This window comes from Aeromonas sp. 82P (assembly GCF_051919365.1).
Classification (GTDB): domain Bacteria; phylum Pseudomonadota; class Gammaproteobacteria; order Enterobacterales; family Aeromonadaceae; genus Aeromonas; species Aeromonas veronii.
Window position 1 is genome coordinate 304,299 of record NZ_JBQBEV010000001.1, and the last position, 57,671, is coordinate 361,969.

At 56.3% G+C, this 57,671-nt stretch carries 51 protein-coding genes and 2 pseudogenes (2 of these 53 cut by a window edge); 35 read left to right on the forward strand and 18 right to left on the reverse strand.

Annotated features, from left to right (window positions below; translation table 11 throughout):
- The 4 genes and pseudogenes from gyrB to dnaA form a co-directional block, all read right to left on the reverse strand.
- Positions 1-1,288 (reverse strand): annotated as a pseudogene (gene gyrB / locus ACTG2S_RS01405) (DNA topoisomerase (ATP-hydrolyzing) subunit B); it reaches 1,123 nt to the left of the window's first position.
- Positions 1,285-2,388, reverse strand: coding sequence for a DNA replication/repair protein RecF (recF, locus tag ACTG2S_RS01410; protein ID WP_005339305.1), 1,104 nt, complete (start codon positions 2,386-2,388; stop codon positions 1,285-1,287). The pseudogene gyrB and the gene recF overlap by 4 nt, the downstream one beginning before the upstream one ends.
- A 2-nt stretch (positions 2,389-2,390) precedes the next feature.
- On the reverse strand, positions 2,391-3,494 hold the full coding sequence (dnaN, locus tag ACTG2S_RS01415) for a DNA polymerase III subunit beta (protein ID WP_005339306.1): 1,104 nt from the start codon (positions 3,492-3,494) through the stop codon (positions 2,391-2,393).
- A gap of 82 nt (positions 3,495-3,576) precedes the next feature.
- Positions 3,577-4,947, reverse strand: a complete 1,371-nt coding sequence (gene dnaA / locus ACTG2S_RS01420; protein WP_005339307.1) for a chromosomal replication initiator protein DnaA — start codon at positions 4,945-4,947, stop codon at positions 3,577-3,579.
- Positions 4,948-5,254: 307 nt separating this feature from the next.
- On the opposite strand from dnaA, the gene ACTG2S_RS01425 reads away from it, so the two are divergent.
- The 9 genes from ACTG2S_RS01425 (at position 5,255) to ACTG2S_RS01465 (ending at position 12,899) form a co-directional block, all read left to right on the forward strand.
- Positions 5,255-6,013, forward strand: a complete 759-nt coding sequence (locus tag ACTG2S_RS01425) for an amino acid ABC transporter substrate-binding protein (RefSeq protein WP_005339308.1) — start codon at positions 5,255-5,257, stop codon at positions 6,011-6,013.
- Positions 6,014-6,682 carry an amino acid ABC transporter permease gene (locus ACTG2S_RS01430; protein ID WP_019445518.1) on the forward strand — a complete coding sequence of 223 codons (669 nt, stop codon included), beginning with the start codon at positions 6,014-6,016 and terminating at the stop codon, positions 6,680-6,682.
- 86 nt (positions 6,683-6,768) lie between these two features.
- Positions 6,769-7,503 carry an amino acid ABC transporter ATP-binding protein gene (locus ACTG2S_RS01435; RefSeq protein ID WP_005339311.1) on the forward strand — a complete coding sequence of 245 codons (735 nt, stop codon included), beginning with the start codon at positions 6,769-6,771 and terminating at the stop codon, positions 7,501-7,503.
- 270 nt (positions 7,504-7,773) lie between these two features.
- Positions 7,774-7,908: a 50S ribosomal protein L34 gene (gene rpmH / locus ACTG2S_RS01440; RefSeq protein WP_005307156.1), complete on the forward strand. Its 135-nt coding sequence runs from the start codon at positions 7,774-7,776 to the stop codon at positions 7,906-7,908.
- The gene (gene rnpA, locus ACTG2S_RS01445; RefSeq protein WP_005342318.1) at positions 7,908-8,267 is read left to right on the forward strand and encodes a ribonuclease P protein component; all 360 of its coding nucleotides are present in this window, start codon (positions 7,908-7,910) and stop codon (positions 8,265-8,267) included. The genes rpmH and rnpA overlap by 1 nt, the downstream gene beginning before the upstream one ends.
- A complete protein-coding gene (gene yidD, locus ACTG2S_RS01450) occupies positions 8,234-8,482 on the forward strand; it encodes a membrane protein insertion efficiency factor YidD (RefSeq protein WP_075116235.1) in 249 nt (82 codons plus the stop codon). Before rnpA ends, yidD begins: the two co-directional genes overlap by 34 nt.
- A 5-nt stretch (positions 8,483-8,487) precedes the next feature.
- Entirely contained in the window at positions 8,488-10,134 is a 1,647-nt protein-coding gene (yidC, locus tag ACTG2S_RS01455) for a membrane protein insertase YidC (RefSeq protein ID WP_274161029.1), read from the forward strand.
- A 99-nt stretch (positions 10,135-10,233) separates the two neighbouring features.
- Positions 10,234-11,595 (forward strand): tRNA uridine-5-carboxymethylaminomethyl(34) synthesis GTPase MnmE, encoded by a 1,362-nt coding sequence (gene mnmE, locus ACTG2S_RS01460; protein WP_274161030.1) that lies wholly within the window; start codon positions 10,234-10,236, stop codon positions 11,593-11,595.
- A 164-nt stretch (positions 11,596-11,759) separates the two neighbouring features.
- Positions 11,760-12,899: a site-specific integrase gene (locus ACTG2S_RS01465; RefSeq protein WP_064978384.1), complete on the forward strand. Its 1,140-nt coding sequence runs from the start codon at positions 11,760-11,762 to the stop codon at positions 12,897-12,899.
- Between the two features lie 209 nt (positions 12,900-13,108).
- Here the strand turns inward: ACTG2S_RS01465 and repC are convergent, their stop codons facing one another.
- From repC to ACTG2S_RS01480, 3 genes are read right to left on the reverse strand one after another with little or no spacing between them, the layout of a single operon-like run.
- Positions 13,109-13,909, reverse strand: coding sequence for a replication protein C, IncQ-type (repC, locus tag ACTG2S_RS01470; RefSeq protein ID WP_411588350.1), 801 nt, complete (start codon positions 13,907-13,909; stop codon positions 13,109-13,111).
- 25 nt (positions 13,910-13,934) lie between these two features.
- Entirely contained in the window at positions 13,935-14,807 is an 873-nt protein-coding gene (locus ACTG2S_RS01475) for a helicase RepA family protein (RefSeq protein WP_306821110.1), read from the reverse strand.
- Positions 14,794-15,129: a helix-turn-helix domain-containing protein gene (locus ACTG2S_RS01480; RefSeq protein ID WP_411588352.1), complete on the reverse strand. Its 336-nt coding sequence runs from the start codon at positions 15,127-15,129 to the stop codon at positions 14,794-14,796. The genes ACTG2S_RS01475 and ACTG2S_RS01480 overlap by 14 nt, the downstream gene beginning before the upstream one ends.
- 180 nt (positions 15,130-15,309) lie before the next feature.
- Here ACTG2S_RS01480 and ACTG2S_RS01485 point away from each other — a divergent pair, with 180 nt between their 5' ends.
- From ACTG2S_RS01485 to ACTG2S_RS01515, 7 genes and pseudogenes are all read left to right on the forward strand, one after another.
- A complete protein-coding gene (locus ACTG2S_RS01485; RefSeq protein WP_411588353.1) occupies positions 15,310-16,317 on the forward strand; it encodes a restriction endonuclease in 1,008 nt (335 codons plus the stop codon).
- A 70-nt stretch (positions 16,318-16,387) separates the two neighbouring features.
- Entirely contained in the window at positions 16,388-18,793 is a 2,406-nt protein-coding gene (gene hsdR / locus ACTG2S_RS01490; protein WP_411588355.1) for an EcoAI/FtnUII family type I restriction enzme subunit R, read from the forward strand.
- Between the two features lie 34 nt (positions 18,794-18,827).
- The gene (locus ACTG2S_RS01495; RefSeq protein WP_411588357.1) at positions 18,828-20,747 is read left to right on the forward strand and encodes a class I SAM-dependent DNA methyltransferase; all 1,920 of its coding nucleotides are present in this window, start codon (positions 18,828-18,830) and stop codon (positions 20,745-20,747) included.
- On the forward strand, positions 20,747-22,747 hold the full coding sequence (locus tag ACTG2S_RS01500; protein WP_439981898.1) for a restriction endonuclease subunit S: 2,001 nt from the start codon (positions 20,747-20,749) through the stop codon (positions 22,745-22,747). Before ACTG2S_RS01495 ends, ACTG2S_RS01500 begins: the two co-directional genes overlap by 1 nt.
- Position 22,748: 1 nt before the next feature.
- Positions 22,749-24,533 carry an AAA family ATPase gene (locus ACTG2S_RS01505; protein WP_287872878.1) on the forward strand — a complete coding sequence of 595 codons (1,785 nt, stop codon included), beginning with the start codon at positions 22,749-22,751 and terminating at the stop codon, positions 24,531-24,533.
- On the forward strand, positions 24,530-25,387 hold the full coding sequence (locus tag ACTG2S_RS01510) for a hypothetical protein (protein WP_411588363.1): 858 nt from the start codon (positions 24,530-24,532) through the stop codon (positions 25,385-25,387). The genes ACTG2S_RS01505 and ACTG2S_RS01510 overlap by 4 nt, the downstream gene beginning before the upstream one ends.
- A gap of 141 nt (positions 25,388-25,528) precedes the next feature.
- A pseudogene (locus tag ACTG2S_RS01515) lies at positions 25,529-26,362 on the forward strand (IS21 family transposase).
- Positions 26,363-27,072: 710 nt separating this feature from the next.
- Here the strand turns inward: ACTG2S_RS01515 and ACTG2S_RS01520 are convergent.
- A complete protein-coding gene (locus ACTG2S_RS01520; RefSeq protein WP_439981900.1) occupies positions 27,073-27,732 on the reverse strand; it encodes a recombinase family protein in 660 nt (219 codons plus the stop codon).
- A 410-nt stretch (positions 27,733-28,142) separates the two neighbouring features.
- On the opposite strand from ACTG2S_RS01520, the gene mntA reads away from it, so the two are divergent.
- The 4 genes from mntA to ACTG2S_RS01540 all read left to right on the forward strand — a co-directional run bounded on the left by mntA (position 28,143) and on the right by ACTG2S_RS01540 (position 30,755).
- The gene (mntA, locus tag ACTG2S_RS01525; protein ID WP_160836704.1) at positions 28,143-28,592 is read left to right on the forward strand and encodes a type VII toxin-antitoxin system MntA family adenylyltransferase antitoxin; all 450 of its coding nucleotides are present in this window, start codon (positions 28,143-28,145) and stop codon (positions 28,590-28,592) included.
- Positions 28,585-29,013, forward strand: a complete 429-nt coding sequence (gene hepT / locus ACTG2S_RS01530) for a type VII toxin-antitoxin system HepT family RNase toxin (RefSeq protein WP_042013332.1) — start codon at positions 28,585-28,587, stop codon at positions 29,011-29,013. The genes mntA and hepT overlap by 8 nt, the downstream gene beginning before the upstream one ends.
- Before the next feature lie 168 nt (positions 29,014-29,181).
- Positions 29,182-29,436 (forward strand): helix-turn-helix domain-containing protein, encoded by a 255-nt coding sequence (locus tag ACTG2S_RS01535; RefSeq protein WP_017410478.1) that lies wholly within the window; start codon positions 29,182-29,184, stop codon positions 29,434-29,436.
- Positions 29,436-30,755, forward strand: a complete 1,320-nt coding sequence (locus ACTG2S_RS01540; RefSeq protein WP_019841146.1) for a type II toxin-antitoxin system HipA family toxin — start codon at positions 29,436-29,438, stop codon at positions 30,753-30,755. The genes ACTG2S_RS01535 and ACTG2S_RS01540 overlap by 1 nt, the downstream gene beginning before the upstream one ends.
- A 420-nt stretch (positions 30,756-31,175) precedes the next feature.
- Here the strand turns inward: ACTG2S_RS01540 and fhuB are convergent, their stop codons facing one another.
- The 5 genes from fhuB to ACTG2S_RS01565 all read right to left on the reverse strand — a co-directional run bounded on the left by fhuB (position 31,176) and on the right by ACTG2S_RS01565 (position 38,734).
- The gene (gene fhuB / locus ACTG2S_RS01545; RefSeq protein WP_439981902.1) at positions 31,176-33,158 is read right to left on the reverse strand and encodes a Fe(3+)-hydroxamate ABC transporter permease FhuB; all 1,983 of its coding nucleotides are present in this window, start codon (positions 33,156-33,158) and stop codon (positions 31,176-31,178) included.
- Positions 33,155-34,039 carry an ABC transporter substrate-binding protein gene (locus ACTG2S_RS01550; RefSeq protein ID WP_274161046.1) on the reverse strand — a complete coding sequence of 295 codons (885 nt, stop codon included), beginning with the start codon at positions 34,037-34,039 and terminating at the stop codon, positions 33,155-33,157. The genes fhuB and ACTG2S_RS01550 overlap by 4 nt, the downstream gene beginning before the upstream one ends.
- A 34-nt stretch (positions 34,040-34,073) precedes the next feature.
- The gene (locus tag ACTG2S_RS01555; RefSeq protein ID WP_151286442.1) at positions 34,074-34,838 is read right to left on the reverse strand and encodes an ATP-binding cassette domain-containing protein; all 765 of its coding nucleotides are present in this window, start codon (positions 34,836-34,838) and stop codon (positions 34,074-34,076) included.
- A gap of 46 nt (positions 34,839-34,884) precedes the next feature.
- Positions 34,885-36,531, reverse strand: a complete 1,647-nt coding sequence (locus ACTG2S_RS01560) for a multidrug ABC transporter permease/ATP-binding protein (protein WP_274161034.1) — start codon at positions 36,529-36,531, stop codon at positions 34,885-34,887.
- A gap of 79 nt (positions 36,532-36,610) precedes the next feature.
- Complete coding sequence (locus tag ACTG2S_RS01565; protein WP_274161035.1) at positions 36,611-38,734, reverse strand: TonB-dependent siderophore receptor; 2,124 nt, start codon at positions 38,732-38,734, stop codon at positions 36,611-36,613.
- A gap of 396 nt (positions 38,735-39,130) precedes the next feature.
- Here ACTG2S_RS01565 and mioC point away from each other — a divergent pair, with 396 nt between their 5' ends.
- The 15 genes from mioC (at position 39,131) to glmU (ending at position 52,904) form a co-directional block, all read left to right on the forward strand.
- The gene (gene mioC, locus ACTG2S_RS01570; RefSeq protein ID WP_033138545.1) at positions 39,131-39,580 is read left to right on the forward strand and encodes an FMN-binding protein MioC; all 450 of its coding nucleotides are present in this window, start codon (positions 39,131-39,133) and stop codon (positions 39,578-39,580) included.
- Between the two features lie 507 nt (positions 39,581-40,087).
- The gene (mnmG, locus tag ACTG2S_RS01575) at positions 40,088-41,977 is read left to right on the forward strand and encodes a tRNA uridine-5-carboxymethylaminomethyl(34) synthesis enzyme MnmG (protein ID WP_120416009.1); all 1,890 of its coding nucleotides are present in this window, start codon (positions 40,088-40,090) and stop codon (positions 41,975-41,977) included.
- An 8-nt stretch (positions 41,978-41,985) separates the two neighbouring features.
- Positions 41,986-42,612, forward strand: a complete 627-nt coding sequence (rsmG, locus tag ACTG2S_RS01580) for a 16S rRNA (guanine(527)-N(7))-methyltransferase RsmG (protein WP_041202839.1) — start codon at positions 41,986-41,988, stop codon at positions 42,610-42,612.
- Positions 42,613-42,638: 26 nt separating this feature from the next.
- Positions 42,639-43,442, forward strand: a complete 804-nt coding sequence (locus ACTG2S_RS01585) for a ParA family protein (RefSeq protein ID WP_005342341.1) — start codon at positions 42,639-42,641, stop codon at positions 43,440-43,442.
- On the forward strand, positions 43,439-44,347 hold the full coding sequence (locus tag ACTG2S_RS01590; protein ID WP_005342343.1) for a ParB/RepB/Spo0J family partition protein: 909 nt from the start codon (positions 43,439-43,441) through the stop codon (positions 44,345-44,347). The genes ACTG2S_RS01585 and ACTG2S_RS01590 overlap by 4 nt, the downstream gene beginning before the upstream one ends.
- 190 nt (positions 44,348-44,537) lie before the next feature.
- The gene (locus ACTG2S_RS01595; RefSeq protein ID WP_019445506.1) at positions 44,538-44,948 is read left to right on the forward strand and encodes an ATP synthase subunit I; all 411 of its coding nucleotides are present in this window, start codon (positions 44,538-44,540) and stop codon (positions 44,946-44,948) included.
- A gap of 8 nt (positions 44,949-44,956) precedes the next feature.
- Positions 44,957-45,739 carry a F0F1 ATP synthase subunit A gene (atpB, locus tag ACTG2S_RS01600; RefSeq protein WP_005339335.1) on the forward strand — a complete coding sequence of 261 codons (783 nt, stop codon included), beginning with the start codon at positions 44,957-44,959 and terminating at the stop codon, positions 45,737-45,739.
- Between the two features lie 58 nt (positions 45,740-45,797).
- Positions 45,798-46,040 carry a F0F1 ATP synthase subunit C gene (gene atpE, locus ACTG2S_RS01605; RefSeq protein ID WP_005307205.1) on the forward strand — a complete coding sequence of 81 codons (243 nt, stop codon included), beginning with the start codon at positions 45,798-45,800 and terminating at the stop codon, positions 46,038-46,040.
- A 54-nt stretch (positions 46,041-46,094) separates the two neighbouring features.
- Positions 46,095-46,565, forward strand: coding sequence for a F0F1 ATP synthase subunit B (gene atpF / locus ACTG2S_RS01610; RefSeq protein WP_005339336.1), 471 nt, complete (start codon positions 46,095-46,097; stop codon positions 46,563-46,565).
- Positions 46,566-46,578: 13 nt separating this feature from the next.
- A complete protein-coding gene (atpH, locus tag ACTG2S_RS01615; RefSeq protein ID WP_274161036.1) occupies positions 46,579-47,112 on the forward strand; it encodes a F0F1 ATP synthase subunit delta in 534 nt (177 codons plus the stop codon).
- A 15-nt stretch (positions 47,113-47,127) separates the two neighbouring features.
- A complete protein-coding gene (gene atpA / locus ACTG2S_RS01620; protein ID WP_005339342.1) occupies positions 47,128-48,669 on the forward strand; it encodes a F0F1 ATP synthase subunit alpha in 1,542 nt (513 codons plus the stop codon).
- Positions 48,670-48,712: 43 nt separating this feature from the next.
- Positions 48,713-49,579, forward strand: a complete 867-nt coding sequence (gene atpG, locus ACTG2S_RS01625; RefSeq protein ID WP_005339343.1) for a F0F1 ATP synthase subunit gamma — start codon at positions 48,713-48,715, stop codon at positions 49,577-49,579.
- Between the two features lie 33 nt (positions 49,580-49,612).
- Positions 49,613-51,001, forward strand: coding sequence for a F0F1 ATP synthase subunit beta (gene atpD / locus ACTG2S_RS01630; RefSeq protein WP_005339344.1), 1,389 nt, complete (start codon positions 49,613-49,615; stop codon positions 50,999-51,001).
- Positions 51,002-51,019: 18 nt separating this feature from the next.
- A complete protein-coding gene (locus ACTG2S_RS01635) occupies positions 51,020-51,448 on the forward strand; it encodes a F0F1 ATP synthase subunit epsilon (RefSeq protein WP_005339345.1) in 429 nt (142 codons plus the stop codon).
- A gap of 94 nt (positions 51,449-51,542) precedes the next feature.
- Positions 51,543-52,904 carry a bifunctional UDP-N-acetylglucosamine diphosphorylase/glucosamine-1-phosphate N-acetyltransferase GlmU gene (gene glmU, locus ACTG2S_RS01640; RefSeq protein WP_439981906.1) on the forward strand — a complete coding sequence of 454 codons (1,362 nt, stop codon included), beginning with the start codon at positions 51,543-51,545 and terminating at the stop codon, positions 52,902-52,904.
- Between the two features lie 53 nt (positions 52,905-52,957).
- On the opposite strand, the gene creD is transcribed toward glmU, so the two are convergent.
- From creD to blrA, 5 genes are all read right to left on the reverse strand, one after another.
- Positions 52,958-54,334, reverse strand: coding sequence for a cell envelope integrity protein CreD (creD, locus tag ACTG2S_RS01645; RefSeq protein WP_439981908.1), 1,377 nt, complete (start codon positions 54,332-54,334; stop codon positions 52,958-52,960).
- A gap of 118 nt (positions 54,335-54,452) precedes the next feature.
- Complete coding sequence (locus tag ACTG2S_RS01650; protein ID WP_439981909.1) at positions 54,453-54,932, reverse strand: DUF1566 domain-containing protein; 480 nt, start codon at positions 54,930-54,932, stop codon at positions 54,453-54,455.
- 82 nt (positions 54,933-55,014) lie between these two features.
- Positions 55,015-55,809, reverse strand: coding sequence for an OXA-12 family class D beta-lactamase (gene blaOXA / locus ACTG2S_RS01655; protein ID WP_274161040.1), 795 nt, complete (start codon positions 55,807-55,809; stop codon positions 55,015-55,017).
- A gap of 81 nt (positions 55,810-55,890) precedes the next feature.
- A complete protein-coding gene (gene blrB / locus ACTG2S_RS01660) occupies positions 55,891-57,312 on the reverse strand; it encodes a beta-lactam sensor histidine kinase BlrB (protein ID WP_274161041.1) in 1,422 nt (473 codons plus the stop codon).
- On the reverse strand, positions 57,309-57,671 hold the 3' portion of the coding sequence (gene blrA / locus ACTG2S_RS01665; RefSeq protein ID WP_013724228.1) for a beta-lactam response regulator transcription factor BlrA. It continues 312 nt past the right edge of the window; the window shows 363 of its 675 coding nt (coding positions 313-675); its start codon lies off the right edge, out of view — the gene reads right to left on this strand; the stop codon is at positions 57,309-57,311. The genes blrB and blrA overlap by 4 nt, the downstream gene beginning before the upstream one ends.

Below are 57,671 nucleotides of genomic sequence, written 5' to 3' on the forward strand. Positions count from 1 at the left end.
CCGCCAGCAGAGTCCCCTTCCACTATGTAGAGTTCGGAGAGAGCCGGTCTTTTTCCTGACAGTCAGCCAGCTTGCCGGGCAGACCGGCGATATCCAGCGCGCCTTTGCGGCGGGTCAGTTCGCGGGCTTTGCGGGCCGCTTCACGGGCACGGGCCGCATCGATGATCTTGTTGACCACGATCTTGGCATCGCCCGGGTTTTCCAGCAGGAAGTCGGCCAGCTTCTCACCCATCGCCTGTTCAACGGCGGTCTTCACTTCGGAAGAGACCAGCTTGTCTTTGGTCTGGGATGAGAACTTGGGATCCGGCACCTTGACAGAGATAACGGCAATCAGACCTTCACGCACGTCGTCGCCACTGGCAGCAGACTTGGCCTTCTTGCTGTAGTCCTCTTTGTCCATATAGGAGTTCAGAGTACGGGTCAGCGCGGTACGGAAGCCAACGAGGTGAGTACCACCATCCCGCTGCGGGATGTTGTTGGTGAAGCAGTAGACCCCTTCCTGATAGGCGTCGTTCCACTGCATCGCCACTTCAACGCCGATACCATCCTGCTCGGTGGTGAAATGGAACACCTTCGGGTGGATCGGGGTCTTGTTCTGGTTCAGGTATTCAACGAACGCCTTGATGCCACCCTCGTAGCAGAAATGCGCCTCGCGGCCATCACGCTCGTCTTGCAGACGGATGGAGACACCGGAGTTGAGGAAGGAGAGCTCGCGCAGGCGCTTGGCCAGGATCTCGTAGTGGAACAGGGTATCGCTGAAAATGGCAGGGCTCGGCCAGAAGCGAACTTCGGTACCGGTGCCGGTGCTGTCGCCAATCTGCTTGAGCGGCGCTTGCGGCTCACCCAGATGATAGGTCTGCTCGTAGACGTGACCGTTACGACGAATAGTCAGCAACAGCTTGTCAGAGAGGGCGTTAACGACGGAGACACCCACGCCATGCAGGCCGCCGGATACCTTGTAGGAGTTGTCATCAAACTTACCGCCAGCGTGCAGCACGGTCATGATGACCTCTGCGGCGGAGCGGCCCTCCTCCTCGTGCATGTCTACCGGGATACCCCGGCCATTGTCACGCACAGAGACAGAACCGTCGGAATGGATCTTGACCAGAATATCGGAGCAGTAGCCAGCGAGCGCCTCGTCAATGGAGTTATCGACGACCTCGAACACCATGTGGTGCAGACCCGAGCCATCATCCGTATCGCCGATATACATCCCCGGGCGCTTGCGGACCGCATCCAGGCCCTTCAGCACCTTGATATTCGAGGAGTCGTAAGTATTTTCACTCATAGCTTACTCTCTGCCTTCTCTAACGTTTCGGAGATTTTACCTTGTTCCACGTGGAACAACTTGCAGTCATTCGCATCCATCATGTCTGCGAGCTGACCGGTGTCGATGGCGGTGATAAACACCTGGGACGCACACTGCTTCAGCCTTGCGGCCAGCAAGCGGCGCTTGTCGACATCCAGTTCAGAGGCAAAATCGTCAATTAAAAAAATACAGCCACGGCTGCTATGTTGATTCAAATAGAGCCCTTGGGCCAGTCGCATGGCGCAGACCAGCAACTTCAGCTGACCCCGGGACAAAATATCCTGAGCGGGTACCCCGTTCGCCTTGAGGCGCACATCGGCTTTCTGTGGACCGACACCGGTATAGCCCAGCGCCCGATCCCGCTCAAACCCCGCCTCCAGCAGATCGCCGAGGGGAGTATCTTTCTCCCAGCCCCGGTAAAAGCCGAGACTGATATCGAATTCCGGCAGAAAATCCGCCGTCATCTCCTTGATCAGGGGCGTAATGGCCTGACAATAACTGGCGCGAAACTCGGCCAGCTCACCACCCAGCCGCACCAACTCCTGATCCCAGAACGCCAGCTGGCGGTACTGGGTGCTCTGGCGCAGCAGCGCATTGCGCTGTTTCAGAAGCCGCCGCACTCGCCCCCACAGGGCAAAGAAGGTCGGCTCCTGATGGAAAACGCCCCAATCGAGCCAGGCGCGGCGAGCCTGAGGCCCGCCCGTCAGCAGGTTGAAACCATCGGGATGGATCAACTGCACCGGCAACAGCTCCGCCAAATCGGCCAGCCGCTGGGCCTGTGCCCCGGCAATCTTGAGCTGGGTCTCACCACTCTTGTCTTTGGCAAGACCGATCGGTACCTGACGCCCCTCCAGCTCGCACTGGGCAAACAGGGTAAATGCCCTCTCCCCCTGGCGGATAACCCGCCCGGTCAAATGAGTGCGAAAGGAGCGCCCCAGACCAAGGTAGTGAATGGCTTCCAGGACGCTGGTCTTGCCGCTGCCATTGCACCCGACCAGAATGTTGAGGCCGGGCGACAGCTTGAGACTGGCTTGCTGGATATTGCGAAAGTCGCTGAGCTGGAGTTTGACCAGGGACACGACTAGATCCGCATCGGCATCACCACGTACTGAGCATCCTGATGTTCAAAATCCTCAATAATGGCACTGCTGATGGAATCGCTCAGGCTAATCCGAATTTGGTCACATTTTAACGTATTCAGCACGTCGAGCACATAAGAGACGTTAAAGCCGATCTCCATCTCGCCAGCGGCATATTGTACGTCAAGCAGCTCTTCGGCTTCTTCCTGTTCCGGGTTGTTGGCGGTGATGCGCAGCAGGTTTTCCTGTAGATTGAGACGCACCCCACGGAATTTCTCGTTGGAGAGGATGGCGGCGCGGGCAAACGCCTGACGCAGATCCTCACGGCCGGCGATCAGGGCCTTGTCGCTGTTGCGCGGAATGACGCGGCGCCAGTCCGGGAAGCGGCCATCCACCAGCTTGGAGGTGAAGATGAAGCCGTCCAGCGCAGCCCGCAGGTTGCTGCGACCGATCTGCAGACGTACCGGCTTGTCTTCTGCTTCCAGCAGACGCACCAGCTCCAGTACCCCTTTGCGCGGCAGGATAACCTGATGATCGGGCAGCGATTCCCCTACTACCTCGCGGCGGCAGGTGGCCAGACGGTGACCGTCGGTCGCTACGGTACGCAGACCGTGACCTTCACTCTCGAACAGCATGCCGTTCAGGTAGTAACGCACGTCCTGGCTGGCCATGGAGAACTGAGTCGCATCGATCAGCTTCTTCAGCTCCAGCTGGCTGATATCGAACTCGAGCACGGATTCCCAATCCTCGATGTTCGGATACTCGGTCGCCGGCAGGGTCGAGAGGTTGAAGCGGGAGCGACCGGAGCGGATGATCAGGCGCTCGCCTTCGGTATTGAGACGGATCTCGGCGCCTTCCGGCAGACCACGGCAGATATCCAGCAGCTTGCGCGCCGGTACTGTGGTGCGGCCATCTTCGCTGGCCCCGTTCAGATAGACCTGACCGATCATCTCTACTTCGAGATCGGTACCGGTCAGTGACAGCAGACCGTTGCTGACATCAAGCAGCACGTTGCCGAGGATCGGCAGGGTCGGTCGGCCGCCGAGGGCGCCGGACACCAGTTGCAGAGGACGTAACAGGGCCTCACGGCTAATTTCGAGCTGCATCTGTGCTCTCCGTTGTGATTAGGAGGAAAAGATTCGGATCAGGTTGGAATATTGCGCTGCATCTGTCCACTCGATTCCGTTATCAGGAAGAAAGGGTACGGATCAGGTTGGAATAGTCCTCCTTGATGTCGTGACTCTCCTCCTTCAGCTGCTCGATCTTGCGGCAGGCATGAAGAACGGTAGTGTGGTCACGGCCACCAAAGGCATCACCTATCTCCGGCAAACTGTGGTTGGTCAGCTCCTTGGCCAGTGCCATCGCCAGCTGGCGCGGACGGGCAACGGAGCGGGAACGACGCTTGGAGAGCAGATCCGCCAGCTTGATCTTGTAGTACTCCGCCACCGTCTTCTGGATATTGTCGATGGTGACCAGCTTCTCCTGCAGTGCCAACAGGTCGCGCAGCGCTTCGCGCACGAAATCGATGTTGATGGCACGGCCGGTGAAGTTGGCGTTGGCGATCACCCGGTTGAGGGCACCTTCCAATTCACGGACGTTGGATCGCAGACGTTTGGCAATGAAGAAGGCCACTTCGTCCGGCAGATGGATCTGGTTCTCGTCTGCCTTGCGCATCAGGATCGCGACGCGGGTCTCCAGCTCCGGCGGTTCGATCGCCACGGTCAGGCCCCAGCCGAAGCGGGACTTGAGGCGATCCTCGACACCGTTGATCTCCTTCGGATAGCGATCCGAGGTCAAGATGATCTGCTGGTTACCTTCCAGCAAGGCATTGAAGGTATGGAAGAACTCCTCCTGAGAGCGCTCCTTGTTGGCGAAGAACTGGATGTCATCGATGAGCAGGGCATCGACGCTGCGGTAGTAACGCTTGAACTCTTCAATGGCGTTGTTTTGCAGCGCTTTCACCATGTCCTGAACAAACCGCTCGGAGTGCATATAGATGACTTTGGCATCTTTTTTACTCTCCTTGATGGCATTGCCAACGGCGTGCAGCAGGTGGGTTTTACCCAGGCCGGTGCCGCCATAGAGGAACAGCGGGTTGTAAGCACCACCCGGATTGTCCGCTACCTGACGGGCAGCCGCACGCGCCAACTGGTTGGACTTACCCTCGACGAAATTCTCGAAGGTATAGTTCACGTTGGTATTGCTCTTGTGGTTCGGCTCGGGCTTGGCTTCAGCCTTGCTTTCCCAGCTCTTCTGCAAGTTATTCACAGGCGCGGCACCCTGTACCGGCGCTCTGGCGACAGCAACAGGATGGGGACGATTGCCTATATCAAAACGCAGGGCGGGGCCGTCGACCCCGCAGAGTTCGTTGATGATGCCGTTAACCCGGATGAGATACTTGTCTCGTACCCAGTCCAGAACAAAGCGATTCGGTGCATACAGGGTCAGAGTATTGTCACTCAACTCCGCTTGAAGCGGCCGGATCCACATGCTGAATTCTGCCGAGGGCAACTCATCTTGCAGCCGGTTAAGGCACTGCTGCCATAGCGAAGCAGTCACTCTAAACTCCTGTCGATTGATTAACTAAAGACCGGCTATTCTACGTTTTTAGCCGCCGGATCTCCAGCCATCGCCCGGTGGATCCAGCAAATAAGATCCCTTTCAAGGATCCAGCGCCTTTGGATCGGATTTCATCCCCAAAGTTACCCACAGCTTGATCCACCGTCCGGATTGGTCGATCCCGAGCTTCTCTCCTGTTATTTCATATAACCAAATGTCATTTATTTTTTAAATTTTATTCCAATAACATCAGGGCCAAACCAGTTATTACAACTACAAATACAAGACATTGAGAGAGAGAAACACCATGAAAACATCCATCAAACTGATTTCCGGCGCAGCCATCCTGCTCGCCACCCTGTCCGGTCAGGCCATCGCCCAGGAGACCATCAAGGTCGGCATGTCGGGCAAATATTTCCCGTTCACTTTCGTCAAGCAGGACAAGCTGCAGGGCTTTGAAGTGGATATGTGGAACCAGATCGGCGAGCGCACCGGCTACAAGGTCGAATTCGTGACCGCCAGCTTCTCCGGCCTGTTCGGCATGCTGGAAACCGGCCGCATCGATACCATCTCCAACCAGATCACCATCACCGACGAGCGCAAGGCGAAGTACGACTTCTCCCAACCTTACGTCTATGACGGCGCCCAGATTGTGGTACGCAAGGGCAACAGCACCATCCATGGCATCAAGGATCTGGAAGGCAAGAAGGTGGCCGTGAACCTGGGTTCCAACTTCGAAGAGCTACTGCGCAAGAACGACCCGAACAAGAAGATCGACATCCGCACCTATGACTCCGCCTTCGAGCAGGATGTCGCCCTGGGTCGCATCGATGCCTTCGTGATGGACCGCGTCTCCACCGCCCAGCTGATCAAAGAGTCCAAGCTGCCGCTGCAACAGGCTGGCGCACCGTTCGAGACTATCGAGAACGCCCTGCCCTTCCTGAAGACCCCGGAGAAACAGGCGCTGCTGAAGAAGGTCGACGAGGCCCTGACCGCCATGCGCAAGGATGGCTCCCTGCGTCAGATCTCCGAGAAATGGTTCGCTTCCGACATCACCGACAAATAAATGATGGAATTTGACCTCGAATACACGCTGGGGCTGTTTCCCATCCTGCTCAAATACCTGGGCACCACGATGGAAATGGCCCTGTGGGGATTCGTGCTGGCACTCGTACTCTCGCTGGCCCTGGCGATAGTACGGGTGTTTCGCGTCCCCGCGATCCACTGGCTGGCGATGCTCTATATCTCGTTCTTTCGGGGTACACCGCTACTCGTTCAGCTGTTCCTGCTCTACTACGGACTGCCGCAACTGTTCCCGATCTTCGTAGGAATGGATGCCTTTACCGCCGCCATCGTCGGTCTGACCCTGCACTTCGCCGCCTACATGGCCGAGTCGATCCGCGCAGCCATCCTCGGCATTCACAAAAGCCAGATGGAAGCGGCGCTCAGTATCGGCATGAGCCGTTATCAGGCGATGCAGCGGATCATCCTGCCGCAGGCGGCCCGCATCGCCACCCCGTCGCTGATGAACTACTTCATCGATATGATCAAGAGCACCTCGCTGGCCTTCACGCTGGGAGTGGCCGAGATCATGGGCAAGGCGCAGATGGAAGCCTCCTCCTCCTTCAAGTTCTTCGAGAGCTTTATGGCGGTGGCGCTGATCTACTGGGTAGTGGTGATCTTCTTTACCCGCTTGCAGCATCTGCTGGAAGTCCGTCTCAACCGTGCCTATTAGGGGTCTGCCATGACAAAGCAACTGACCCACTTGCAACGCACGCAGGAAGTCCGTTTTAAAACTGTGCCTATTAAAGGAGGGCTCTCATGATCAAGCTAACCGGCCTCTCCAAGGCATATCACGGCAATCAGGTGCTCAACGGCATCGATCTGGAGGTCAAAAAGGGGGAAATTGTCGTCATCATCGGCCCCTCCGGCACCGGCAAGTCGACCCTGTTGCGCTGCCTGAACCTGCTGGAGACCCCGGATGCGGGCACCCTTGCCATCGACGATCTTGAGCTGAATCTGGCCAAGGCCAGCGAACAGCAGGCGATCGAGCTGCGCAAGCGGGCCTCCTTCGTGTTCCAGAACTACGCCCTTTTTGCCAACAAAACAGCGCTCGACAACATCGCCGAAGGGCTGATCACCGTCTGGAAGCAGCCAAAAGCGGAGGCCCGCGCCACAGCGCTCGGCATCCTCAAGGACATTGGCCTCGCCGACAAGCAGGATGCCTATCCGGCCTCCCTCTCCGGCGGCCAGCAGCAGCGGGTCGGCATTGGCCGCGCCATGGCGGCACACTCCAAGGTGATCCTGTTTGACGAGCCCACCTCGGCCCTCGATCCCGAGTGGGTCGACGAGGTTTTGGGACTGATGAAAGAGTTGGCCCGCCAGCACCAGACCATGGTGGTGGTGACCCACGAGATTGAATTTGCTCGTGATGTTGCCGATCGAGTGATCTTCATGGAAGGAGGGCGGATCGTCGAGCAGGGCCCGCCGGATCAGATATTGGTCGATCCCAAGGATCCCCGTACCCGGGAGTTCTTGCGGAAAGTCCTTAAATAGCTCTCTCTTTGGCGGCCTGGCCGCCTTTTTTATTGAGGGATCCCTTGTTTAACCCCGGGTTGCCAGTATAATCCGGAGCCCTTGATCCTCTGGATCCTCACGCTCGGCAGTGGCCTTTTCAAGACCATGGCAGGATGAGAGGGAACGGCGGATTGACTAAAAGCCGAACTCTGTTTAGAATTCGGCCTCTTTTGCTAGTCGTCACACGCTATAGCTGGCGCGTCGGCTAAGTGTGACAATCAAAACTGTACAGAAATACGGAATCGAATCATGAAACGTACTTTTCAACCGTCCAACCTGAAGCGCAAGCGCTCTCACGGTTTCCGCGCCCGCATGGCAACTGCCAACGGTCGTAAAGTTCTGGCCGCTCGTCGTGCCAAGGGTCGTGCCCGCCTGGTAGTCTAATGCCTACCCAGCACACCTTCTCTCGGGAGTTACGTCTGTTAACTCCCGAACACTTCAAACGCGTTTTCGCCGAGCCTGTCCGGGCCGCCTCTCCGCAGATTACCCTTCTCGCTTCTCCCAATTCGCTCGAACACCCTCGTCTTGGTCTCGCTGTGCCCAAAAAAGCACTCAAGCGTGCCGTTTGGCGTAATCGTGTCAAACGGGTGGTTCGGGAAAGTTTCCGCCTCAAACAACATCAGCTGCCCGCTATCGACATCGTGGTGATCGCCAAGGCCGGTGTGAAAGAGATGGATAACGAGGAACTGTTCAAGTTACTGGAAAAGCTATGGCGCACCCTGTCACGCCGTTGCAATGGGTAGCTATCAAACTGATACGCCTGTATCAGCTAATCATTAGCCCTCTGCTTGGGCCGCGCTGCCGTTTTACCCCGACTTGTTCCCAATTTGCGATAGAAGCCATCCGACTTCACGGTTTCATAAAAGGCGTTTGGTTAGCCAGCAAACGTCTATTAAAATGCCATCCCTTATCCGAGGGTGGTTATGACCCGGTTCCGCAACCAAAGCGAAGAAACTGAAAACTATGGAATCACAACGCAATCTACTCCTGATCGGTTTGCTGTTCGTGAGCTTTCTGCTCTGGCAACAGTGGGAGTCCGACAAGGCTCCGAAGCCGGCCCCGACTACCGTGGCCCAAACCGAACATTTCGTACCTGAAGCCGGTCAGACCGGTGATATTCCTCAGGTTTCCGAGCAAGCCAATGCGACTGCCGCACGCAAGCTGATCACCGTCTCCTCTGACGTGCTCAAGCTGACCCTGGATACCCAGGGTGGCGACATCGTGTCTGCCGAACTGCTGTCTCACAAACTGGAAGAAGGCAAGGACCAACCGTTCGTGCTGCTGACCAGCAAGCCTGAGCACCTCTATATCGCCCAGAGCGGTCTGGTGGGTCGCAACGGTCCGGACAGTCAGGCCGAAGGTCGTCCTACCTATGAAGCCACCCAGACCAGCTATCAGCTGGCCGATGGTCAGGATCAAGTCGTCGTTCCGATGACCTGGACCGACAGCAAGGGCGTGGTCTTCACCAAGGAGTTCATCCTCAAGCGTGGCGACTATGCCGTTGGCGTTGATTACAAGATCGACAACAAATCTGCCGAGCCGGTTCAGGTGCAGTTTTATGGTCAGCTGAAGCAGACCGTAGCCACACCGAAGGATCAGGAAGGTCATGCCATGGTAGCCAGCGCTTACCGTGGTGGTGCCTTCTCCACTGAAGATACCCGCTACAAGAAGTACACCTTCGACGAGATGAAGGATGCCGACCTGAACAAGACCACCAAAGGTGGTTGGGTCGCCATGCTGCAACACTACTTCGTCTCTGCCTGGGCACCAAATGCCGACGATGCCAACAGCTTCTACAGCCGCGTGATCCCGGGTAAAGGCCAGGCCATCATCGGTTACAAGGCGCCGATGGTTGACGTGGCTGCCGGTCAACAGGCCGAAGTGACCAGCAAACTGTGGGTTGGCCCCAAGCTGCAAGACCAGATGGCCAAGGTGGCTAACCACCTCGACCTGACCGTCGACTACGGCTGGCTGTGGTTCATCGCCCAACCGCTGCACTGGCTGCTGACCGTGTTCCACGGTTTCGTCCAGAACTGGGGTCTGGCCATCATCATGCTGACCCTGCTGGTACGCGGCATCATGTTCCCGCTGACCAAGGCCCAGTACACCTCCATGGCCAAGATGCGCATGCTGCAACCCAAGATTGCGGCCCTGCGCGAGCGCTTCGGCGATGACCGCCAGAAGATGTCTCAGGGCATGATGGAGCTGTACAAGAAGGAGAAGGTCAACCCGCTGGGTGGCTGCCTGCCGATCCTGGTTCAGATGCCGATCTTCATCGCCCTTTACTGGGCACTGATGGAGTCCGTTGAACTGCGTCACGCACCGTTTGCCCTGTGGATCACTGACCTGTCAGTGAAGGACCCCTTCTTCGTGCTGCCAATCCTCATGGGTGCCTCCATGTGGTATCTGCAGAAGATGAGCCCGACCACCGTAACCGACCCGATGCAGCAGAAAGTGATGCAGTTCATGCCGATCATCTTCACTTTCATGTTCCTCTGGTTCCCGGCTGGCCTGACTCTCTACTGGCTGGTGAGCAACGTCATCTCCATCATCCAGCAGACCATCATCTATCGTCAGCTGGAGAAGAAAGGACTGCATTCACGCAGCTAATCTTCCCGTGATGACAAAAGAGGCGGCCTTCGGGCCGCCTTTTTTATTACAATGTCTCCCACTACGTTTTCCTATCAGCGAACAAACGAGCCAAGCAAGATGACAACAGATACGATCGTGGCCCAGGCCACCGCGCCAGGCCGTGGTGGCGTCGGCATAGTCCGGGTCTCCGGCCCCGCCGCCGAACAGGTCGCCGGGATAGTGCTCGGCAAGCTCCCGCGGGTGCGCTACGCCGAATATCTGCCGTTCAAGGATGAGCAAGGCCAGGTACTGGATCAGGGCATCGCCCTGCTGTTCAAAGCCCCCAACAGCTTCACCGGCGAGGATGTGCTGGAGCTGCAGGGCCACGGCGGCCCCGTCATCATGGACATGCTGATCCGCCGCATTCTGAAAATCGATGGCATCCGCCCTGCCCGCCCCGGCGAGTTCAGCGAGCGCGCCTTCATCAATGACAAGCTGGATCTGGCCCAGGCCGAAGCTATCGCTGACCTTATCGAAGCCTCCAGCGAACAGGCCGCCCGCAGCGCCATGCACTCCCTGCAGGGGCAGTTCTCCAGCAAAATCCAGCAACTGGTGGAGAGCCTGATCCGGCTGCGCATCTATGTGGAAGCGGCCATCGACTTCCCGGACGAGGAGATCGACTTCCTCTCCGACGGCAAGGTGGCGGGCGACCTCTACGCCATCATGTCCGAGCTGGACGACGTGCGCAGTGAAGCCAAACAGGGAGCTCTGCTGCGGGAAGGGATGAAGGTGGTGATCGCCGGTCGTCCCAACGCCGGCAAATCGAGCCTGCTCAATGCCCTCGCGGGCCGTGAGTCGGCCATCGTCACCGAGATTGCCGGCACCACCCGCGATGTGCTGCGCGAGCATATCCATCTCGATGGCATGCCGCTACACATCATCGATACCGCCGGTCTGCGCGACACCCAGGATAAGGTGGAACAAATCGGTATCGAGCGCGCCTGGGCCGAGATCGAACAGGCCGATCGGGTGCTGTTTATGGTGGATGGCACCACCACGGACGCGGTCGACCCGCGAGAGATCTGGCCGGAATTTGTTGATCGGTTGCCAAAAAACATCGGCCTCACCGTGATTCGCAACAAGGCCGACCTGACCGGCGAGGATCTGGCACCGAGCCAGGAGCTGGGCCACGCCGTCTACCGTATCTCCGCCAAGACCGAGCTGGGGCTGCCTGCCCTGCGCGAGCACCTGAAAGCCTGCATGGGCTTCCAGGGCAACACCGAAGGGGGCTTTATGGCCCGCCGCCGCCATCTGGATGCGCTGGAGCGTGCCGCCGAGCGCCTGCTGGTGGCCAAGGAGCAGCTGGAAGTGTTCGTGGCCGGCGAGCTGGTAGCCGAAGAGTTGCGCCTGGCGCAGGAGTCTCTCTCCGAGATCACCGGCGAATTCAGCTCCGACGATCTGCTGGGCCGCATCTTCTCCAGCTTCTGCATCGGCAAGTAATGTGGTGAAAAATCAGCAATAAAAAGCAGCCAGTGAGAACATAAGACATTGTAAATATTGGACTTTGTTTTTTACTGGCTGTTCTTGCCTGATCTTGTTTCGTGAGAATTTACCCCGAGAGTACCCCGAAGTAACCTCTCGGGGTACTTTCGGGGGACACACTTATGAAGATCAGCATCGAATTCCGCGAACCGGACGCCGAAGGCAAGCGCGCTCTGCGCTTAACCTACTACGCCGGCTCCTACCTTGACCCAACCACGGGCATCCGCAAGCACAAACGCAGCAGAGAGCCCCTGGATCTCTTCCTGTACGACAAGCCGCGTACCCCGGCACAGCGGCTCCACAACAAAGAAACCCAGCGAGCAGCCGAAGCAATCCGCGCCAAGCGGCTCTTCGAGTACGAGACAGGTAAACACCATCTGGATTTCTCGAACGCCTACAAGGCCAGCTTCTTCGAGTACTTCCAAGAGGTTACAGACCAAAAAGCAGCAGGCAGCAAGAGCAACCACTCCATCTGGATATCAGCCCTCAAGCATTTACGCCAGTACCATAAGCTGCCGGAGCTGACTTTCGAGGAAGTAGATCAGCTCTTCCTGGAGGGGTTTCGGCACTACCTGATGCACAAAGCTCGCACCAAAAGCGGCACACCACTGAGCCGCAATACCCAGAGTGCCTATTTCAACAAGTTAAGGGCAGCCCTGAACCAGGCAGAGCAAGAGCGGCTGCTACCGGATAATCCGGTACGACGTGTCAAAGCTATCCAGGGGGAGAAAAACAAGCGGGTTTACCTGACCGAAGACGAAGTTCGAGCCCTGGCCCAGGCCGAGTGCCGCTACGACGTTCTTAAGCGCGCCTTTCTATTCTCCTGCTGCACTGGCTTGCGCTGGTCAGATATTCACAAGCTGACTTGGGCAGAGCTGGAGCCCTTCTATGGCCATTACCGTATCGTCTTCACCCAGAAAAAGACCAGCGGCCTGCAATACCTGGATTTGAATGACATGGCGATGCAGCTGATGGGGCGCCCAGGCAAGGCAACAGAGCGGATCTTCAAGGGCCTCAAGTACTCGGCTTGGCACAACATGGAGCTCACCCGGTGGGCGTTGCAGGCGGGTATAACCAAGAAGGTAACCTTCCACAGCGCGCGTCATACCTTCGCCGTGATCCAGCTTAACCGCGGCGTTGATATCTATGCCCTCTCCCGCTTGCTGGGGCACAGTGAGCTGAGAACCACCGAGATCTACGCCGACATTCTTGAATCGCGGCGCCGAGATGCCATGCTCGATTTCCCCAATGTCTTGGGGTGATAGAAGATGGGACGCCCCCTCGACGAGATCATGGCCAGGAAGAGCCAACAAATAGGCCAGCGCGGCCATGCGCTGGCCTAGATTATCTTAGATAATATAGATCGGATTTCAGGATCGCCCTGCAGCTCAGGTAGCACTGGGGTTTATCTGATGAGGCCTGTGACCAATATCATGAACTTTGTGACCACTTTCGTGATAGTCCGTGACCATTATCGTGATAGCGCAGGCCGACCTATGGTGAACCGCCCCTTGGCATATTCACTGATTGACCAACCCAGTTCAGCCAGTTCATCCAGAGCCTTGCGGACTCGCGATTGCCGCTTTCGATCGGTGGCCGCGCTGGACTTATCAGGAAAAGCGTAAGAGACCAGTTTATCTAAACCTACTGGCTTGCTGCGGCCACAATCAATCCAGGCGCAAAGCCGCTGATGCAATATCCGAGCAGTGCTACTACGCAGTTGCCGTACCTCAGCCAGATCGATATAGGTATATCGGCCATTCCCCAACACGGCATTGGTCAGCAAGGGATTTAGCGCCACAAAGAGCCCATCGGTCAAGGCATCGCTGGCATAGTTCGCCAGCAGACGAAAACCGCTACGCAGGCCAGCCACCTGTGCTATTACCGACACCTTCCACAGCCGCTCGACACTGCGGCGCACCGTGTTGGTGTCACGAGGGTTGGCGTAACCAATCTCCTTGGCCAGTTTGCGCAAGCTGCTTTTGACCACCAAGACATCCTGCTGGTTGGCAATCCCACGCAGCTGAAGTAGGTCTCGCAATATATCTCCGGTTTCACCACTCGCAACAGGCCCAATCTTGCCACCTTGTGATTCAAGCCCAGCTAGGGCAACCAACCCTTGAAGTACTCGCAAATCGTCGGCCCCCAAGGGTTCTGGCCCAGAAAACTCAATCTGATTACCGTTATCCAAGCGGTAAATCACCGCCAGCTTGTCTCGACGGCGCTGACCAGGAGCTATGGCTCTGAACAATCCTGGGGCCAGACAGTGCATATGGTCGTGCCGGGCATGAGTTAGTTCAAAGCAAGGCACGTTTGCCTCCAGCCCGGCGTGTTACGTCCAAACTGGCGGGGTGCAGCACGCCACCTTCCCTCCGCACCAACCAGCGCTCCGGTAGTGGCTGCCCATAATTACTTTTGCTTACTCCAAACCGCACGTAAAGCTGGCTCAGCTCTGCCGATACGCCCAGCTGCTGCGCCTCTTTCTTGGTCATAGTGGCGAGATAGGCCTGCCAGCGGACGTTGTCCACCAGAACTGACGACCCCCTGCTTGCCTGCTGCAGATCGCCAGCTTCTTGGAATACTGCGGATTTGCTGGTGTGGTGTACAAACAACACAGCACATCTCAGCCTCATGGCCAGCCGCTCCAACTGACCCAGTACCTGCGTCATGGCACAGGCCGCGTTCTCGTCGGCATCGTGGAAACGCCTCAAAGTATCGATGACAATCAACCTCACCCCTTCAGCCCATATAGCAATCGCTTCCCACCAATGGCTATCCAGCACATTCGGACTGGATCCCTGCAGCGGTATGAGGCGAAGGTCTCGCTCAACGTTGGCACGAAGTTCAGGGTCAAGATATCCGCCCAAGGCAAACAGGCGCTGGTGCAGTACAGGCCAAGGATCCTCGGCAGGCAGGTAGAGCACAGCCCCCCTGCTCAGATTGCCAAGCCCAATCCAATCCGGCCCACCGGATATCTGCATTGCTAGTTGCAATGCCAACATCGATTTGCCCACCCCTCCCGGTGACACCAAAGCACCAACGCAGCCAACAGGCAGCCCCGGGAGGACAAAATCGAGGGGTTTCGGAGGTTCAATAAAAGCCGACCGGAGATCCTGGGGCCAGTGAGATGTTATGAGATCTCGCTCCATAACAGCCTCACAACCGCCCATGGCTAGCTTGCCGCACACGCTTGGTTACATGCTCAGTGAGTTCGGCGTCCGGTGAAATGCGGTGGGAGAGCAGCCAGTCCAGCAGCTCAACGCGCTTGAAGTAGATCTTTTTGCCTTGTGGCTTGTAATGCGGCAGACGCTTTTCACTGGTCAGCCGGTACACATAGCTGACAGAAACCCCCAGCAACTCGGCGCACTCCTCGGCAGAAAGCACCTCTTTTTGCGCCAGTACTTGCTGGATTACCAGCTGCTTAAGCTCATAAAGCTCTTTCAGAATTGACCCGTTAGGATCGCTGTAAACTGACGGATTTTGCTCACGCATGCAGATGATCTCCCTGTAACAAACATCAACATGCAAAGCGTACCGAGGACCTAACGAAATCCAGAGCGCTGTAAGAGCCCGTTTTGGGCACTTACAGCGTTTTCGGGAAAAATTTCACATGTGAAATTTTGGCTAGTGTGTAGCAGAAAATATGTCAGCTCGCGCACATACAGAAGTGACATGAATGGTTCCAACAGAACCTATGTGGCAAGATGTTCTATCGATACAAACTCAAGCCAAGCATCAATGAACCTGCCAAGTTACGAAGCCATGATGCCAGCCGTACTTGCGAGCCTTGCTGATGGTCAGGCACGCCCTCTACGTGAGGTATTCGAGCTGGTGTGTCAACACTACGCCTTTACCCCAGATCAGCTGGCTGACACCCTCCCCAGCGGTCGTCAAACGACAATCCGCAGCCGTGTAGGCTGGGCAAAAACTTATCTGGTCAAAGCAGGGCTAATTACTCAGCCCAAGCGGGGCTTGTGTGTGATCACCCAGCGGGGCCTGGAAGCTCTCACATCAGGACAAACCATTGATAACCGATATCTGGCACAGTTTGGAGAGTTTGTTGCCTTCACTCTGGCGTCCAGTGAAAGTACCGATCACCAATACTCGCCCCGCGTCCAGATTGGGTTAGAGCAACAAAGAGAGGAGCAGATTCAAGTCTATACCCCTCAAGAACAGATAGAACAGGCCATGACAACCCTTAACCAGTCGCTGGCCGATGACCTACTGTCCGAGATACTGGCCATGCCACCACGCTTCTTTGAACAGCTGGTCGTCGATTTGATGGTCGCCATGGGTTATGGCGGCAGCCAGCAGGATGCCGCCCAGACCACCCGCTACCAGAGTGATGGCGGAATCGATGGCATTATCAAGGAGGATCGGCTGGGCCTCGATTCCATCTACCTGCAGGCCAAACGCTATACCGAAAAAACAGTAGGCCGCCCCGAGATCCAGGCCTTCGCAGGTGCGCTCGATCTACATCGTGCTCGCAAGGGGGTTTTTATCACTACCTCCAGCTTTAGCCGCGAAGCTATGGAGTATGTCGGGTTGATCGAAAAGCGTATCGTGCTTATCGACGGGCAGCGCCTCGCTGCATTGATGATTGAGTATGGTGTCGGAGTCACTACCCGCCAGACTCTTACCATCAAAGCACTGGATTCTGATTACTTTTTGGAAGAGTGACCGCAGTAAACAACTCTCAAACTAGAAACACATAAGGTGCATACACCGAACTTCAGGAGAGCCGACTGTCATGGATAAAAAACTGCTCAGTGAGCGCGATATCTGCACCAAGTTCATTACACCGGCCATTCAACAAGCTGGCTGGCAGCAGCATCAATTCCGTGAAGAAGTAAACCTCACCGATGGTCGTGTAATGGTTCGCGGAAAGCTGGCTTCTAGAGTAAAAAACCCCGAAGCCAAAGGCGGTCCAAAACGTGCTGATTATGTGCTCTACGCAAGCCCAAACGTCCCAGTTGCAGTTGTAGAGGCTAAACAGGCGAAGTTCTCAATTGGTCACGGTATGCAACAAGCGCTAGCCTATGCCGAGATGTTAGACGCGCCGTTTGCCATCAGTAGCAATGGCGATGGGTTCCTCTTCCATGACCGAACTGGTCTCACCCTGCCTGTCGAACGAGAGCTTCAGCTTTCCCAGTTCCCGACCTTGGCCGCCTTGTGGACGGTATATCAACAATGGAAAGGATTAGTTGCGCCTGAGGCTGTAAAACTGATTGAACAGCCGTTTTATACCGATGGTAGCGGCCGTGAGCCACGCTACTATCAGCGAGTTGCAATCAACCGTGCCATTGAAGCGGTAGCCAAAGGCCAAGAGCGAGTGTTGCTGGTTATGGCCACCGGTACAGGGAAAACGTACACAGCTTTTCAAATCATTTGGCGCTTGTGGAAGGCAAAATCCAAGAAACGAATTTTGTTCCTGGCTGATCGCAATATCCTCGTCGACCAAACCATGCAGCAAGATTTCGCCCCCTTCGGCGAGGTAATGCACAAGGTTACCAACCGTGAAGTCAAAAAGAATTACGAGATCTACCTTGCTCTCTACCAAGCGGTAACGGGGAAGGAAGAATGGAAGCAGATCTATCGCCAGTTTCCAGCGGATTTCTTCGACTTAGTCGTGATTGATGAGTGTCATCGTGGAAGCGCCGCGGAAGACTCAGCATGGCGCGATATACTCGATTATTTCACTACTGCCACCCACCTCGGCTTGACCGCCACACCGAAAGAAACCAAAGAAATAAGCAACATCACCTACTTCGGAGACCCCATTTACACCTATTCACTCAAGCAGGGTATTGAGGACGGTTTTCTTGCCCCCTACAAGGTTATCCGCATTGCAACCGATGTTGATGCAGTCGGCTACACACCTGAGAAGGGAAAAATCGACAAGCTAGGTCAGACCATTGAGCAACGGCAGTACAACACCAAAGACTTTGATCGCAATCTGGTACTGGAGAAACGCACAGCTCTTGTCGCCAACAAGGTATGGGAATACCTCCAAGCAACAGACCCCATGGCCAAAACCATCGTGTTTTGTGACGACCAAGACCACGCCGAACGGATGCGGCAAGAGCTGGTCAAGCTCATCCCTGCTGCCGCAAACAATCGCCGCTACGTCATGCGAATTACCGGGGACGATAACGAAGGGAAAGCACAGCTCTCGTACTTTATCGACAACGATGAGCCTTATCCGGTTATTGCGACCACCTCAAAGCTTCTTACCACGGGCGTAGATGCCAAAACCTGCAAGCTGATTGTCTTGGACCAGAGCATCATTTCGATGACGGAGTTCAAACAGATCATTGGCCGCGGTACTCGTCTGCGCGAAGACTATCAAAAACTCTATTTCACCATCATGGACTTCAAAGGCGCTACACGACTGTTTGCTGATCCCGATTTCGACGGCGAACCTGTAGTGATCTACGAACCTAGCCTTGAGGACCCTGTAGTACCGCCAGATGTCGTCACGCCCCCCGGTATAGACGAGCCCGAACCGCTACCCTATGATCCGAGTCTCACAGATAAGACTGGTGGCAGTTCAGGTCGAGTAAGGTTTGTGATTGATGACGTCAATGTGCGCTTAGCTGTAGAACGCTCGCAGTACCTTGATATCGACGGCAAACTCATCACTGAGGACTACCGAGCTTTACTCAAATGCGACCTAAGAAAGGCTTTGCAAGAGAAATTCGGTAGCCTAACCGATTTCCTGCGCCGCTGGAGCTGCGCCGAACGTAAACAAGCAGTGCTAGAAGAATTGGAAAAACATGGCGTACCATTAGAACTCCTGCAACAGGCTGTCGTAAACGGCAGCGAACTGGACGCGTTTGATCTGGTAACCCACTTAGCTTTTGACCAAAAACCACTCACTCGGCGGGAACGAGCCAACAACGTGAAAAAGCGCGATGTGTTTGGCAAGTACGGTGGGCAAGCCAAAGGCGTACTGGAAGCCTTACTCGAGAAGTTTGCCGACCACGGCATACAAGACATAGAGGATGCCAAAGTGCTGGAGTTGCCGCCATTTGACCAATTTGGCAGCAAAACAAAAATCCGCCGGGGCATTTTTGGTGGCGTAGAGCAGTACACCCAAGCCGTACAGGAGCTGGAACTGGCTCTCTACGACATATCTGAATCAAAACAGGCTTGATTAAACAGCAAGCCACCAACTAGCGAACACTCAGATGAATCTCAGCAGTACCATCAAATCCATTCAAGACATCATGCGCAAGGATGACGGCGTCGATGGCGACGCACAGCGTCTCGGCCAGCTCACATGGATGTTGTTCCTCAAGGTGTTTGATCAACGTGAGGAGGAATGGGCGGATGATAACCCGGAGTACACATCTCCCTTGCCTGAAGAGTACCGCTGGCGTAATTGGGCAGCCTATATAGTCGATGCTGATGGCAAAAAGAAACCACAAATTGCCGGCAGTGAATTGATCAGCTTCATCAACAATGAGTTATTCCCAACGCTCAAAGAGATTGATGCCAATAAGAGCCCCCAGCACAAAGTAATCCGCAGTGTCTTTGAGGATGCGAATAACTATATGAAATCCGGCTCACAGATGCTGGCCGTGATAGAGAAGCTGGAAGACGCTATCGATTTCCACGATTTTACAATCCGCGCCAATATCGGCGATGTATACGAGCAATTACTCAACGATTTGCGTGGCGCAGGTAATGCAGGGGAATTCTACACCCCGCGCGCCATCACGGCCTTTATGGCAGATAGAGTCAATCCGCGTCTAGACAAACGTGAGACTGTAATGGATCCAGCCTGTGGAACAGGTGGCTTCTTGACCGCAGCGATAGACCACTTCCGCAACCAACTATCGACAATGAAATCACCGCGTCCGGAAGATAAGCGCGCCATTGAAGAACTGATCCACGGTATCGAAAAGAAGCAGTTGCCGCACCTGCTCTGCACGACCAACATGCTGCTGCACGGTATTGACGTGCCAAGCCAGATCGAGCATAAAAACACGCTAGGCACCGGCTGGAACGAATGGAGCGCCAACCAAAAAGTCGATTGCATCATCACCAATCCCCCATTTGGAGGATATGAAGACGATGGCATCGGCAGCGACTACCCGGCTGACCTGCGCACCCGTGAAACCGCCGATATGTTCATGGCGCTCATCATCAAGAAACTGTTGAAGGAAAACGGCCGCGCCGCCGTGGTGCTACCCGATGGTTTTCTGTTTGGCGATGGAATCAAAGGCTCTCTAAAAAAACTGTTGCTGCGCGACTGCAAGCTGCACACCATCATCCGCTTACCCAAGGGGGTGTTTGCACCATACACCACCATCAAGACCAACCTGCTGTTCTTCACCAAGGGCAACATGGTCAATGACGGCACCGAGCACTTCCACACCGACACCATCTGGTTTTACGAACACCCCTACCCACCGGGCTACAAGAGCTATTCCAAGACCAAGCCCATTCGTCTCGAAGAATTCAAACCCGAGCAAGAGTGGTGGGGATCGGAAGAAAACGACTTTGCCGACCGAGTGGAAAATGAATTTGCCTGGAAGGTTGATTTCAAAACCATGCACGATCAGGCTGAAGCGGCAGCACAGCCACATTGGGAAAAAGCTGAGCAACTCCAAGTCAGCGCTGGATTGAAACGTCGTCAGGCAAAATACCTGTCAGACAGTTTGACCGGGCGACGTAGTGATCCAGAACTAGTGGAATACCTGAAGGAGCAACTAACGGATTTACAGAGCGACTTAAAGAAAGTTGATCAGAATGGGCGACTTTATGTCTCAGTGCTCATAGAGGAATTACAAGCTGCAATTGAGTGTCAAAGCACTCAGCAAGTTATTTCTCTGCTGGAAAATTCTGTAACCCGTCTACGAGACGTCGCGGATGGACTGGACTTGCAAGCGCGTGATGCGCAAACCGTGGGAGATCGCCTCTACTGGCCCATCTTCAACCTCGATCTGAAAAACCCTAACACACCAGAAGCAGAAACCCACAACCCGGACCTACTGCTGGAGAAGTACAAAAAACTGTTGGGCGAAATTGAAGAAACAGAAAACCAGCTCAAAAGCGAGTTGGCCGCCGCTCTCGCTCACCACTTTTCTGGTGAGGATGCTTGATGGACACGAAACAGTTTTTGGCGGAATTTGGGCATATTGCTAATGCGCCGGGGGGAGTTGATAAGCTGCGTGAGCTGATCTTGTCTCTGGCTGTAACTGGTAGGCTTGTCGAACAAAATAGCGAAGACCAACCAGCATCTGAATGGCTACAGGCTTGCGATCAGATGAAGGAAAAACTCTACGCCGAGAAAAAAATTCCCAAACCAAAACAGATGTTAGATATTGCCCCAGAAGAAATGCCATTTGCTCCCCCACCCGGGTGGTCTTTTGCACGCCTTGGACGTTTCACATCCAAGATTGGCTCAGGAAGTACTCCGCGCGGCGGAAGCCAAACTTATGTCAAAAAAGGCATTCCTTTTTTGCGCTCACAGAATGTTTGGAACGACGGCATTCGACTCGACGATGTGGCCTACATCACTCCAGAGACGAATCAGAATATGGGTGGCACAATTCTCCAGGCGCATGATCTACTGCTGAACATCACTGGAGCATCATTGGGGCGCTGTGCGGTCGTACCCACGAACCTTGTCCCAGCCAATGTCAGCCAACATGTAACTATCATTCGATTACTGGACGCCACTGCTCGACATTACTTGCATATATGCTTTCTATCGCCCCTACTCCAAAGCATGATTTGGAGTCGCCAAGTAGGAATGGCGAGAGAAGGCCTCAGTAAGAAGGTGCTCGAACAATTTGAGATCCCCCTCCCCCCAATCAAAGAACAATCGCGCATCGTTGCCAAAGTCGATGAGTTGATGGCCTTGTGTTACAAGCTGGAAACGCAGCAGCAAGAGCGCCGCAAATTACAAAACGCCCTGCGTCAGGCTATATTACAAGCCCTCACCAACGCCACCTGCTCACAAGAACTACAAACTACATGGGCACGCCTAGCCGACAATTTCATGCGGCTTTTTCATGCACCAGAGGATGTTGATGACGTTATCGCTGCATTGAAGAGTCTGGCTGTTCGCGGCCTGCTTGTGGAGGCATCTGTAACATCAGCTGACCTAGAAGCAATCAAAGCAGATTGTTCACAATTGCGGGTGGAGTACATCAATGATGGTCTGATGCGGCGTCAAAAGTTGGTTAGCATGGCCGAGTACGAAACGATCTATCCCAATCATTGGGTGATCGCCCCCTTCGATGAGGTGGCAATAGTTATTGGAGGTGTTACCAAAGGACGCAACCTTCGTGGTAAACAAATGATGGTCTGTCCGTACTTGGCAGTGGCTAATGTTCAGCGTGGTCATTTCAAGCTCGATGGTTTGAAGACAATTGAAATTGCTGCTGACGAACTGGCGAAGTATCAGGTTCAAAAGGGCGATCTTCTGATCACAGAAGGTGGGGATTGGGACAAGGTCGGACGCACTGCAATTTGGCGTGGTGGTATAACGAACTGTCTACATCAAAATCACGTGTTCAAAGCGCGTGTCCCCAGCAAACAACTGCTTAATGAATGGGTTGAATTAGTTTTCAACTCGAATATCGGACGAGACTATTTTGCTGGAGCGTCTAAGCAGACAACAAATCTTGCATCGATCAATATGACGCAGCTCCGTAGCTTTGCATTACCGATCCCACCTCTTGACGAGCAAAAGCGAATTATCACTTTGCTTGCTGAGCTTACCTCACAGTGCACCGAATGGCGTAACCAACTACAGAGGAAACAATCCTTATCCGCGCTTCTGGCGAATGCCGTGATTTCAACATTGACAGGCCTCACCATCGAACAAGAAGAGGAACCCATGAGAGCCCCTCAAACCGAGCTGATCGCCCCACTATGCTTGGGCACACCACCCGACATCAAAGCCCAAGCGCCGCTGGCCACCATTCTAGCCCGCCACAACGGCGAAATGAGCGCCAAGGATCTGTGGCAGCGCTTCGGCGGCGAGATTGATGCCTTCTACGCGCAGCTGAAAATAGAAGTGGCACACGGCTGGATCCGAGAACCAGCCCCCGCCGAAGTGCGTGAAAAACCAGACAACACGCTGAGAGCCTGATATGCAACTGCTGCGCATCCGCATCCCAACCTTCCGCAATCTGCGCAATCTCGACATCGATTTTGCAACACATTTGAAGCCAGCAGTAAGCGCAACAGATGCACCTCCGAAACCTATCCGTAGCCATGCACTGATTGGCCAGAACGGCACAGGCAAGTCCAACCTGATCGAGGCGTTGATCACCATCTTCCGTGATGTAGATCTCGACCGTGAAGCAGCATTCGATTATACGTTGGAATACAGCATTCGCGGCCATGCAGTACGTATTGAGGCCGATACTGCCAAGCAGAAGCGCCCCTATGTATGGGTAGACAGTAAAGCTGAATCACAGGGCTTTTTGCTGAAAAACCGTGAGCTACTGCCTGCGCATATTTTTGCCTATTACTCGGGTCGCAACGAGCGTATCGAGGCATTGTTTCAAGAGCACCAACGTCGTTTCAACCAGCGCCAGGAAATCACCACTGACGAAGTCCTGCCCGAACAGCTGCTGGAAAACTTTACCGGATCCGATGCGAATATACGTGCAATTGAAGAAGCCAAACGCCGCAGTGATGCACGACTGAAACAATCAGGCGACGACCGGTTGCGCCGCCTGTTTTATTGTCGCGGCGGCCACAGTCAGCTGGTGTTGCTGGCTTGCCTACTATCGGACGATCCCGTATTTCAGAAGGTACTCAAAAATCTGCACATTGAGTCGCTGGAATCAGCACTATTTGTGCTGAAAGAACCGCACCGCCTGCGAGAAAAGCGCCGTGGTGGCAAGTTCGACGAACAAGAGCTGAACGAGGGCGATCCACGCTTCTGGTATGCCCGTGGTAATGTGGTAAGCGAGTTCCTAGACAAACTCTGGCAAGTGTCTTGGGCACCGATTGAGCAAGAGGCGACCAAACAGATCGACTTTCGTGGCCGCACCGAAAAGCAAAAACAGCTGTACCTTTTCGTGCCAAGTCAGGAAAAGCTCAAACAACTGGGCGAACTAATCGGCAGCACCGACAGTTTCTTCCGCTATGCAGAAGGAGCCTACATTGGTGACCTAATCGAAGAAGTGCGCATCACGGTGAAGAAACGCGATGAACATGGCGGCAAGGTGAACTTTACGCATCTGTCAGAAGGCGAGCTGCAAATGCTAACCGTGTTGGGACTGATGCGCATCACTCGCGAAAACCACTGCCTATTTCTGCTTGATGAACCAGATACCCACCTGAACCCGATCTGGAAGCTTCGCTATTTTGACGATATCGAAGGAGTATTGGGCAATACCCATGAAGGTGGCTTCAGCAGTGCATTTAGTAGCAGTGCCTTTGATACATCCACCGGACATTCGCAAATCCTCATTACCACCCACGACCCCATGATGGTGGGCAGCTTGAAGCGAGAGCAGGTACATATACTACGTCGTGATGGTAACCGCACCCTTGTCGATAATCCGGATGAACATCCTCAGGGGATGGGTGTAACAGGGCTACTCAAGAGCGACTTGTTTGGTTTGTCGTCCACGTTGGACATAGAGACCGAGCGCCGCTTGTTCCGCAGAAATGAACTCTTCGTACAGTCTCCTCGCACCCCTGAAGAAGATGCCGAGCTATCGCGACTTTCTGCCGAACTGGCTGACCTCGGATTTTCAACCTCCGACTTCCGCGACCCGGATTACGCGCTATTCGTGCGCAAGATGGCGCAACACAGACGCTTCCGTAAATCCACTCTCACACCGCAAGAGCAGGCCGAACAAGATGCGATTGCCGATGCCATCATTGACGAAATATTGCGTGAGGAAGGAGCCCAATGATCTGGATTGACCTAGAGCACAAGCGACCGACCGATACTGACATCCCGAACTGGACACCATGGACACAAGAGAAATGGGATGCTTGGTTGGCGAAATCGGCCCAACTAATAGCAGCGTTGGCCGCTTTGGATGCTGCAGGGAAACGAGATGAACGCAACACGCTAATTGATTCCAACAGTGCGCACTGGGGTGCACTAAAGGAATGGCTGTTAGCTTTGTCAGCGGGTAAGTGCTGGTTTTCAGAGGTTCGCGAGCTGTACTCACATTACGATGTGGAGCATTTTCGACCCAAGAAAGAAGCTAAGGCATTGGATGCAAGCCTGCGTGATGGTTACTGGTGGCTGGCATTTGACTACATGAATTTTCGCGTGTGCGGTAATGTAGGTAACCGTAAAAAAGGTGGATGGTTTCCACTCAAGGGCGGCTCACTGTGTTCTACCTACACCGATCCCTGTGAGGAATCCGAAACACGTTATCTACTCGATCCTATTGATGACGATGACGTTGCGCTTATCGCCTTTGACGAAGAAGGGAAGGTCATTCCTATGCCTGGTTCCTCTGCTTGGGAGCAGGAGCGAGTCAACGAGACGGTAAAGCGACTCAAACTCAATGAGCATCCCCCCCTAGCAGAAGCTCGCCGCAAAGTCTGGCAGCAAGTGGACAAACTAATCGATGACTTTACAAAAGCTAAAGCCCGCTGCACGACAGGCAATAATCCAGCAGCCAAAGCGAAGCTTACCGAAGTTCGAGCTCGCGTGCGCGAAATGACCAGCCCGACAGCTGAACTATCGGCTGTCGCTCGTTGGTGCTTGTTGATGCGCAATAATCCACAACTTTCCAAGTTAATTGGGTAAGGAGTACACATACTTCCCTGCTTGCTCATTTTTACTTGATGCAATCGATAAACCTTATCACCGCCGATGTAAAAATGCCCCACTAACGCCGGAGTAAAGTTGACCCACCTGGGCCAAGATCGTGGCTTTTGAGCTGCCCCCATTTTGACCCAGGAGTTATCAGTGGAAATCAGAGTGTTGGCCCGTCAGGGCATGAGCATCCGGGCTATCGCCCAGCAATTGCGGGTGTCCAGTAACACGGAGCGCAAGTATCTGCGTAACCTGGGCCTGCCAATCTATCCCAGCCGAGCAGCTCGCCCAACCAAGATCGCCCCCTTCAAACCCTATCTGCAAGCGCGTATCCAGGCTGCGAAACCATACGGGATTCCGGCGACGATGCTGCTCAGGGAACTGCGAGAGCGTGGTTACACTGGTGGGCTCTCCCAGCTCAACCTGGTATCACCTCAGCACCATGATGCTCTAGGCACCATCGTCCGTTTTGCCCTCCCCCGGTAAACAGATGCAGGTCGATTTCACCATTATCCGCAAGCGGGATGCCTATGGTGACGGCGACTATCGTTGGCACCCGGCCCTGCTCGCCCTGGCCGAAGAGCTCGGTTTTCGCCCCCGCGTCAGCCATCCCTACTGGACCCAGACCAAAGGCAAGGTCGAGCGTTTCTAGGGCTACCTCAAGCGCAGTTTTGTCACACCACAGGCTACCACCCTCAACAAGGCAGGGCTGGCGCTGGATGTGTCAACCGCCAACGCCCATATCGGTCCCAGGCTGCAAGACATCGCCAACTAGCGTAGTCATGGCACCACCGGTGAAGCCCCGGCTATCCGATCCGATTACAGCATGAGCTGCATCATTTTCTCCCCCTGTCACAGGTGCTGCTCGTCAGTCCCTGCACCACGGCCACGGCGCGCCCCATGCCGCTGGAGAGCTTGCAGCATCCGCGATCGGTATATCAGGCGCAGCTGGAGGTGAACGAATGAACTTGCAGCATGAACGCCTGATGGCCTTGAGCCAGACGCTGCGCCTAGAAGTGAATCGGCGAAATTAGCCAGAGTGGGTCAGTTTTCGGGCGGCGTAGACAAAACCTGTAAAGCTAACCCTCTCCTCGAGCCTATAAGGATCCTGAAACAGCATGAGATGCAGTCCGAATTTGGGGGAGCAATATTCCAGATAGATAAGAATCCGCCCCCATCAATTCCAGCACACCAAGGTATCTCACCCCCTTCAAACAAGATGGCCAACATTCCAGAGAGAAAAACGGCACGAAGTTTCCAGATAGATAGGAAATCTTCGATCAGGATTCCACATAACTCGTTCTGAGCAGGCATTCCACTATGTGGAAAATTCGCACCACTTTTCCAGATAGATAGTTATGTGGAAAGAAACTGGACGGGAATTGGTTGGGAATGACAGTGTTCATTCCATGGCTACACATTCTGCGTGATTCCACGCAACCATGTTTGACGCGAGCGAACAAAATTCAATACTTTCAGTACGTTGTTGATTTTTTCCTGAGCAGAGTCCATGGTGATATGGAATTTTGTCACACGATCACCTAATTACGAGCTCATAACCATGAACAGCATCGTCATCCTGAGCATCTTGTTTGCATTCCTGATAGGCTTTGGCGCCTTTGCCGCATGGCTGTATATCGAAAAGCGTCGTATGGGTGCTTCGGATAAATGACCCGCTATTTTGCTGAACGGACCTCTTTTGCCACGCACGAAATCAGATGGCGGGAGCAACCCAACATCTCCTGGATCACCGAGTAGCTGTGTCCGGTGCTCAATAACTGTGTGATGTGCTGACGCTTCTTCTCATCTTTCTGGCGACCACGGTATTTCCCCTCATCCCTGGCCTTGGCAATACCCTGCTGTTGCCTGCGTCTGCGATCTTCATAGTCTTTGCGAGCTACTGCTGCGAGCATATCCAGCAGCATGCCATTTACAGCCTGCAAGATGGCGCTGGTGAACTCGGAGCGGCTGTCCCCCTGTAACGCCACCCAGGAAGTAGGAAGCTCAGGAGAAACGATGGAGAGCTGTTTCTGCGCAAGCAATTGCTTCAGTGTTTGCCAATCCGTCTGATTGAGGCGAGCCAGACGATCAATCTGTTCTACCAGCACAATGTCACGATCTGCAGCGTCACGGATCAGCCGCATAAGCTCAGGCCTGTCCAGCGTCGCCCCCGACTCATTCTCTACATAGAAACTGGCAATCTGATGGCCATGCTCAGCAGCAAAACCAATCAGCAGCTCTCGTGCCCGCTCAGCATCCTGTTCCACTGTCGATGCACGTAAATACGCCCTTATGAACATTGAAACCCCCATCGGTCTGTTTAAATTGGTTCCCAATTATTAGTTCAATATAAATGGTTTCAATATGATTTTCGAGAGGGTATTAAGTGGTTTTTATGGGGTATACCTTTTTAGAACCACTACATGACGCTCGAAACACAACCTTTCGATAGCCTTTTGATCTGACAGCACAAACTTTAAATGTGATCCGTCATCACCAAGTCGCTTTTGAGTTGTATTTGAGTATTTAAGCGACGTTGCTCACCATTCCTGATCTGCTGAATGGGATGCCAAAGGAGGAAATCTACAGAAGCTGGGCTTTGAGGTGAGTCATCTTTTCGACTCACCGAACAAGCCAGCAGCCAAGCGCAGCGCGGCAGGCTACTGGAAGTTACGTACAAAAGCCCAACCATGTGGCACCATACTAACCAGAACTCTGTCTCAAACGACCAAATGGCCGTACCAATATGAAACCCGACAGCGATGTTATTCACCAGCTGATTACCCTCGCCAACAGCAACCCCCAAGTGCAGGTGCTTTGGCTTTACGGCTCCCGTGCCAAGGGAACTGCAGGTCCTGCCAGCGACTGGGATCTGGCGGTGGCCTTTGATCCAATCAAACAGAGTGGACCACTGGGTACTGCACTGGAAAACCGCTTGCGCCCTGAACTGCTCGCGCTGGAGTGGCAACGTGCCCTGGGGTTGGCAGAGGGGAAACTTTCGGTCGTCGATATCAATCAGGCCCCGATTCCGTTGGCTTTTGCGGTAGTAGATGCAAATCGTCCTCTCTATAGCCGTGATGAGGGGCGGCGTTTGCAAGAGGAGGCGCGGATAATGTCGCAGATGGAACTTGGTTATCCCCATCGCCAAGCCTATATCAGCAAACATCATTCTGAGGAGTGGAGTAAAGATGAGTGATAACGCCTATATAGGAGCTTTACGTATCAGCCTCTCGCGCTATAAGGCCGAGCTGTCAGAGATACGGGCTATTCTGGCGCTGCGGGCGCTTTCCAATCTGGAGTACCGCGCAGCTGAGCGAACTCTACAAGTGTCTATCGAAGCGTGTATTGGCGTGGCAAAGCACTGGGCTAAAGCATTGGCAAGTCATACCCCACAGGATGCCTATCAGGCATTCGAAATCCTGGCCCAGCGTGGTGAGCTATCCCCCGACACCTTAATCGGCTGGCGCAAGATCATTGGCCTTCGCAATGCGCTGGTGCACGACTATCTGAATATTGACCCCGAGATCATCCGTAGCGTCATTGCTCAAGGCTATAGCGACCAGCTGTTCACGTTTGCAGAGCAAGGTCTCGACTGGTTGGCTGCCCATATTGATTGAAACTTCGACGTCATATCTCCGTTTACCGTCTCTTACCCGCTATAGGGGATAAGTGTTAAATACCGCCTATAGCGTGTAAGTTATATTTACCTCCTATAACAGGTAAACATTGATATACCTGCCATAGCGTGTAAATTGGAAGAAGGCACGCTACCAGGTTGTCGAATCATGAAAGTAACCAGCGCCAAGCAGCTGAGCGCCTGTATCAAGGATGCCAGGCTTTCTCAAAAGCTCTCTCAAGGCAAAGTGGCCGAGAAAGTGGGGATTAGGCAAGACACAGTCTCCAGCTTCGAGCTCAATCCTGAGTCCACCAAGCTGGAAACCCTGTTCAAGATCCTCGCAGCGCTCGAATTGTCAGTGGATATCAAACCCCGCAATGAGTCATCCGAGAGTCCGGCATCGGGCTGGAAGGAGGAGTGGTAATGGCCAATCTGGCTGTCTACATGAACGGCTATCGGGTAGGCACATTCACCAAAACTACCAGCGGCGCCCATCAGTTTCAGTACCATGAGTCATGGCTAGCACAACCGGGCAGCCGTCCGATCTCACTCTCCATGCCATTACGCCATCAGGCCTACCGGGGCGATGAAACCTATAACTTCTTCGACAACCTGCTGCCAGATAATACGGAGGTGAGAAACAGGGTTGTAGCACGCTATCAAGCGGCATCAACCCAGCCCTTCGATCTGCTCAGTTGCATTGGCCAAGATAGCGTAGGGGCATTACAGCTGGTTACCGAAGGGCACGACGTTCCAGATGTCAGGCGAATCGACTACAAAGCACTTTCCGATGACGAGCTCGAGCAGATCCTGACCAGCTACAAATCAGGAATCCCTTTGGGGATGGTCAGAGAGCAAGAGGAGTTCCGGATCTCTATCGCCGGGGCGCAAGAAAAGACTGCGCTGCTCTATCTCGATGACCGTTGGTACTTGCCACTCAACGCAACGCCGACAACCCACATTATCAAACTCCCTATCGGCAAGATTGAAAGCCACTCCTACTCGATAGACCTCTCCCAGAGCGTAGAAAACGAATATCTCTGCACTCTGATTGCCAAGGAGTTTGGTCTACCCGTACCTCACTGCTTCATGATGCAGGTTGGCCAGGTCAAAGCACTGGCTGTGGAACGCTTCGACAGACGTTACGCTGCCGATCGCAGTTGGATCATGCGCCTTCCCCAAGAAGATTTCTGTCAGGTATTGAATGTTCCGTCAGCACGGAAATACGAGAACCATGGAGGACCGGGAATCACTGACATCATGAAAACCTTGCTGGGCTCTGCGACACCAGAACAGGATCGCTACCTATTCATGAAATCTCAGGTCCTGTTCTGGCTGCTGGCGGCCACCGATGGCCATGCAAAAAACTTCTCGGTCTTTATTGAGCCGGAAGGGCGTTTTCGCCTGACCCCTTTTTACGACATCCTATCTGTCTATCCAGTATTTGGCGGCCGAGGCCTCAACCGAAGGGACGCCAAGCTCGCTATGGGCCTAGCAAGCAGCAAGGGAAAGAAGTACGCCATTGAGCAGATATTCCCGCGTCATTTCTTCCAAACGGCGAAAGCTGTGGGATTTGAGCGTTCTGCTATGGAAGAGATCCTGACAGAACTGGCCAACTCCGTTGATGATGTTATTGAGCGCGTTACACAGCAATTGCCAGCAGGCTTCCCCGATACCATCAGCAGCACCATTCTAGAGGGCCTAAAAGCCCGCTCAGCCAGGCTGATAAAGGGCTGGGATTAAAATGGCGGTATGTGGGATGACTGCACGGTTAGCCAAACTACCTATGGGAAACTTGCACGGTTCGAAGAGTAAAGCGGCTTTCCAGGTTCCGGACGGTGCTACAGTCGGTTCAAAATATGTTCAAAACTCACCTAAAAAACGGTTTTAAGTGCGTGTGGTGGCATCACGTTGATTCATATGGGAAGGCTGCACGATCGAGAATGGACTATGTGGGAACGCTGCACGATAGCAGAAACCCGTGAGCGGCCTCTCAATATGCTGTTTTAGTTACTTTTACCCCAAGCGGCCCCCGAAAAGTCACTAAAATATTGAAGATAATAGATTATTTACATTCTGCATCGGCAAGTAACGCCGCACGACAGACAATAAAAAGCCCGGGTTCATCCCGGGCTTTTTATTGTGCGTTTTTTGTCCGCAAACCTAGAGGCGACGCAGGCACCACATGAAGTAAGCGCCCCCTAACAAGGTGGATACCAGCCCAACCGGCACTTCCTGCGGGAAGAGGATCTGCTGGCCGACCCAGTCCGCCGATACCATCAACAGGGCGCCGGAAGCGGCGGCCCCAAGCAGGTGCCAGCGTGCCCGCACCAACCCCATCAGCTTGGCCATATGTGGTGCCAACAGACCGACGAACGAGAGCGGCCCCACCACCAGGGTGGCGCTGGCGGTGAGCACGGCCACCAGCAGCAGGATGGCGAGCTGGGCACGGTTGAGGCGAATGCCCAGCGCGGTCGCTACAGCACTTCCCATCGGCAGCAGATCGAGCCAGCGGCTCACCAGCAGGCAGGCGGCCAGCATCAACAGCGCCAGCCCCACCAGCCCATAGGCCACCGGCAGGGTGACGTAGTAGGTGGAGCCGGACATCCAGGAGAGCAGTTGCTGCACCCGCATGTCGCCGTTGGCCAGCGCGATGGCCTGCAACGGCTCGAACAGTGCCGTGATGGCAATACCTGAGAGCAGGATCCGCTCCGGCTGGAAGCCGTGCTTGCGATTGACCACCACCAGCAGCAACAGGCAGCCGAAGGCACCGAGCAGGCCACCGACCAGCATCAGCGGCAGGGGCAATGCAGGCAGCAACAGCGCCGTAGCTATCACCCCCATAAAGGTGCCGCCGCTCACCCCCAGCAGCTCCGGGCTCGCCATAGGATTGTTGCTGACCCGCTGCAACAGGGTGCCCGCCAGCGCCAGCAGCACACCAGCCGCCCCAGCCGCCAGAGTGCGCGGCAACCGCCACTCCAGTTGGGCCTGCCAGCGCAGCCAGCTTGGCCAGCTCCAGCCCGTCATCCCCTGTCCAACCAGCAGGGAGGCGACCACGGCCAGCAGCAGCCCGACCAGCAACAGGCCAATAAGGCGAGCCGGCGCCGGGTGGAGGGCCACCAGCAGGCCGGCGTTTGCCTTCGGCGCACCCGACTTGATGCCAAGGCGCGGGATCAGCCAGAGCAGCAGCGGCGCCCCCAGCAGGGCAGTCATGGCGCCGGTGGGGATCAAGACTGGCCAGAAGCGGCTCAGGCTCTGCAGCAGCAAATCGGTCGCCGCCAGCAGCAGGGCGCCGAGGATCGGAGCCCACAACAGGCGCTGGCCGAGCTGGCGGATCCCGAGCAACCGCACCATGGCGGGCGCCGCCAACCCGATAAAGCCGATCAGCCCCACCACGCTCACCACGCAAGCGGTGACAAACACCGCCAGCCCCAGTCCGGCAAAACGCAGATGCTGCAGGGAGACCCCCAGACTGCGGGCGCTGGCATCATCCAGCTCCAGCACTGCCAGCGGGCGCACCAGTACCGCGGCCAGCGCAGCGGCTGCCAGCAGGCGAGGCAACAGGTAACTCACCCCGCTCCAGCTGTTCTGCACTAGCGAGCCACAGCCCCACACCAGCAAACCTTTCAGCTCCTCCTGAAAGAACAGCAAGAGCCCCATGCTGATGGCCGCCAGATAGAGGTTGATCACCAGCCCGGCAAAGACGATGACCACCGGATTGAGCTGACGACGCCAGGCCAGGGCAAACACCAGTGCCATCGCAAGGCTGCCACCGGCCATGGCGATCCACTCCCGCCCCAACAGCAACCAGGAGGGGGCAAACAGGGTCACCATCATCAACGCCAGTTGGGCACCGGAGGCCACCCCCAAGGTGGTCGGTGACGCGAGCGGGTTGCGCAGCACCTGCTGCATCAGGGTGCCCGCCAGCCCGAGCGCCGCCCCGGCCAACAGGGTGACAGCCAAGCGGGGCAGCCAGCTGAAATGCACCACCGCTTGGCTGACATCATCCAGATTGGGGGTGAAGAGGCTCTGCCACCAGAGCGCACCGGGCAGCTGGCGAGCCAGCTCCCAATACGCGAGCAAGAGGGTCAACCCCAGCAAGATCGAGACCGGCCGCAGCAGCGGCGATGTGAGCAGTCGCTTCATCGGCTAGCCTCCATACGCTCGGCATCTTGCAACAATGCATCGCTGAGCAGACCGGCGAAACGGCGGGCGGCCAATACGCCGCCAAAACTCCAGACCGCAGGCAGATGCAGCACGGGCGCCTGCCGTACCAGCGGCAGATGCTGCCACAGCCCAGGCTCCTGCAGCCGTTCGCTCACCCCTACCGGGATGGGATCGACCACCACCAGCCGCGCGGTTGGCAAGGTCATAAACTGCTCGATGCTGACCACCGAGAAACCCCAGTCATTGGTCTGCTCCTGCCAGCCATTTTGCAGCCCGAGCCGCGTCATCACCGCATCGAACAGGCTGTGGCGACCAAACACCCGCACATGGCGCTCATCGATAAACTGCACCACCAGCAGGGGCGGCAGATCCGCAGGCAATCCGGCCTGCATACTGGCGAGATCCCGATCCAGCCCGGCCAGCAGCCGTTCGCCCTCGGCGGTTTTGCCCACCATACGGGCGAGAGTCAGGGTCACCTCGTGCAGCCGCTGCCACAGATCGGTTTGCCCATCATAGAGGGCGATGGTGCTCACCGGCGCGATGCGGGAAAGAGTTGGCACCAGCGGGGCCGCCAGCGGCGAGATGAGGATACGATCGGGTTTGAGCTCCGCCAGCAGCTCACGGTTGGGCTGGGTGCGCAGGCCGATATCCACCACTCCGGCAGGTAGCAGTGGCTCGCCGACCCATGCCTGATAGGGGCCTGCATCCCCAACGGCCAGCGGCGTCACCCCGAGTGCCAGCAGGGTCTCGGCGATGGTCCAGTCGACGGTGGCGATACGGGGTAGCGGCGCAGAAGCGATCGAGGATGTGTCGGCCTGCGCCACAAGTGGTAACAACAGGCTGATAAGGCAGGGAGCCATCTTCTTCAATAAACGGTTCAAGAGAGTCCCCCGGTCAGACGATGGCGATGGGATGAGCATGAGCCGGGTGGCGAATCACCTCCATCGGAATGCCATAGATGGCGTGCAGGGTCTCGCTGGTCATGAGCCCTTCAGGTTCGCCGTGGGTAAGCAGGCGGCCGGAATGGAGCGCCACCAGCCGATCGCAGAAACGGGAGGCCATATTGATGTCGTGAATGACGATGATGACCCCGAGGTTGAGCTGGCGACTGAGCTGTCTGACCAGGGTCAGCACCTCCACCTGATGGGCCACATCCAGCGCGGCCAGCGGCTCGTCCAGCAGGATGAAGCGGCTCTCTTGGGCCAGCAGCATCGCCAGCCAGACCCGCCCCCGCTCACCGCCGGAGAGGGTATCCACCAGCCGATCGGCAAAGCGTTCGGTATGGGTAAGGGCGATGGCCCGATCGACCTGACGGTGATCCTCCGCCCCCATCCGGCCCAGCAGGCCACGCCAGGGATAGCGGCCCATCTCCACCAGCTCCCGCCCGAGCAGATTCTCGGCGCTCGGCAGATGCTGGGGCAGATAGGCCACCTGACGGGCAAACTCCCGATTGCCCCAGTCGGGCAGCGGCTTGCCATCGAACAGGATCTCGCCGTCGCTGAGAGGTTGCTGGCGTGCCAGCAGCTTGAGCAGGGTCGATTTACCCGACCCATTGTGGCCGATGAGGCCATAGACCTGTCCCTGCTCGAAACGCAGGTCGGTGGGGTGCAGCAGCGTGCGGTCATTGACCGTGAAGCTGGCTGATTTCATCTCAAACATAAGCAATTCCTGTGCTGGCTTGCCGCCAGTCTCATCGGTGCCGGCATCAAGCTGGCACCTCGCAATCCAGATGGGCGATCGCATCACGGCTCACTTCGGCGCGGCGTGCCCCGGTCAGTTCGGTGAGCTGGCCCTGACGCATCTCCAGCAGGCGATCGGCCAGCGGGAAATAGTGATCATCGTGACTGATGGCAATTACCGTCTTGCCCATCTCCTTGAGGCGAGGCAGCAGCACCTGATAGAAGATGCGGCGGAACTGGGGATCCTGATCCGCAGCCCACTCGTCAAACAGCATCACTTCGCGCTGCTCGGCCAACGCCAGTAGCAGGGCGACCCGCTTGCGCTGCCCTTGGGAGAGATCGATATCGGCGATAAAGCCATCCTCGATGGTGAGCTTGCTGCCCATCTGCAACCGCCCCAGCCACTCGGCCACCAGCTCATCTTTGGGTTCCGGCCCCAGCAGGTGCTGGAACAGGTGATAGTCGGTGAAGATGGCGGAGAAGAGCGCCAGATAGCCGTTGCGATCAGAGACCGGCTCACCATCCAGCAGGATCCGGCCCGATACCGGCTGGTAAAGGCCGGTCAGCAGCATGGCCAGCGTCGACTTGCCGGATCCATTGCCACCGATGATGAAGATCTGCTCCCCCTTTTCGATGACCAGATCGATGGGGCCAACGGCAAAGCCGCCCTCCCCCTGATAGTGAAAGCTCACCTGCTCCAGCTCGATACGCTGCCAGGAGCGAATGGCGGGCGGCAGCGGGAAGTCCGCATCCGGCTCGGCCAGATTGAGGGCAGCAATCTTGTCGAACGCCACCTGAGCGGCAAGCAGGGTCGGCAGGGCGCCAATCCCCTGCAACAGCGGGGTGCGCAGGAACAGCAAGGTCAGCGCAAAGGTAGCAGCCACATTGGTGTTGGCCCAGCCAAGGCTGTTGGCCAGAAAGAAGACCAGACCGATGGCCCCCAGCATCATGATATTCGACCAGTTCACCGCGCTCAGGTGATAGGTGTCGGCGCGAATGATCTGCTGGCGGTAGTCACCGGCATTTTGCTCATAGAGCTGGTGATAGACGAAGTGAGCCCGCTCGCGGTTGAGCGCCAGCTCCTTGCTGCCAGCGATGATGGCCTGATAGTTCTGATAGAGCCGATCTTCGGCCTGACGCATGTGGGAGAGATGGCGATAAACACGGTTCACCAGCAACCAGCCCACCACCATGATGACGGTGACCCAGAGGGCGGTCACCCCGAGCAGGGCCGGAGAGAGCCAGCCAAGGTAGAGGGCTGAGCCCAGCGTGAGTACCAGCCCCTGCACCAGCTCCGGCAGGCGCACGAAGGCGATGGTAATCTGGCCGATATCGCTGGAGAGGGAGGCCAGCAGTGGCCCCTGACCAATCTGGCGGATGCGGGCGACATCGGTATCCAACAGTTGCTTGAGCAGACGGCCACGCAACCGGTAGACAAAATGGTGACCGAGAGTGGTCAGGGCCAGCTGAGATCCGAGTGTGATCACCAGCAGCAGCACAATCAGGCCGACCAGCTGACCGAGGATCGGCAGCGGATCACCTATAGATTCGATAAGAGACTGATTGATAAAAGCAATGACGCCAATCCCGCTGACTGCACTGAGCAGACTGAGCAGGGTAATGGCGATAAAGGGCCAACGATATTGACGATAAACCAGAGACAAGAGTTCCATAACGGACCGGTATTCCAGAGAGATCAGAACAACTGCGGGTGAAAAGAAGGGCGGGAATCCGGTTCCCGCCCGACTTCGATTACCAGCGGTAGTTGATGCTGCCCACTACGCTGCGCGGCTCGCCGTAGTAGCAGTAATAGTCACAACTGGCCACGTAGGTTTCACCCAGCAGGTTGTTGACGTTGAGCTGGGCGCGCCAGTTCTTGGCGAAGTCATACCCGATCATCGCATCCCAGACGGTATGGGCCGGCACCTCGGCAGAGCCGTAGATGGGGGTGTAGTCCGCATTCACGGCGCCAATACCCACGCTGGAACCGATATAACGTACACCGGTACCCAGCTCCAGACCCGAAGCCACCCCTTGCTGCACCTTGTAGTTGCCCCAGAAGGAGGCCTGGTGGCGAGGGATCAGGCTGGCACGGCGATCGCCACTGCCGGTGTCGTTGGTTTTGGCATCGGTGTAGGTATAAGCAGCGGTCAGACGCAGCGCATCGGTCACCTGCACGCTCCCTTCCAGCTCAATCCCCTGAGAGGTCATCTCGCCAGCTTGGGTCTGCTGGCCTGAGCCACTGGAAACCAGAGCGTTACTTTGCTCCAGATCGAACAGCGCCAGATTGATGTAACCGTCGAGGAAGGCAGGCGCATATTTGACGCCTGCTTCATACAATTTTCCCTCACGGGATTTATATGAAGTTTTGGTATTCGGATCGATCCCGGGCAACATCAAGAACGACTCAGAATAAGCAAGATATGGCGAGATGCCGTTGTCGGCCAGATACATCAAGCTGCCGGAAAGGGATAGCGCATGATCGTACTGCTTTTCATCTCTATCATATGTTTTGCTGATGTTATGGGTCTCGACATAGTCAAAGCGACCACCTCCTGTCAGCAACCAGCGATCGTCCCAACGGATCTGATGCTGGGCATAGATCCCCTCTTGAGCCATGGTTGTTTTTTGGTAAGTGGCCGTTGACTCATCAAATCCAGAGAAGCCGCTGTAATCCGGGTTCTGGGTGTCTATGGTTCCCATCCATGAATCCGCTTCCATCCCCTTGTTGACATGACGCTGCAGATCCACCCCAAGCAGCAGGGTCTGCTCGGTGCTGTCGGTGTTCCAGTAGCCCACCATCTGATTATCCATAGTGGCACTCTTGGTATTGCCATCCCGATAGATCATGCCACGGCCACGAACCGGCATATTTTCATCAGGTGTCGCGGGCCAGGCAGCCCAAGGATAGATATAGGTCTGGCGCAGCAGCAGATCGTTATAGTTGAACCGAACCTTCTGCTTGAACTCCCAGCTCTGGTTGAGCTGGTGGGCCAACTCATAACCGGTGGAGAGCTGGGTGTTGCGGTTGCGATCGTAATCCGGCTGGCTCAGGTTGGTGGAGGGATCAATCTGGCCACCTGACGTATTCAGGGTGCCATAGACCGGGAAGAAGCCGTTGGTCGGGACTCCTTCGTCGTGCAGGAAGCTGGCCAGCAGGGTCAGGCTGGTACGATCCGAAAGATCGAAGGTGAAGCTGGGCGCCAGATAGACGCGATCGTTGTAAGTGCCGGTAAGCACGCCATCACGCTCTTTATAAAGAGCAACCATGCGGTAGCGGCTGCTGTCGGAGAGCGAGTCAGAGACATCCACCCCGACCTGACGATGATCCCGGCTGCCCAGTTGCAGATCCACCAGCCCTTGCGGCGTGGCGGTCGGTCGCTTGCTGATGGCATTGATCACCCCGCCCGGAGGCGCTACGCCATAAAGCATTGAAGCGGGCCCCTTCAGCACTTCCAGACTCTCTAGGCCGAACGGTTCCGGCGTCCAAAGATAGTAACCAGAGCCAAACAGGATGCTTCCATCGAGATAGGAAGCAGCATCGAAGCCACGCACCTTGAACCAGTCGGTGTTGTTGTCTGAGCCATAGAGGCCGGTCAATACACCGGAACGGTAGCGAATCGCTTCATCCAGCTGCAACACGGCGTGCTGATCCAGCTCCTCGCGATTAACCACGGAGACGGCGCGAGGGGTCTCGGCCATCGGCACTTCCACCTTCATAGCCGTACCTGTCACCACCATGGTTTCGCTGGCTTTGGGCAGCTCAGCTGTGGTTTGTTCGGCCATCAGCGGCAGGGAGACGAGCAAACCGGAGAGCGAAAGCACGCCGAAGGCGCCCTTCTTGCCGGGTCCTGTAGTGTATTTTTGCGCAATCATATTAAAGTCTCGTTTATCAATGAGTTATGTTGTTTTAATTGTTATTTGTGGTCGTTTGTCACGACATCACCCTGTTCCATGGGCGAATAAAGCAGCGCAATCCTACTACAGGAGCCGTGATCGAATCGATTCAATAATTGCTAATCATTTGCATCTACATTGTTATCTGACTGCATCGTAGGCAGGATTCCGCGGGAGATGGGAGCCATCAGGAGAGCTATGAGCGGAGAAGAAAATGGAGAGGAATATAAAGAAGCAGAAAAAAGATCAGCAGGATGGATCCGGTGGCATTATCTGACTGGATCCATTATCCCCAAGCTTTATCCATATTTATCCACACCCTTTGGCGGTAGAATCCGGCTTTCCGTTTCTTTGTCTGAAATCAGGATCCATTCCATGGCCAAACTCAATCTCGTCGTCGGCTCCATGCTGGGCGCCGCCGAATATGTCGCAGACCACGTCGCCAACCTGCTGGAACAGGCTGGCCACCAGACCCGGATCCACAACCCGGCCAAGCTGGCAGAGGTGCTGGATGATGCGGGATCCATCCTGCTGGTGGTCACTTCCACCCATGGTGCCGGGGATGTGCCCGACAACCTGCAACCCTTCGCCAAGGATCTTGCCGAGCAGCATCCGGATCTTAATTCATTGAAATATGGCGTGATCGCCCTTGGCGACAGCAGTTATGACACCTTTTGCCAGGGTGGCAAGACGCTGGATCGGCTGCTGGCCGAGTGCGGTGCCAGCCGGATCGGCGAGCGACTCGACATTGATGTGACCCAACACGAGATCCCCGAAGATGCCGCAGAAGTGTGGATCCGCGACTGGATGACGATGATCGCCTGATCAGCGTACGGGAGATCCTGAAAAAAGCTTGATCTCCCCACTTATCCCCAGATCGACTATCCACCATGTTATTAACAGATTGATCCGGGGGAGTTGTTCTACAAGGTTACCCACAACGCCCAGGGGTAATGTGCATAACTACGGTGTAAAGCTCTGCAAAACCTATAGTTATCCATGTATTAGATCCAGACCGACAGACCTCTGTGTATAAAAGCCCTGGTTATCCCCTCGTTCACCGGGCCAGGATCCAAGCTTTTCCACAAGCTAGGATCGTCCTTAAATTAATGATCTTTATGATCAAAAAGTGCTTATCAACAGAAAGGGCGGATCCTAATAAGAGATCCAGTAAAAGATCGATCTAAAGATCCTTAAGATCTAATTAGTGGATCCTCTCTTCATACTGAACGTTAAGTAGACGTTCCCCTCAGGACGCGAAACAGATAGAATGTTCCGCCCTTTAGCCCAGGCAAATAAAGATCTTCAGGCGTGCAGATCAAGGTGATCCCAATGCAATACCATGAACAATTTGATGTGATCGTCGTCGGTGGCGGTCATGCCGGAACCGAAGCAGCAACAGCGGCAGCCCGTATGGGCATGAACACCCTGTTGCTGACCCACAATATCGATACGCTGGGACACATGTCCTGTAATCCGGCGATCGGCGGGATCGGCAAGGGACACCTGGTCAGGGAAGTTGACGCACTCGGCGGGATCATGGCGCGTGCCATTGATCTTGGCGGGATCCAGTTCCGCACCCTCAACTCCTCCAAGGGCCCAGCAGTGCGAGCCACTCGTGCCCAGGCGGATCGCCTGCTCTACAAGGCTGTCGTTCGCCAGATGCTGGAGAACTACCCGAACCTGAAGATCTTCCAGCAGGCCTGTGACGATCTGATCATGGACGGGGATCGTGTTGCCGGTGTGGTCACCCAGAGCGGGATCCGCATCAGTGGCAAGACTGTGGTGCTGACGGTCGGTACCTTCCTGAACGGTTTGATCCACATCGGAATGGAAAACTACAAGGGCGGCCGTGCCGGGGATCCTCCCTCGATCGCCCTGGCCCAGCGCCTGCGTGAACTGCCGCTGCGCATCGATCGTCTCAAGACTGGCACACCGCCGCGCATTGATGCCCGCAGCGTCGATTTCTCCGTCATGCAGGAACAGCATGGCGACGATCCGCGCCCCGTCTTCTCGTTTATCGGCGATGCCAGCCAGCATCCCCGTCAGGTGCCTTGCTACGTCACCCACACCAACGAGCGTACCCACGAAGTGATCCGCAATAACCTGGATCGCAGCCCCATGTACGCCGGGGTGATCGAGGGGATCGGCCCGCGCTACTGCCCGTCGATCGAAGACAAGATCACCCGTTTCGCCGACAAGACGGCGCACCAGATCTTCGTCGAACCGGAAGGCCTGACCACCCACGAACTCTATCCGAACGGGATCTCCACCAGCCTGCCGTTTGACGTGCAGGTGCAGATCGTCCGTTCCGTGCGCGGCTTCGAGAACGCCCACATCACCCGCCCCGGCTATGCCATCGAGTACGATTTCTTCGATCCGCGGGATCTCAAGGCCAACATGGAGAGCAAGTGCATTCCAAACCTGTTCTTCGCTGGCCAGATCAACGGCACGACCGGTTACGAAGAGGCGGCGGCACAAGGCCTGATGGCCGGCCTGAACGCGGCACTGCGTGCCCAGGACAAGGATCCCTGGAACCCGCGTCGGGATCAGGCCTACATGGGCGTGATGATGGATGATCTCTCCACCCTGGGGACCCGCGAGCCTTACCGCATGTTCACCAGCCGCGCCGAATATCGCCTGCTGCTGCGGGAAGACAACGCCGATATCCGCCTGACAGCCATCGGTCGCGAGCTGGGTCTGGTGGATGACGAGCGCTGGAGCAAATTCAACGCCAAGATGGAACAGGTCGAGCTGGAGCGTCAGCGCATGCGTTCAACCTGGATCCACCCGCAACATCCGTCACTGGAAGCGGTCAACGCCCTGGTCAACACCCCGCTGACCCGCGAACAGAGTCTGGAAGAGCTGCTGCGTCGCCCCGAGGTGACCTATGATGCGCTGATGGCCATCGAAGGTGTCGGCCCCTCCGTGACCGATCCTGCCGCGGCCGAACAGGTTGAGATCCAGATCAAGTACGCCGGTTACATCGAGCGTCAGCACGATGAAGTGGAGAAGCAGCTGCGCAACGAGAACACCTTGCTGCCGCTGGATCTGGACTATCGCGATGTGAATGGCCTCTCCAACGAGGTGAAAGCCAAGCTGAACGATGCCAAACCGCAGACCATTGGTCAGGCTTCCCGCATCTCCGGCATCACCCCGGCGGCCATCTCCATCCTGCTGGTTCACCTGAAAAAACACGGCTTGCTGCGTAAAACCGCCTGAGGAATCCCATGTTGGAAAGATTGAACGGCCTGCTCATGCAGGCCGGAATTGTTATCACCGATACCCAAAAGAGCCAACTGGTGCAGTTGGTCGAGTTGCTGCACAAGTGGAACAAGGCTTACAATCTCACCTCGGTGCGAGATCCGGACGCCATGCTGGTCAAGCATATCCTCGATAGCCTGGTGGTAAGCCCCCACTTGCACGGTGAGCGCTTCATCGACGTGGGGACAGGTCCTGGCCTGCCGGGATTGCCGCTGGCGATCATCAATCCGGACAAGCAGTTCGTCCTGCTCGACAGTCTGGGCAAGCGGATCAACTTCATCCGTCAGGTGATCCAGGAGCTGGGGCTGACCAATGTGACGCCGGTCAAATCCCGGGTTGAAGAGTATCAACCCGAGGTGGGATTTGATGGTGTACTGAGTCGGGCATTTGCCTCGCTGGAGGACATGCTGAGCTGGTGTCACCACCTGCCGTCAGAACAGGGCTGCTTCCTGGCACTCAAGGGACAATATCCCGAGCAGGAGCTGGCCCAGTTGCCTGCCAATATCCGTCTGGTAGCCTGTCATGAGTTGCGGGTGCCGGAGCTGGAAGGCGAACGTCATCTGCTGGAATTCAAACATATCCAGCCCGAATAGGGTCGCAGTTTCATTTAGGGGATCGTGTGGGAAAAGTCATCGCCATAGCCAACCAGAAGGGTGGAGTGGGTAAAACCACCACCTGTGTGAATCTGGCCGCCTCCATGGCTGCCACCCGGCGCAAGGTGCTGGTGATCGATCTGGATCCGCAGGGCAATGCCACCATGGGCAGCGGTGTCGACAAGTATGACGTCGAGCGCACCGCTTATGAGTTGCTGATCGAGGATGCCCCCATCAGCGAAGTGATCATCCCCGAAACTACCGGGGGTTATCACCTGATCGCCGCCAATGCCGACGTGACCGCGGCCGAAATCCGTCTGATGGAATTTTTCGCCCGCGAAATCCGCCTGCGCAATGCGCTGGCTTCGGTGCGGGACAAATACGACTACGTCTTCATCGACTGCCCGCCCTCTCTCAACATGCTGACCGTGAACGCCATGGCCGCCGCCGACTCCGTGCTGGTGCCCATGCAGTGCGAATATTACGCGCTGGAGGGGCTCACCGCCCTGGTCGACACCATCAGCAAGCTGGCCGCTGTGGTCAATCCGGATCTCAAGATCGAAGGGGTGCTGCGCACCATGTTCGATCACCGCAACCGGCTGGCCAATGATGTGTCCGATCAGCTAAAACAGCACTTTGGCGACAAAGTCTACCGCACCATCATTCCCCGCAACGTTAGACTGGCTGAGGCCCCGAGTTTCGGTGCCCCGGCCATGCACTATGACAAATCATCGGTGGGCGCCAAGGCCTACCTGGCACTGGCTGGCGAGATCCTGCGCCGCCAGGAGCAGGAACGTCAGGCGACCATCGCAGACCGAGAGAGCATATGACTCCGAAAAAACGTGGACTGGGCAAGGGGCTGGATGCCCTGCTCAGTACCAGCACGGCTGCCCGCCAGAAACAGGTGATGAGCGATCAACGTACTGAAGAGGCCATGGCCCCCACCAATCAGGGCGAGCTGCGCAAGCTGCCGGTGGAGTGGTTGCAGTCCGGCAAGTACCAGCCCCGCAAGGATATGTCCCAGGATGCACTGGAAGAGCTTGCCAACTCCATCCGCGCCCAGGGGGTGATCCAGCCCATCGTGGTACGCCCTCTCGGCGAACAATCCTTCGAAATCATCGCCGGTGAACGGCGCTGGCGCGCGTCCCAGCTGGCGCGGCTTGAGGTGGTGCCCTGCATCGTCAAGGATGTACCCGACGAGGCTGCCGTCGCCATCGCGCTGATTGAGAATATTCAACGGGAAGACCTCAATGCCATCGAAGAGGCGGTCGCTTTACAAAGACTGCTGACCGAATTTGAACTCACCCACCAGCAGGTGGCCGAGGCGGTGGGCAAGTCCCGCACCACGGTGACCAACCTGCTGCGCCTCAACCAGCTCAACGATGACGTGAAGCGTTTCGTCGAGCATGGTGACCTCGATATGGGCCATGCCCGTGCCCTGCTGGCACTGAGCGGCCAGGCCCAGTCTGAACTGGCCAAGCTGGTTGCCCAGAAGGGGCTGACCGTACGCGATACCGAGAAGCTGGTGCAAAAAGCGCTCGAACCGGCAAAAGCCAGGGTCGAACCGGCCCGTGATCCGCAGATCGGCTACCTGGAGCGCCAACTGGCAGAAAAAATTGGCAATCAGGTGCAACTTCAGCCTGGCAAGCGGGATAGCGGGAAGTTAGTAATAAGTTACGAGAATTTGTCCGATTTGGACCGTATATTGGGCTATTTTGGCGTGTCGGAATCGTGATTTTTACGCTTTTTGTAGTAATAAAACATCCATTCCTTTTGATATGACCATAACCCTGATTTGCCGCGGAAAGCCGCAAAAATTAAGGATTTTTGTCATATTGCAATAGCTGCCCTCAAGGGTATAATTTGACCGGCTTTAAGAGCTGTTAACATGGGGTCTTCGGATCCCGATTTTTTACAGTTCTGTAATGTTCAGGGGTAGGTTGGTGAAGCAGAAAATAGCCTTGGAAGGTTTGACACTGGCCTTGGTTATGCTCGTTTGTCAGCTCATCCTGATCCTGGCGATGAGTGCCGTCTGGTTTTACCTGACTGGTGCCAGCGCCGGTTATTCCGCCCTCTACGGAGGGGGGATGTACTGGGTTCCTCAAGCCTTGTTTACTGTCTGGGTGCTGCGCCGCAAGGTGACAACCGAGAGTGTGGGCCTGGTTTTGCGGGACTTTTATGGTGGGGCAGGGATTAAGCTCATTTCTACAACAGGTCTATTCGCCCTGATGTTTGGTGCGGGAGTCGAGGTCGTTACCGTCTCGTTTTTCGCCACTTATATCCTCGCCCTCGTTGTACAGTGGATGGTTTCATTCACGCTTAACAACCACTATTAGGAAAACTCATGTCTGCAACCGGAGAAGTCCTGACTCCTCAGGGATATATCTCCCACCACCTGACCCACCTTCAAGTCGGGTCCGGGTTCTGGACGGTCAATATCGACTCAATGGTATTTTCCGTCGTGCTAGGCGCCCTGTTTATCCTGCTGTTCCGCAAAGTAGCCGTTAACGCTACCAGCGGGGTGCCGGGTAAGCTGCAGTGCTTTGTGGAGATGCTGGTCGAGTTTGTGAATGGTAACGTCAAAGACATCTTTCACGGTCGCAACAAGGTCATCGCACCTTTGGGGCTGACGGTGTTTGTGTGGATCTTCCTGATGAACTTCATGGATCTGATCCCCGTTGACTTTATCCCTCACGCTGCACAATTGATGGGTATTCCCTATCTGCGTGTGGTTCCCTCTGCTGACGTTAACATCACCATGTCCATGGCTTTGGGCGTGTTCTTCTTGATCCTGTATTACAGCATCAAGGTCAAGGGTATCGGCGGGTTTGTGAAGGAGCTGACGCTTCAGCCTTTCAACCACCCGGCGGCCATCCCGGTTAACCTCATCCTGGAAACTGTTACGCTGATTTCCAAACCTGTTTCTCTGGGTCTTCGACTGTTCGGCAACATGTATGCTGGCGAACTGATCTTTATCCTGATTGCTGGTTTGTTACCCTGGTGGTCACAGTGGATCCTGTCCGTGCCTTGGGCAATTTTCCACATCCTGATCATCACTTTGCAGGCATTCATTTTCATGGTTCTGACCATCGTCTATCTGTCGATGGCGCAGGAAGACCATGGTTGATGCAACTCAAATAATCCTTTTTATACAATCAATTACATCTAAATAACTGGAGATCCTCATGGAAAACTTGAACATGGACCTGCTGTACATCGCTGCTGCAATGATGATGGGTCTGGCTGCTATCGGCGCTTCCATCGGTATCGGTATCCTGGGTGGCAAGTTCCTGGAAGGTGCTGCTCGTCAACCGGATCTGATCCCTGTTCTGCGTACCCAGTTCTTCATCGTAATGGGTCTGGTGGATGCGATCCCGATGATCGCCGTTGGTCTGGGTCTGTACGTGATGTTTGCGGTTGCTGGCTAAGTCGTTACGACTCTCTAGGCATAACCCATTAACTAACTTAAGAGGACATCGGCTGTGAATATCAATGCCACCCTCCTCGGCCAAGCAATTGCTTTTTTCTTCTTCGTAGTGTTTTGCATGAAGTACGTATGGCCGCCGCTGATTGCTGCCATCGAAGCCCGTCAGAAAGCTATTGCTGACGGTCTCTCTTCTGCCGAACGTGCCAAGAAAGATCTGGATTTGGCCAAGGCCAACGCCACCGATCAGCTGAAAGAAGCCAAGCTGCAGGCTGCTGAAATCATTGAGCAGGCTAACAAACGTAAAGCCCAGATCATTGATGAAGCTGCCGCTGGTGCCCAGTCTGAGCGGGAAAAAATCCTGGCTCAGGGCCGTGCCGAGATCGAAGCTGAACGTCATCGTGCCAAAGAAGAACTGCGTAAGCAGGTTGCTGCTCTTGCCATTGCTGGTGCAGAGAAGATCCTGGCGCGTCAAATCGACCAGGCTGCCAACAGCGACATCGTCGACAAACTGGTAGCAGAACTGTAACGGGAACGGGGCTATGTCTGAACTGACTACAATCGCTCGCCCCTACGCCAAGGCTGCTTTCGAGTTTGCCGTTGAGCACAAGGCGGTTGACCAGTGGCTGGGTATGCTCGGTTTCGCTGCGCAAGTAGTGGAAAACGAGACCATGCACGACCTGGTAAACGGCTCTGTGGCCGCCGAAGAGCTGGCAACGCTGTTTGTCGGTGTCTGCGGTGAGCAACTCGACGTGCATGGCCAGAACCTGATCCGGGTGATGGCCGAGAATGGTCGCTTGGGTGTGCTGCCGGCGGTCGTTGCTGAATTTGTAGCGTTCAAAGCTGAACTGGATAAAGAGGTTCAGGCTGACGTGATTTCGGCGATCGAACTGACCGACCAGCAGAAAGCCAATATTCAGGCTTCTCTGGAACAACGTCTCGCGCGCAAAGTGAAGCTGAATTGCAGCATCGATGCGTCCTTGATGGCCGGGGTGCTCATCAAGGCCGGTGATCTGGTAATCGACGGCACAGTCCGCGGTAAGCTGGATCGCATGGCTGACGCGCTGCAATCTTGATTGGGGTATTAGAGCATGCAACTGAATTCCACTGAAATCGCCGAGCTGATCAAGCAGCGCATTGCGCAGTTTGATGTAAAGAGCGAAGCGCGTAACGAAGGTACTATCGTCTCTGTGAGCGACGGTATCATTCGTATTCACGGCCTGGCTGATGCCATGCAGGGTGAGATGATCGAGCTGCCGGGCAACCGCTACGCTCTGGCATTGAACCTGGAGCGTGACTCCGTCGGTGCGGTGATTATGGGTTCCTATGACGGTCTGTCAGAAGGAATGAAAGTAAAAGGTACTGGCCGCATTCTGGAAGTGCCGGTAGGTCGTGGTCTGTTGGGCCGGGTGTTGAACACCCTGGGTCAGCCGATCGACGGTAAAGGTCCGATCGACAACGATGGCTTCTCGCCGATCGAAGTGATCGCACCGGGCGTTATCGAGCGTAAGTCTGTTGACCAGCCGGTCCAGACCGGTCTGAAAGCCATCGATGCCATGATCCCTATCGGTCGTGGCCAGCGTGAGCTGATCATCGGTGACCGTCAGGTTGGTAAGACCGCCATCGCGATCGACACCATCATCAACCAGAAAGATTCCGGCATTAAGTGTGTCTACGTTGCGATTGGCCAGAAGGCCTCCACCATCGCCAACGTGGTGCGCAAGCTGGAAGAGCACGGTGCCCTGGCCAACACCATCGTGGTGGTTGCCTCTGCCTCCGAAGCGGCTGCTCTGCAGTACCTGGCTCCGTATGCCGGTTGCTCCATGGGTGAGTACTTCCGTGACCGCGGTGAAGACGCGCTGATCATCTATGATGACCTGTCCAAGCAGGCCGTAGCTTATCGCCAGATCTCCCTGCTGCTGCGCCGTCCGCCAGGACGTGAAGCTTACCCGGGTGACGTTTTCTATCTGCACTCCCGTCTGCTGGAGCGTGCTGCTCGCGTTAACGCCGAGTACGTAGAGAAGTTCACCAAGGGTGAAGTGAAAGGCAAAACCGGTTCTTTGACCGCACTGCCAATCATCGAAACCCAGGCGGGTGACGTATCTGCGTTCGTTCCGACCAACGTGATCTCCATCACCGATGGTCAGATCTTCCTGACTTCACAGCTGTTCAACTCCGGTATTCGTCCGGCGGTTGACCCGGGTATCTCTGTATCCCGTGTAGGTGGTGCTGCTCAGACCAAGATCGTCAAGAAGCTGTCCGGTGGTATCCGTACCGCGCTGGCCCAGTATCGCGAACTGGCGGCATTCGCCCAGTTCTCTTCCGATCTGGACGAGGCGACTCGCAAGCAGCTGGATCACGGTGTGAAAGTGACCGAGCTGATGAAGCAGAAGCAGTACTCTCCGCTGAGCGTGGCTCACCAGTCTCTGGTGCTGTTCGCCGCCGAGAAAGGCTATCTCTCCGATGTCGAGCTGAACAAGATCGTCGACTTCGAAGCCGCTCTGCTCTCTTACGCCAATACCCAGCATGCCGAGCTGATGGCTGAAATCAATGCCAAAGCCGACTACAACGACGCGATCGTTGGCAAGCTGACTGCGTTGCTGGATAGCTTCAAAGCAACCCAGACCTGGTAAGCGTGTGTGGCAGCGTGAGCTGCCACTTGATGGAGAGTAAGAGATGGCCGGCGCAAAAGAGATACGTAACAAGATCGGGAGTGTGAAAAACACTCAGAAGATCACCGGCGCTATGGAAATGGTGGCAGCAAGCAAAATGCGCCGTGCGCAGGAACGCATGTCTGCCAGCCGTCCGTACGCTGAAACCATGCGCAAGGTGATCGGCCATATCGCTCAGGGGAACTTGGAATACAAGCACCCCTACCTCATCGAACGTGAGGTCAAGCGAGTGGGTTACATCGTCGTCTCCACCGACCGTGGCCTGTGTGGTGGTCTGAACATCAACCTGTTCAAGGCTGCCCTCAATGATATGAAGCAATGGAGCGCGAAAGGTGCCAAGGTTGACCTGGCACTGATCGGTAACAAGGCCTCCAACTTCTTTGAACGGCACGGCGCCAAGGTTAAAGCTCATGTCGCAGGACTGGGCGATAGTCCGAGCGTCAATGACCTGATTGGTTCAGTCAAGGTCATGCTGAAGGCTTACGACAACGGTGAGATTGACAAGCTGTATCTGGTGTACAACAAGTTCGTCAACACCATGGTGCAGCAACCACGGGTCGATCAACTGCTGCCTTTGCCCGTAACTGAAGACAGCAAGCTCGCCAAGAAACACCACTGGGATTACCTCTATGAGCCGGATCCCAAGAAGCTGCTGGATACCCTGCTGGTTCGCTATGTCGAATCTCAGGTTTACCAGGGTGTAGTGGAAAACTTGGCAAGTGAACAGGCAGCCCGAATGGTTGCCATGCAAGCCGCGACTGACAACGCCGGTAACCTGATTAACGATCTGCAACTGGTATACAACAAGGCCCGTCAGGCCAGTATTACCCAGGAGCTGACAGAGATCGTATCCGGTGCTGCTGCGGTGTAAGGCAAGGGTTATCAAAGGTTTAGAGGATTTGACATGAGTAACGGTTTCATCGTCCAAATCATCGGCGCTGTGGTGGACATCGAGTTCCCGCAGAATGCCGTGCCCCAGGTGTACGATGCACTGAAGGTCGTTAGCGAAGGTCAAGGCCAGGGTCTGGTGCTGGAAGTTCAGCAACAGATCGGTGGCGGCGTCGTTCGTTGCATCACCATGGGCTCCTCCGACGGTCTGCGTCGTGGGTTGGAAGTAGTGAATAGCGGTAAATCCATCCAGGTTCCGGTCGGTACTGCGACTCTGGGTCGGATCATGAACGTACTGGGCGAGCCAATCGACGAAAAAGGTCCGATCGGTGAAGAAGAGTGCTGGTCTATCCACCGCGCTGCCCCCAGCTACGAAGATCAGTCCAACAGCAACGATCTGCTGGAGACCGGCATCAAGGTTATCGACCTGGTATGCCCGTTCGCCAAGGGTGGTAAGGTTGGTCTGTTCGGTGGTGCCGGTGTAGGCAAAACCGTAAACATGATGGAGCTGATCCGTAACATCGCGATCGAGCACAGTGGTTACTCTGTATTCGCCGGTGTAGGTGAGCGTACCCGTGAGGGTAACGACTTCTACCACGAGATGATGGAGTCCAACGTACTGGACAAAGTATCTCTGGTTTACGGTCAGATGAACGAGCCGCCCGGAAACCGTCTGCGCGTTGCGCTGACCGGCCTGACCATGGCCGAGAAGTTCCGTGACGAAGGTCGTGACGTACTGTTCTTCGTGGACAACATCTACCGTTACACCCTGGCCGGTACCGAAGTATCCGCACTGCTGGGCCGTATGCCTTCCGCAGTAGGTTACCAGCCGACTCTGGCCGAGGAGATGGGTGTTCTGCAAGAACGTATCACCTCCACCAAGACCGGTTCCATCACCTCCGTACAGGCCGTTTACGTGCCTGCGGATGACTTGACTGACCCGTCTCCGGCGACCACCTTCGCCCACTTGGATGCGACCGTCGTACTGTCCCGTCAAATCGCGGCACTGGGTATCTACCCGGCCGTTGACCCGCTGGACTCTACCTCTCGTCAGCTGGATCCGCTGGTGGTTGGCAAAGAGCACTACGAGACCGCTCGTGGCGTTCAGACCGTACTGCAGCGCTACAAAGAGCTGAAGGACATCATCGCCATCTTGGGTATGGATGAACTGTCAGAAGAAGACAAACTGACCGTAGCCCGTGCCCGTAAGATCGAGCGTTTCCTGTCCCAGCCGTTCTTCGTAGCAGAAGTGTTTACCGGTTCTCCAGGTAAATACGTGCCGCTGAAAGAGACCATCCGTGGTTTCCAGGGCATCCTGAAAGGCGAGTATGACGATCTGCCCGAGCAGGCGTTCTACATGGTTGGCGGTATCGACGAAGTCGTCGAGAAATCCAAGAAACTGTAAGCCTCGACAGGAGGGCCCATGGCAGAGATGATCTCCTTTCACTTGGACGTGGTGAGCGCCGAAGGAAAACTGTTTTCCGGTCGCGTGCAATCCGCTCAGGTATCAGGCTCCGAAGGTGAGTTGGGTCTCCGCCACGGTCATGCTCCGTTGCTGACTGCCATCAAGCCGGGCCTGGTCCGCTTGGTGAAGCAGAACGGAACTGAAGAGGTGCTGTACATCTCCGGCGGTATGCTGGAAGTACAACCTGAATCCGTGACCGTGCTGGCGGACACCGCGATTCGTGCTGACGACTTGGATGAGGCGAAAGCCCAGGAAGCCAAGCGCGCAGCCGAAGAGCGGATCCACAGCTCCCATGGTGATATCGACTACGCCCAGGCCGCCACCGAGCTGGCCAAGGCGATGGCTCAACTGCGAGTCATCGATATCGTCAAAAAGAATTACCGCTGATAACGGTGATGTAAAAAGCGACCTTCGGGTCGCTTTTTTTTTACCCGTTGGATAGACTCCGCCGAGTATTTCCTCATGTTCCAAAGGTCAATTTATGTCCCTCAACGTCGTGATCCTGGCTGCGGGTAAAGGTACCCGCATGCGCTCTTCCCTGCCCAAGGTACTGCACCCGGTAGCCAACAAACCTATGGTTTCCCATGTGATCGATACTGCACGTCAGGTCGGTGCCGAGCAGCTGCATCTGGTCTATGGCCACGGTGCCGAGCTGCTGAAAGAGCGGATCGTGGCGGCTGATGTGAACTGGGTGCTGCAAGCTCAGCAGCTGGGGACAGGTCACGCCGTCGCCCAGGCCATCCCGTTCTGGAAGGATGAAGACGACGTGCTGGTGCTCTACGGCGATACCCCGCTGATCCAGCCCGAGACCCTGCAGCGCTTGCTGGCAGCCAAGGCTGAAAACGGGATGGCACTGCTGACCGTGGTGCTGGACAACCCGACCGGCTATGGCCGCATCGTCCGTGAAAATGGTCAGGTAGTCGGTATCGTCGAGCAGAAGGATGCCAATGCCGAACAGCTCACTATCCGTGAAGTGAATACCGGCGTGCTGGTGGTCAACGGCGGTCAACTGCGCAGCTGGCTCTCCCGCTTGGACAACAAAAATGCCCAGGGTGAGTTCTACCTGACCGACGTGATCGCCATGGCGCACGGCGATGGCTGCCCGATTGCTGCGGTCCATCCGGAGCGCGCCGCCGAGGTGGAAGGAGCCAACAATCGGGTGCAATTGGCCCAACTTGAGCGCAGCTATCAGCAGATGCAGGCCGAGAAGCTGATGATCGCCGGTGCTACCCTGATCGACCCGGCCCGCTTCGATCTGCGCGGAACCCTCGAGATTGGTGAAGAGGTGGTGATCGACGTCAACGTCATCATCGAAGGCAAGGTAACCCTCGGTAACCATGTTCGTATCGGTGCCGGTGCCGTGCTGAAGGATTGCGTGATCGGCGATCACACCGAAGTGAAGCCTTACTCCATCGTTGAAGGGGCTCAGGTGGCAGATCAGTGTTCGGTCGGCCCGTTTGCCCGTCTACGCCCGGGGGCTGTGCTCGAGCAGGATGCCCACGTTGGCAACTTCGTCGAGATGAAGAAGGCCCGTCTGGGGGTTGGCTCCAAGTGTGGTCATCTGACCTATCTGGGGGATGCCGAGGTGGGCGCAAAGGTGAATATTGGTGCCGGTACCATCACCTGCAACTACGACGGCGTGAACAAGTTCCAGACCATCATCGAGGATGATGTGTTCGTCGGTTCCGATACCCAACTGGTGGCGCCGGTGCGCATCGGTAAGGGGGCGACTCTGGGGGCGGGTTCTACCATCACCAAGGATGTGGCCGAGAACGAGCTGGTGATCACCCGGGTGCCCCAGCGCCATATCAAGAACTGGACTCGTCCGGTCAAGAAGAAGTGATGCCCGATCAATAAAATTGAACCGGCGCCTGATGGCGCCGGTTTTTTTTGGGCTTATGACTTATGGCTGGGGTCATTGGTCGATGGCTGGGGGGCCGCCCATGTAGTGGTGGGGGCGCTGTAGTCCATCACCTGATACCAGTCGAGCTTGCGGGTCAGCATCATGATCAGCGCCAGGGTGGCGAACAGCAGCAGGGCGCCGAGCAGCAAGGCAATCTCTTCGGCCTGCAGCAGGCTGTAGAGGATGGCATAGACCAGCCCGAGCAGCGCTGCGAAGCCGATCCCCTGCTTCGGGCCGCCCAGCACATGACTGAGGTAGAAGCCGTTGAGCAGCACGCTGGCCAGCGCGGTCACCAGATAGGCCCAGCCAAATCCGAGGTGTTCGGTCAGCGCCAGCAGCACCAGATAGAAGATGGCCAGCCCCATGCCCACCAGCGCGTACTGGATCGGGTGAACCCTCAACCCCTTGAGCAGCTCGAACATGAAGAAGCTGATAAAGGTGAGGCCGATAAACAGCAGGGCATATTTGGCTGCCCGTTCGTTGAGCTGATAGTGATCCACCGGCTGCACCAGACTGACGCTGAAGGTGGAGAGATTGCTATCGCCACCGTTCATCATCCGGTTGAAGCGGGTCTCCATGTCGCTGGCGAACCAGCTGGTTTGCCAGTTGGCCTCAAACCCTTGCGGGCTCAGGGTGCGACTGCCCGGCAGAAAGTCACCGATAAAGTTGGGGTGGGGCCAGTTGCCCGCCAGCTGCAGGGTGCTCTCCTTGCCCAGCGGGACTATGTCGAGGGCGTTCATCCCCTGTAGATTGAGCTCCAGATGGAAGGTGCCATCCTGCTGCGGCAGGCTGTCGAGTGGGGCATGGATACCCGCCAGCGCATCACCGAGGCGGGCGCCGGGGGCAAACGGGATCCGCTGTGTGCCGAGTTGCAGTTCGGGGACGCTGTTGATACCGCGGGCATCGGAGAGCACCAGGCTCAGGTAGGGTTTGCCCGCCACCAGCTCGGCCGTTTCACCGAGCGGTGAGGTCGCGTCATTCAGCAAACTCTGCCGGGTGGGCAGGCGGCCGGATAGGGTGAGGCGGGTCTGATAGACCTGCGCCTGATAGATGCCGAGCTTGCGCGGAGTCACCTCCATGGTGGCCTGCACGTCGAGCTGTTCCGGCAGCAGGTAGCGATAGGTCTGCTCCTGACGGACGAAGCGCTTGCCATCCTGCTCGACCGTCACCGAACGGGTATAGGGCTGCACGATAACCGGCCCCATCAGCCGTTGCGGGCCACTGCTGCTGGCCATGATGCTCTGGATCGCCTGATTGCGGTAAATCTGCCGCTCCCGGTTCAGCTCCATGATGGATTGCACCGGTACCATCAGCAGCAGGCTGAGCAACAGCAGCAGAAAGATTTTGTGTGTGAATATCTGTTTGACCATGACTCGTCTCCTTGTTCTGTGGAGCGAGTCTGTCAGTCTGGCGTGAAGTGGTGATGGGCTTGTGTGAAGTGGAGGTGAACTTGTTGCAAAATGGCGCCATCAGGCGCCGTCTGATTGTTCAGGGGCGGGTGCGCACCAGCCGGGCGGCTTGCGCGAAGCGATCGGTATGGCCATCGATCACTCCGTGTATAAAGTCGATGTAGTAGACCAGTTCCGGCATCTCCTCGATGGTGCTGGATGTCCAGTAGGGGGCGGCATTTTCCCCGTTGTCATGGATGTCCGGAAAGAAGTTGGGGTCTGTCATCGGCGCCCGGCAATCTTCGTCGAGCAGGGTGAGGAGCTCCTCGATGGTGGGGAGTCGCCACCCCTCGCCAAGGCGGGCCGCTTCATCCTTGGCTTCAAGCAGCGTCAGCAGGGCCGGTGTGCCCATGCACCCTTTCTCCTCCTGCCACTCGCTGCCCAGACTGCACACCTGCCATTCGAGCTGGTTGAGCCGATCATGGATGATTCCCCCTTGCCGACTCAGGCGATCGGAGAGGTCGCAGGCGGCCAGCGCCATGCTGGCCGGAAGCCAGAGCAGCAATAGAAATAATTTCATGTTTGTCTCGTTTACGAATGGTGGTCAGCCCGTCGCTGGTGGGCTGACCGTGGTTATCGGGGTTTATCTGCGGGAAGCGAGATCACTGCTTTTTAAGTTGTGCAGGCAGGGCGGCCAGCACCTCTTCTTTCGCCTTGAGGGAGGCGAACTGCTTGCCGGGCTTTTGCACCACGGTATGGACGAAGATCAGCTGTTTGCCCGGTTTGCTGGCCCAGCCGACGAACCAGCCGATCTGCTGATCGCGGTTGAGGCTGCCATCCAGCTTTTTCGGGTAGCCCATGCCGGTCTTGCCGTGGATCTGCCAGCCGTCGATCTCGCTCACCTTGAGGATATTGGCGGTGTACTGCAGGGTCTGCGCCGAGACCGGAAGCTTGCCGCTGAGCATCTTGCCGAGGAAGCGGGCCTGTTCCTCCGGACTGATGGCGAGGCTGGAGCTGAGCCAGGCCTGGGTCAGGCCGTCATGTTTGCCCGGATTACCGGAGAGATCCCGATTGCCGTAGTCGAAGCGGTCGACATATTGCTGGAAGCGCTTCATCCCCAGCCATTCGGTGAGCTGCTGGGAAAACCAGACCACCGAGTAGGTTTCCCAGCGGCGTGGGGTAGTGGTTTCGCGCCAGGCGGGCAGCCAGCCATCGTAGTTCGGCTTGTAGGGCAGTGCCGGATGCTCTTCATCCACCAGATAGCCACTGTCGTAACCCATCAGCGCCAACGGGATCTTGAAGGTGGACGCGGGCGGCAGCTGGCTGGAGCAGTCCCCTTCACTGGAGAGGGTCTGGCCGTTGCCGTCAGCATAGAGAAAGCAGCCGCTGGCGGCGGAGGCAGGCAGGGCTGCGAGCAGACCGGCAGCCAGCAGGCTGGAGAGAAGCAGGCGGGACATAGCATTTCCTTGAGCAAATGGATGAGAGAAAGCGGCAGTCTAATGCCGCTTTGTGTGGGGAATGTGAAGTTGCAGGGGGGACTAGGTGAATGGCAGCCAGAGTTCCGCCAGCGCGCCTCCCTCTGGCCGGTTGCTCAGGGTCAGACGACCGCCATGCTGGTGGGCTACCTCATGGGCGAAGCTGAGCCCCAGACCACTGCTCTTGCCCTTGTCCGGGCGCGGCAGGGAGTAGAAGCGCTCGAAGATGCGCGGCAATGCGTAGTCGGGAATGCCGGGGCCGCAGTCGGTGACCCGAAAACAGTAGCCCTCCTCCTGCTGGCTGCCGCTCAGGGTGACCAGCCCGTAGGCGGGAGAGAAGTCGATGGCATTATCCAGCAGGTTGCCGATGGCCTGCTCCACCAGCAGCGGATCCCACTTCTGTTTCGGCGCGCTGGCCAGCTCGGCCATCAACTCGACCTGACGGCGCTGGGCAATGATCTGGCGGGCGTCGAGGGTGCGCTTGCCCAGTTTTGCCGGTTCCACCGACTGGCGATCCAGCCCCTGCCCCGACTCCAGCCGCGCGAGTTGCAGCATTCGCTCGATCAGCTGCTGCATGCGGGCGGTTTCCAGATTGATGTTGCCGATAAAGCGTTTGGCTACTTCGGGGGGCGGCGTTTCGGCCAAAATCTCCCCTGCCCCGCGAATGGCGGCCAGCGGACTCTTCAGCTCGTGGGTCAGGCTATGGACGTAGTCCTCGATGTAGCTCTTGCCATCGAGCTGGTGGCGCATGGTCTCCAGCGAGCGGCCGAGCCGATCCAGCTCGACGGTGTGTAGCCGTGGCAGCGGTGCCGCCTCTCCCTTGCTGACCGAGTCGGCGTAGTGCACCAGCTTGCCGATGGCGCGGTTGAGCCACCACACCAGCAGGCTGCCGATCAGCAGCGAGATGAGCAGCATCTGGCCGCCGGCCCGCAGCAGCTCCTGTTCCCCCCGCTCGATGGCGGGCATCAGGGTGCGGTTGGGTTTGGCGACGGTGAGGGAGCCGATGATCTCGGCCCCTTCCCGCAGCGGCGCCGCCACATACATGGTCGAGCTGGCGGCATCGTCGGGATCGGTGCGGGTGCTGCGGGCGCCATACTGGCCGCGCAGGGTGCGGTAGACATCGTTCCAGCGGGAATAGTCCTTACCCAGATCTGTACCGTCGGAGTCGTAAATCACCATGCCTTGCCGGTCAGTGACATAGATGCGGTACTCCGCCTGCTGCTTGAGGTGGCCATCGATCATCGCATTGATGGGATTCTGGTTGAGGCGGGCGAAGGCGCTGGCCAACCGCCCGTTCATCATATTCCCCTCTTTCAGATCATCGAGCGCCAGCGGCGCCAGCAGCTGGGTCATGTCTACCAGAGTATCCTCGGTGGCGCTGCGCACTCCCGGTTTTATCTCCTCGACGAAGATCTCCAGCACGAACCAGGCGGCCAGCGCGAAGATCAGCAGCAGGCCGCACAGCAGTTGCAGTCCGAGTCTCATGCCAGCTCCAGGCTGTAGCCCAGCCCGCGATGGGTGAGGATCAGGTTAGCTTCTGGATCATGTTCGCGCAGCTTGGCGCGGATGGTCTTGATATGGGTATCTACGGTGCGATCCAGACTCTCCTCCGCATCCTGCCACACCAGATCCATCAGCTGCTGGCGGGAGTAGACCCGCCCCGGCGCCAGCATCAGGGTCTTGAGCAGCAGATATTCGTAGCGGGTGAGGGCCAGCGGCTGGCCGCGAAAGTGAATGCGGGCCCGCTCCTCATCCAGTACCAGCAGGGCGCTGGGCTGGGGGGCGACGGGCTGGCTGCGGCGCAGGATGACCCGCACCCGGGCACACACTTCCCGTGGCGAGAA

Excerpts from the sequence above, each read along its gene's own strand:
- dnaN (WP_005339306.1), bottom strand. The coding sequence starts at position 3,494 with ATGCAGCTCGAAATTAGCCGTGAGGCCCTGTTACGTCCTCTGCAACTG.
- ACTG2S_RS01485 (WP_411588353.1), top strand. The coding sequence starts at position 15,310 with ATGAATGGTTCCAACAGAACCTATGTGGCAAGATGTTCTATCGATACA.
- hsdR (WP_411588355.1), top strand. The coding sequence starts at position 16,388 with ATGGATAAAAAACTGCTCAGTGAGCGCGATATCTGCACCAAGTTCATT.
- ACTG2S_RS01510 (WP_411588363.1), top strand. The coding sequence starts at position 24,530 with ATGATCTGGATTGACCTAGAGCACAAGCGACCGACCGATACTGACATC.
- mnmE (WP_274161030.1), top strand. The coding sequence starts at position 10,234 with ATGACAACAGATACGATCGTGGCCCAGGCCACCGCGCCAGGCCGTGGT.
- mioC (WP_033138545.1), top strand. The coding sequence starts at position 39,131 with ATGGCCAAACTCAATCTCGTCGTCGGCTCCATGCTGGGCGCCGCCGAA.
- ACTG2S_RS01535 (WP_017410478.1), top strand. The coding sequence starts at position 29,182 with ATGAAAGTAACCAGCGCCAAGCAGCTGAGCGCCTGTATCAAGGATGCC.
- atpD (WP_005339344.1), top strand. The coding sequence starts at position 49,613 with ATGAGTAACGGTTTCATCGTCCAAATCATCGGCGCTGTGGTGGACATC.
- ACTG2S_RS01435 (WP_005339311.1), top strand. The coding sequence starts at position 6,769 with ATGATCAAGCTAACCGGCCTCTCCAAGGCATATCACGGCAATCAGGTG.
- ACTG2S_RS01565 (WP_274161035.1), bottom strand. The coding sequence starts at position 38,734 with ATGATTGCGCAAAAATACACTACAGGACCCGGCAAGAAGGGCGCCTTC.
- mntA (WP_160836704.1), top strand. The coding sequence starts at position 28,143 with ATGAAACCCGACAGCGATGTTATTCACCAGCTGATTACCCTCGCCAAC.
- ACTG2S_RS01540 (WP_019841146.1), top strand. The coding sequence starts at position 29,436 with ATGGCCAATCTGGCTGTCTACATGAACGGCTATCGGGTAGGCACATTC.
- fhuB (WP_439981902.1), bottom strand. The coding sequence starts at position 33,158 with ATGAAGCGACTGCTCACATCGCCGCTGCTGCGGCCGGTCTCGATCTTG.
- glmU (WP_439981906.1), top strand. The coding sequence starts at position 51,543 with ATGTCCCTCAACGTCGTGATCCTGGCTGCGGGTAAAGGTACCCGCATG.
- yidD (WP_075116235.1), top strand. The coding sequence starts at position 8,234 with ATGGCGCACCCTGTCACGCCGTTGCAATGGGTAGCTATCAAACTGATA.
- blaOXA (WP_274161040.1), bottom strand. The coding sequence starts at position 55,809 with ATGTCCCGCCTGCTTCTCTCCAGCCTGCTGGCTGCCGGTCTGCTCGCA.
- rsmG (WP_041202839.1), top strand. The coding sequence starts at position 41,986 with ATGTTGGAAAGATTGAACGGCCTGCTCATGCAGGCCGGAATTGTTATC.
- blrB (WP_274161041.1), bottom strand. The coding sequence starts at position 57,312 with ATGAGACTCGGACTGCAACTGCTGTGCGGCCTGCTGCTGATCTTCGCG.
- ACTG2S_RS01480 (WP_411588352.1), bottom strand. The coding sequence starts at position 15,129 with ATGCGTGAGCAAAATCCGTCAGTTTACAGCGATCCTAACGGGTCAATT.
- ACTG2S_RS01550 (WP_274161046.1), bottom strand. The coding sequence starts at position 34,039 with ATGGCTCCCTGCCTTATCAGCCTGTTGTTACCACTTGTGGCGCAGGCC.
- ACTG2S_RS01475 (WP_306821110.1), bottom strand. The coding sequence starts at position 14,807 with ATGGGCGGTTGTGAGGCTGTTATGGAGCGAGATCTCATAACATCTCAC.
- atpA (WP_005339342.1), top strand. The coding sequence starts at position 47,128 with ATGCAACTGAATTCCACTGAAATCGCCGAGCTGATCAAGCAGCGCATT.
- ACTG2S_RS01555 (WP_151286442.1), bottom strand. The coding sequence starts at position 34,838 with ATGTTTGAGATGAAATCAGCCAGCTTCACGGTCAATGACCGCACGCTG.
- atpB (WP_005339335.1), top strand. The coding sequence starts at position 44,957 with ATGTCTGCAACCGGAGAAGTCCTGACTCCTCAGGGATATATCTCCCAC.
- yidC (WP_274161029.1), top strand. The coding sequence starts at position 8,488 with ATGGAATCACAACGCAATCTACTCCTGATCGGTTTGCTGTTCGTGAGC.
- mnmG (WP_120416009.1), top strand. The coding sequence starts at position 40,088 with ATGCAATACCATGAACAATTTGATGTGATCGTCGTCGGTGGCGGTCAT.
- ACTG2S_RS01430 (WP_019445518.1), top strand. The coding sequence starts at position 6,014 with ATGATGGAATTTGACCTCGAATACACGCTGGGGCTGTTTCCCATCCTG.
- ACTG2S_RS01465 (WP_064978384.1), top strand. The coding sequence starts at position 11,760 with ATGAAGATCAGCATCGAATTCCGCGAACCGGACGCCGAAGGCAAGCGC.
- ACTG2S_RS01500 (WP_439981898.1), top strand. The coding sequence starts at position 20,747 with ATGGACACGAAACAGTTTTTGGCGGAATTTGGGCATATTGCTAATGCG.
- hepT (WP_042013332.1), top strand. The coding sequence starts at position 28,585 with ATGAGTGATAACGCCTATATAGGAGCTTTACGTATCAGCCTCTCGCGC.
- repC (WP_411588350.1), bottom strand. The coding sequence starts at position 13,909 with ATGCACTGTCTGGCCCCAGGATTGTTCAGAGCCATAGCTCCTGGTCAG.
- ACTG2S_RS01505 (WP_287872878.1), top strand. The coding sequence starts at position 22,749 with ATGCAACTGCTGCGCATCCGCATCCCAACCTTCCGCAATCTGCGCAAT.
- ACTG2S_RS01560 (WP_274161034.1), bottom strand. The coding sequence starts at position 36,531 with ATGGAACTCTTGTCTCTGGTTTATCGTCAATATCGTTGGCCCTTTATC.
- ACTG2S_RS01495 (WP_411588357.1), top strand. The coding sequence starts at position 18,828 with ATGAATCTCAGCAGTACCATCAAATCCATTCAAGACATCATGCGCAAG.
- ACTG2S_RS01425 (WP_005339308.1), top strand. The coding sequence starts at position 5,255 with ATGAAAACATCCATCAAACTGATTTCCGGCGCAGCCATCCTGCTCGCC.
- rpmH (WP_005307156.1), top strand. The coding sequence starts at position 7,774 with ATGAAACGTACTTTTCAACCGTCCAACCTGAAGCGCAAGCGCTCTCAC.
- atpG (WP_005339343.1), top strand. The coding sequence starts at position 48,713 with ATGGCCGGCGCAAAAGAGATACGTAACAAGATCGGGAGTGTGAAAAAC.
- ACTG2S_RS01590 (WP_005342343.1), top strand. The coding sequence starts at position 43,439 with ATGACTCCGAAAAAACGTGGACTGGGCAAGGGGCTGGATGCCCTGCTC.
- atpH (WP_274161036.1), top strand. The coding sequence starts at position 46,579 with ATGTCTGAACTGACTACAATCGCTCGCCCCTACGCCAAGGCTGCTTTC.
- atpE (WP_005307205.1), top strand. The coding sequence starts at position 45,798 with ATGGAAAACTTGAACATGGACCTGCTGTACATCGCTGCTGCAATGATG.
- ACTG2S_RS01635 (WP_005339345.1), top strand. The coding sequence starts at position 51,020 with ATGGCAGAGATGATCTCCTTTCACTTGGACGTGGTGAGCGCCGAAGGA.
- rnpA (WP_005342318.1), top strand. The coding sequence starts at position 7,908 with ATGCCTACCCAGCACACCTTCTCTCGGGAGTTACGTCTGTTAACTCCC.
- ACTG2S_RS01650 (WP_439981909.1), bottom strand. The coding sequence starts at position 54,932 with ATGAAATTATTTCTATTGCTGCTCTGGCTTCCGGCCAGCATGGCGCTG.
- creD (WP_439981908.1), bottom strand. The coding sequence starts at position 54,334 with ATGGTCAAACAGATATTCACACACAAAATCTTTCTGCTGCTGTTGCTC.
- ACTG2S_RS01595 (WP_019445506.1), top strand. The coding sequence starts at position 44,538 with ATGTTCAGGGGTAGGTTGGTGAAGCAGAAAATAGCCTTGGAAGGTTTG.